General features: G+C 70.1%; 52 protein-coding genes and 1 pseudogene (2 of these 53 running past the window's edge). 28 read left to right on the plus strand and 25 right to left on the minus strand.

Translation table 11 applies throughout. The features are described 5' to 3' along the window. Positions 1-287: the beginning of a sensor histidine kinase gene (locus tag IE247_RS09095; RefSeq protein ID WP_190122441.1), read on the minus strand. It extends 841 nt beyond the left edge of the window; 287 of the gene's 1,128 nt are visible here — the first part of the coding sequence; it begins with the start codon at positions 285-287; the stop codon falls past the left edge of the window. A gap of 190 nt (positions 288-477) precedes the next feature. Between IE247_RS09095 and IE247_RS09100 the strand changes: the two genes are divergently transcribed. Further along, entirely contained in the window at positions 478-1,116 is a 639-nt protein-coding gene (locus IE247_RS09100) for a hypothetical protein (RefSeq protein ID WP_190122442.1), read from the plus strand. Positions 1,117-1,174: 58 nt separating this feature from the next. Here IE247_RS09100 and IE247_RS09105 read toward each other — a convergent pair whose 3' ends face one another. From IE247_RS09105 to IE247_RS09130, 6 genes are all read right to left on the minus strand, one after another. Next, positions 1,175-3,415 (minus strand): ATP-binding protein, encoded by a 2,241-nt coding sequence (locus IE247_RS09105; RefSeq protein WP_190122443.1) that lies wholly within the window; start codon positions 3,413-3,415, stop codon positions 1,175-1,177. Between the two features lie 181 nt (positions 3,416-3,596). Further along, positions 3,597-4,220 carry a DUF6879 family protein gene (locus IE247_RS09110; RefSeq protein WP_190122444.1) on the minus strand — a complete coding sequence of 208 codons (624 nt, stop codon included), beginning with the start codon at positions 4,218-4,220 and terminating at the stop codon, positions 3,597-3,599. Continuing rightward, the gene (locus IE247_RS09115; protein WP_181801291.1) at positions 4,213-4,482 is read right to left on the minus strand and encodes a hypothetical protein; all 270 of its coding nucleotides are present in this window, start codon (positions 4,480-4,482) and stop codon (positions 4,213-4,215) included. The genes IE247_RS09110 and IE247_RS09115 overlap by 8 nt, the downstream gene beginning before the upstream one ends. Positions 4,483-4,602: 120 nt before the next feature. Then, entirely contained in the window at positions 4,603-5,016 is a 414-nt protein-coding gene (locus tag IE247_RS09120; RefSeq protein WP_190122445.1) for a hypothetical protein, read from the minus strand. Between the two features lie 205 nt (positions 5,017-5,221). Continuing rightward, positions 5,222-5,425 (minus strand): DUF397 domain-containing protein, encoded by a 204-nt coding sequence (locus IE247_RS09125; protein WP_190122446.1) that lies wholly within the window; start codon positions 5,423-5,425, stop codon positions 5,222-5,224. Next, a complete protein-coding gene (locus IE247_RS09130) occupies positions 5,422-6,249 on the minus strand; it encodes a helix-turn-helix domain-containing protein (protein WP_190122447.1) in 828 nt (275 codons plus the stop codon). Before IE247_RS09130 ends, IE247_RS09125 begins: the two co-directional genes overlap by 4 nt. A 106-nt stretch (positions 6,250-6,355) precedes the next feature. On the opposite strand from IE247_RS09130, the gene IE247_RS09135 reads away from it, so the two are divergent. The 4 genes from IE247_RS09135 to IE247_RS09150 all read left to right on the plus strand — a co-directional run bounded on the left by IE247_RS09135 (position 6,356) and on the right by IE247_RS09150 (position 9,691). Continuing rightward, a complete protein-coding gene (locus IE247_RS09135; RefSeq protein ID WP_190122448.1) occupies positions 6,356-6,520 on the plus strand; it encodes a hypothetical protein in 165 nt (54 codons plus the stop codon). Between the two features lie 367 nt (positions 6,521-6,887). Continuing rightward, positions 6,888-8,264 (plus strand): hypothetical protein, encoded by a 1,377-nt coding sequence (locus tag IE247_RS09140; protein WP_190122449.1) that lies wholly within the window; start codon positions 6,888-6,890, stop codon positions 8,262-8,264. Next, on the plus strand, positions 8,261-8,851 hold the full coding sequence (locus IE247_RS09145) for a hypothetical protein (RefSeq protein WP_229868921.1): 591 nt from the start codon (positions 8,261-8,263) through the stop codon (positions 8,849-8,851). Before IE247_RS09140 ends, IE247_RS09145 begins: the two co-directional genes overlap by 4 nt. Positions 8,852-8,911: 60 nt before the next feature. After that, a complete protein-coding gene (locus tag IE247_RS09150; RefSeq protein WP_229868924.1) occupies positions 8,912-9,691 on the plus strand; it encodes an ABC transporter ATP-binding protein in 780 nt (259 codons plus the stop codon). Between the two features lie 75 nt (positions 9,692-9,766). Here the strand turns inward: IE247_RS09150 and IE247_RS09155 are convergent, their stop codons facing one another. Next, positions 9,767-10,972, minus strand: a complete 1,206-nt coding sequence (locus IE247_RS09155; RefSeq protein WP_190122450.1) for a serine hydrolase domain-containing protein — start codon at positions 10,970-10,972, stop codon at positions 9,767-9,769. A gap of 337 nt (positions 10,973-11,309) precedes the next feature. On the opposite strand from IE247_RS09155, the gene IE247_RS09160 reads away from it, so the two are divergent. The 7 genes from IE247_RS09160 to IE247_RS09190 are packed head-to-tail and all read left to right on the plus strand — an operon-like array spanning position 11,310 to position 21,752. After that, entirely contained in the window at positions 11,310-12,776 is a 1,467-nt protein-coding gene (locus IE247_RS09160) for an FG-GAP and VCBS repeat-containing protein (RefSeq protein ID WP_190122451.1), read from the plus strand. A 50-nt stretch (positions 12,777-12,826) separates the two neighbouring features. Further along, positions 12,827-14,323, plus strand: coding sequence for an FG-GAP-like repeat-containing protein (locus tag IE247_RS09165; RefSeq protein WP_190122452.1), 1,497 nt, complete (start codon positions 12,827-12,829; stop codon positions 14,321-14,323). 27 nt (positions 14,324-14,350) lie between these two features. Beyond that, on the plus strand, positions 14,351-15,550 hold the full coding sequence (locus IE247_RS09170; RefSeq protein WP_190122453.1) for an FG-GAP-like repeat-containing protein: 1,200 nt from the start codon (positions 14,351-14,353) through the stop codon (positions 15,548-15,550). A 54-nt stretch (positions 15,551-15,604) separates the two neighbouring features. After that, the gene (locus IE247_RS09175) at positions 15,605-17,107 is read left to right on the plus strand and encodes an FG-GAP-like repeat-containing protein (RefSeq protein WP_190122454.1); all 1,503 of its coding nucleotides are present in this window, start codon (positions 15,605-15,607) and stop codon (positions 17,105-17,107) included. A 44-nt stretch (positions 17,108-17,151) separates the two neighbouring features. Continuing rightward, complete coding sequence (locus tag IE247_RS09180) at positions 17,152-18,639, plus strand: FG-GAP-like repeat-containing protein (protein ID WP_190122455.1); 1,488 nt, start codon at positions 17,152-17,154, stop codon at positions 18,637-18,639. Positions 18,640-18,694: 55 nt separating this feature from the next. Further along, positions 18,695-20,191 (plus strand): FG-GAP-like repeat-containing protein, encoded by a 1,497-nt coding sequence (locus IE247_RS09185; protein WP_190122456.1) that lies wholly within the window; start codon positions 18,695-18,697, stop codon positions 20,189-20,191. A 52-nt stretch (positions 20,192-20,243) separates the two neighbouring features. Beyond that, a complete protein-coding gene (locus tag IE247_RS09190; RefSeq protein WP_190122457.1) occupies positions 20,244-21,752 on the plus strand; it encodes an FG-GAP-like repeat-containing protein in 1,509 nt (502 codons plus the stop codon). A gap of 22 nt (positions 21,753-21,774) precedes the next feature. On the opposite strand, the gene IE247_RS09195 is transcribed toward IE247_RS09190, so the two are convergent. Then, the gene (locus IE247_RS09195; RefSeq protein WP_190122458.1) at positions 21,775-23,340 is read right to left on the minus strand and encodes a FadD3 family acyl-CoA ligase; all 1,566 of its coding nucleotides are present in this window, start codon (positions 23,338-23,340) and stop codon (positions 21,775-21,777) included. A gap of 93 nt (positions 23,341-23,433) precedes the next feature. On the opposite strand from IE247_RS09195, the gene IE247_RS09200 reads away from it, so the two are divergent. From IE247_RS09200 to IE247_RS09215, 4 genes are all read left to right on the plus strand, one after another. After that, on the plus strand, positions 23,434-24,582 hold the full coding sequence (locus IE247_RS09200; protein WP_190122459.1) for a lipid-transfer protein: 1,149 nt from the start codon (positions 23,434-23,436) through the stop codon (positions 24,580-24,582). Between the two features lies 1 nt (position 24,583). Next, positions 24,584-25,027, plus strand: a complete 444-nt coding sequence (locus tag IE247_RS09205; protein ID WP_190122460.1) for a Zn-ribbon domain-containing OB-fold protein — start codon at positions 24,584-24,586, stop codon at positions 25,025-25,027. After that, positions 25,024-25,800, plus strand: a complete 777-nt coding sequence (locus IE247_RS09210) for an enoyl-CoA hydratase/isomerase family protein (RefSeq protein WP_190122461.1) — start codon at positions 25,024-25,026, stop codon at positions 25,798-25,800. Before IE247_RS09205 ends, IE247_RS09210 begins: the two co-directional genes overlap by 4 nt. Before the next feature lie 102 nt (positions 25,801-25,902). Then, positions 25,903-26,463, plus strand: coding sequence for a GNAT family N-acetyltransferase (locus IE247_RS09215; RefSeq protein ID WP_190122462.1), 561 nt, complete (start codon positions 25,903-25,905; stop codon positions 26,461-26,463). Positions 26,464-26,605: 142 nt separating this feature from the next. Here the strand turns inward: IE247_RS09215 and afsK are convergent, their stop codons facing one another. After that, entirely contained in the window at positions 26,606-28,981 is a 2,376-nt protein-coding gene (afsK, locus tag IE247_RS09220) for a protein serine/threonine kinase AfsK (RefSeq protein ID WP_190122463.1), read from the minus strand. 182 nt (positions 28,982-29,163) lie between these two features. Beyond that, a complete protein-coding gene (locus IE247_RS09225) occupies positions 29,164-30,015 on the minus strand; it encodes a VOC family protein (RefSeq protein ID WP_190122464.1) in 852 nt (283 codons plus the stop codon). Between the two features lie 184 nt (positions 30,016-30,199). Here IE247_RS09225 and IE247_RS09230 point away from each other — a divergent pair, with 184 nt between their 5' ends. Further along, positions 30,200-30,847: a TetR family transcriptional regulator gene (locus IE247_RS09230; RefSeq protein WP_190122465.1), complete on the plus strand. Its 648-nt coding sequence runs from the start codon at positions 30,200-30,202 to the stop codon at positions 30,845-30,847. 38 nt (positions 30,848-30,885) lie between these two features. Here IE247_RS09230 and IE247_RS09235 read toward each other — a convergent pair whose 3' ends face one another. From IE247_RS09235 to IE247_RS09245, 3 genes are all read right to left on the minus strand, one after another. Then, positions 30,886-31,635, minus strand: a complete 750-nt coding sequence (locus IE247_RS09235) for a L,D-transpeptidase (protein WP_190122466.1) — start codon at positions 31,633-31,635, stop codon at positions 30,886-30,888. A 159-nt stretch (positions 31,636-31,794) separates the two neighbouring features. After that, a complete protein-coding gene (locus IE247_RS09240; RefSeq protein ID WP_190122467.1) occupies positions 31,795-37,314 on the minus strand; it encodes a SpaA isopeptide-forming pilin-related protein in 5,520 nt (1,839 codons plus the stop codon). Positions 37,315-37,426: 112 nt separating this feature from the next. Further along, a complete protein-coding gene (locus tag IE247_RS09245; RefSeq protein ID WP_190122468.1) occupies positions 37,427-38,485 on the minus strand; it encodes an AraC family transcriptional regulator in 1,059 nt (352 codons plus the stop codon). Between the two features lie 114 nt (positions 38,486-38,599). On the opposite strand from IE247_RS09245, the gene IE247_RS09250 reads away from it, so the two are divergent. Continuing rightward, positions 38,600-39,448 (plus strand): NAD(P)H-binding protein, encoded by an 849-nt coding sequence (locus IE247_RS09250; RefSeq protein WP_190122469.1) that lies wholly within the window; start codon positions 38,600-38,602, stop codon positions 39,446-39,448. A gap of 27 nt (positions 39,449-39,475) precedes the next feature. Here the strand turns inward: IE247_RS09250 and IE247_RS09255 are convergent, their stop codons facing one another. Both IE247_RS09255 and IE247_RS09260 read right to left on the minus strand, forming a co-directional pair. After that, positions 39,476-39,985, minus strand: a complete 510-nt coding sequence (locus IE247_RS09255; RefSeq protein WP_190122470.1) for a nitroreductase family deazaflavin-dependent oxidoreductase — start codon at positions 39,983-39,985, stop codon at positions 39,476-39,478. Further along, entirely contained in the window at positions 39,982-41,226 is a 1,245-nt protein-coding gene (locus IE247_RS09260; RefSeq protein ID WP_190122471.1) for an acyl-CoA dehydrogenase family protein, read from the minus strand. The genes IE247_RS09255 and IE247_RS09260 overlap by 4 nt, the downstream gene beginning before the upstream one ends. 112 nt (positions 41,227-41,338) lie before the next feature. Here IE247_RS09260 and IE247_RS09265 point away from each other — a divergent pair, with 112 nt between their 5' ends. After that, the gene (locus IE247_RS09265; RefSeq protein ID WP_190122472.1) at positions 41,339-42,508 is read left to right on the plus strand and encodes a thiolase C-terminal domain-containing protein; all 1,170 of its coding nucleotides are present in this window, start codon (positions 41,339-41,341) and stop codon (positions 42,506-42,508) included. A 16-nt stretch (positions 42,509-42,524) separates the two neighbouring features. On the opposite strand, the gene IE247_RS09270 is transcribed toward IE247_RS09265, so the two are convergent. Genes IE247_RS09270 through IE247_RS09280 form a run of 3 tightly spaced genes read right to left on the minus strand, consistent with a single transcriptional unit; the run spans position 42,525 to position 44,515 of the window. After that, positions 42,525-43,328 (minus strand): MerR family transcriptional regulator, encoded by an 804-nt coding sequence (locus IE247_RS09270; protein WP_190122473.1) that lies wholly within the window; start codon positions 43,326-43,328, stop codon positions 42,525-42,527. Further along, positions 43,312-43,833, minus strand: coding sequence for a VOC family protein (locus IE247_RS09275; protein WP_190122474.1), 522 nt, complete (start codon positions 43,831-43,833; stop codon positions 43,312-43,314). The genes IE247_RS09270 and IE247_RS09275 overlap by 17 nt, the downstream gene beginning before the upstream one ends. 34 nt (positions 43,834-43,867) lie before the next feature. Then, the gene (locus tag IE247_RS09280) at positions 43,868-44,515 is read right to left on the minus strand and encodes a TetR/AcrR family transcriptional regulator (RefSeq protein ID WP_190122475.1); all 648 of its coding nucleotides are present in this window, start codon (positions 44,513-44,515) and stop codon (positions 43,868-43,870) included. A 109-nt stretch (positions 44,516-44,624) separates the two neighbouring features. On the opposite strand from IE247_RS09280, the gene IE247_RS09285 reads away from it, so the two are divergent. Next, positions 44,625-45,353: a pyridoxine/pyridoxamine 5'-phosphate oxidase gene (locus IE247_RS09285; RefSeq protein ID WP_190122476.1), complete on the plus strand. Its 729-nt coding sequence runs from the start codon at positions 44,625-44,627 to the stop codon at positions 45,351-45,353. 3 nt (positions 45,354-45,356) lie between these two features. On the opposite strand, the gene IE247_RS09290 is transcribed toward IE247_RS09285, so the two are convergent. Continuing rightward, positions 45,357-45,773: a Zn-ribbon domain-containing OB-fold protein gene (locus tag IE247_RS09290; RefSeq protein ID WP_190122477.1), complete on the minus strand. Its 417-nt coding sequence runs from the start codon at positions 45,771-45,773 to the stop codon at positions 45,357-45,359. Positions 45,774-46,099: 326 nt separating this feature from the next. Between IE247_RS09290 and IE247_RS09295 the strand changes: the two genes are divergently transcribed. Continuing rightward, positions 46,100-47,233 carry a flavin-containing monooxygenase gene (locus IE247_RS09295; protein WP_190122478.1) on the plus strand — a complete coding sequence of 378 codons (1,134 nt, stop codon included), beginning with the start codon at positions 46,100-46,102 and terminating at the stop codon, positions 47,231-47,233. A gap of 129 nt (positions 47,234-47,362) precedes the next feature. Further along, the gene (locus tag IE247_RS09300; RefSeq protein WP_190122479.1) at positions 47,363-48,154 is read left to right on the plus strand and encodes a hypothetical protein; all 792 of its coding nucleotides are present in this window, start codon (positions 47,363-47,365) and stop codon (positions 48,152-48,154) included. Between the two features lie 49 nt (positions 48,155-48,203). Here IE247_RS09300 and IE247_RS09305 read toward each other — a convergent pair whose 3' ends face one another. Both IE247_RS09305 and IE247_RS09310 read right to left on the minus strand, forming a co-directional pair. Next, a complete protein-coding gene (locus IE247_RS09305) occupies positions 48,204-48,443 on the minus strand; it encodes a hypothetical protein (protein WP_190122480.1) in 240 nt (79 codons plus the stop codon). 116 nt (positions 48,444-48,559) lie between these two features. Further along, the gene (locus IE247_RS09310; RefSeq protein ID WP_190122481.1) at positions 48,560-48,994 is read right to left on the minus strand and encodes an ATP-binding protein; all 435 of its coding nucleotides are present in this window, start codon (positions 48,992-48,994) and stop codon (positions 48,560-48,562) included. Between the two features lie 217 nt (positions 48,995-49,211). Here IE247_RS09310 and IE247_RS09315 point away from each other — a divergent pair, with 217 nt between their 5' ends. Next, positions 49,212-50,477, plus strand: a complete 1,266-nt coding sequence (locus IE247_RS09315; RefSeq protein WP_190122482.1) for an NsdA family TPR-like regulatory protein — start codon at positions 49,212-49,214, stop codon at positions 50,475-50,477. Positions 50,478-50,598: 121 nt separating this feature from the next. Continuing rightward, positions 50,599-50,835: a DUF397 domain-containing protein gene (locus IE247_RS09320; protein ID WP_190122483.1), complete on the plus strand. Its 237-nt coding sequence runs from the start codon at positions 50,599-50,601 to the stop codon at positions 50,833-50,835. A 224-nt stretch (positions 50,836-51,059) separates the two neighbouring features. On the opposite strand, the pseudogene IE247_RS09325 reads toward IE247_RS09320, so the two are convergent. From IE247_RS09325 to IE247_RS09335, 3 genes and pseudogenes are all read right to left on the minus strand, one after another. Continuing rightward, positions 51,060-51,497 (minus strand): annotated as a pseudogene (locus IE247_RS09325) (YdcF family protein); the annotation flags it as partial. A gap of 2 nt (positions 51,498-51,499) precedes the next feature. Beyond that, complete coding sequence (locus IE247_RS09330) at positions 51,500-52,351, minus strand: helix-turn-helix domain-containing protein (protein WP_190122484.1); 852 nt, start codon at positions 52,349-52,351, stop codon at positions 51,500-51,502. 12 nt (positions 52,352-52,363) lie between these two features. Beyond that, on the minus strand, positions 52,364-53,110 hold the full coding sequence (locus IE247_RS09335) for a DUF6879 family protein (protein ID WP_190122485.1): 747 nt from the start codon (positions 53,108-53,110) through the stop codon (positions 52,364-52,366). Positions 53,111-53,327: 217 nt separating this feature from the next. Between IE247_RS09335 and IE247_RS09340 the strand changes: the two genes are divergently transcribed. From IE247_RS09340 to IE247_RS09355, 4 genes are all read left to right on the plus strand, one after another. Further along, the gene (locus tag IE247_RS09340; RefSeq protein WP_190122557.1) at positions 53,328-54,449 is read left to right on the plus strand and encodes an adenosylhomocysteinase; all 1,122 of its coding nucleotides are present in this window, start codon (positions 53,328-53,330) and stop codon (positions 54,447-54,449) included. A 5-nt stretch (positions 54,450-54,454) separates the two neighbouring features. Further along, on the plus strand, positions 54,455-54,997 hold the full coding sequence (locus IE247_RS09345; protein WP_190122486.1) for an NUDIX hydrolase: 543 nt from the start codon (positions 54,455-54,457) through the stop codon (positions 54,995-54,997). A gap of 96 nt (positions 54,998-55,093) precedes the next feature. After that, positions 55,094-55,726, plus strand: a complete 633-nt coding sequence (locus IE247_RS09350; protein ID WP_190122487.1) for an HAD-IA family hydrolase — start codon at positions 55,094-55,096, stop codon at positions 55,724-55,726. Between the two features lie 65 nt (positions 55,727-55,791). Beyond that, positions 55,792-56,049: the start of a DapH/DapD/GlmU-related protein gene (locus IE247_RS09355; protein ID WP_190122488.1), read on the plus strand. The gene runs 285 nt beyond the window's last position; the window shows 258 of its 543 coding nt (coding positions 1-258); the start codon lies at positions 55,792-55,794; the stop codon falls past the right edge of the window.

Genomic DNA, 56,049 nt, shown 5'->3' on the forward strand with positions numbered 1-56,049 from the left:
GCCGTTCTGAGTTCGCGCGGGGGTGACCAGCGGGTGACCGCTGCCAGGAGCAGCAGCAGTACGGCCGCCTCCGCCAGCTTCCAGCCCGCGCCGAAGCCCGCCCCCGGCAGGGCGAAGCTCGTGATCAGCGAGAGGCACGCGCAGACCGCGGCCGGCCGGGCGAGACGCCCCAGCCTCTGCCGTACCCCGGCACGGGGGCGGGCGACGGCCCACACCAGCACGCCCGTGGCCGCGAGCGTCGGCAGCGCGCCGAGTGCCCTGACGGCCGGGTCGGTTGATTCCCACATGGCGATCAGCGTACGGGTGTGCGATACGGCGGGGCTCTCTGCCGATCGGCAGAGAGGGGCGGGGCGGCGGCGCGATCTTTATGCCGATCGGCGGATGGGATCGCGGGGGTGCCGGGAGCGAGGCTTGAGCCGTTCCGCCGACCACGGCGGCACACCCATCCACCCACCCTCTGGAACACGGGAGTTCCCCATGCGTACCGCCACGACAGCCGTCTCCCTCCTCGCCGTCCTCGCCGGGCTGGTCACCGGTTCCGCCGCAGCCTCCGAGGCGCACGAGACCCCTGAGGGGAAGCCGGTGAAGGCCGCGAGCGTCCACGGGAAGGCCCGGATCTCCTACATCGAGTCCGCCGACCACGACATCCGCTTCACCATCGACGCCGAACAGGTGCCCTTCAGCCGCCCGATCCTCCCCATCGCTCCCAACGGACTGGCCACCGACGCCCGGGGCACCCTGAAGTTCTCCCACACCGCCCCGGGCGGAGCCGCCGGGTGGGCCGAGGCCCGCGTCGACTGCCTGGTCACCAGCGGCCGGACGGCGACCCTGACCGCGATCGTGACCAAGTCGAACGTCGAGAAGCCCGGCGCACGGCTGGGCATCAGCGTCCAGCAGGGCGGCAAGGGCGAGCCGGACCGGCTCGGCTTCTCCTGGGGCGTGGTGAACATCCTCCCCGGACACGTCGACGACAACGGCATCCCCACCAGGCCCCAGGCCGGCACCTGCATGGCCCCCGCCCCCTTCACCACCGTCGTCAAGGGCGGCTTCAAGGTCGCCCACGCCGAGATCAAGAAGACCCCTGCCCAGCCGGGCCCGGCGGCCCGCCGTGGCTGACACCCAGCACGTCGTCGACGAATGGTGGTGGCTTCGTCGGCAACATCAGCGACGAGCGTCAACCGGCAGCTCGGGCCAGCAGCGCTTCTACGCGGGAGCGGGCGGACATGGCCCGGGGGTCGCTGTAGAGGGTCAGATGGGCCAGGGCCTCGATCCAGTGGCCACGGGCAGTCTCGGGGTCCTCCGGGTGAACGACTGCGGCCAGGAGGTCGAGTTCCAAAGCGAGTTGCCAGGCGTCCCCCAGATCGCGATGAACGGCCGCGGCCTGACTGTGGAAGGTGGCGGCCTCGCCGTGGCGGTCCATCGCCGCATACGTCTGCCCCGTGCCGCGCCAGGCCAGGGCTTCGCGGCTGCGGTCGCCGAGGCGTCGGTGGAGCATGGCGGAGCGCTGGTAGGAGGTCAGGGCGTCGCCGTGCTGGGCGACGGCGCGCTGGATGTCGCCGAGGGTGAGGAGCCAGAAGCCTTCCCGGGTGTGGTCGCGGAGGGCGAGCGCGATGTCGAGAGCCTCGTCGATGGATCGCCGGGCACCACCCGTGTCGCCTTCTTCGAGGCGCAGGTCGGCTGCGATCCGAAGGAGGTTGCCTTCACCGCCGCGATTGGCCAGGGCCCGGTGCGCGGCAAGCGCCTCTTCGACGACCGAGGCGGCCTCGGGCAGGTGGCCGGCGCTCAGGCGCGTGCTGGCGATGTTGGACAGCGCGGTGGCGGTTCGTCCGCCATCTCCCAGGTCTCGGAAGATGGACATGGCCTGCCCGAAATATGTGTCCGCCAGGCCGAGTTCGCGCTGCCGTAGATGAATCAGGCCCATGAGGTTGAGGGCCTGGGCCTCGTTGAACCGGCTCTGCGAGCGGCGAGCCAACATGACAGCTCGCTCCAGAGCGTCCAAGCCCTCGGAGAAACCGTTCAGAGCCCTGTGCGCGATGCCCATATTGATGAGAAGCCGTGTCTGCGCTCTCTGGTCCTCTCGCCTTGTCGCTGCCTCCAACCCGATTCGGCCCAGTTCCAGCCAGTCCCGTTCCGACGAGGACGCGGGACGTGCGAACCACAGGACGGTGGCCAACTGCCAAGCCGTCTCGTCCATTCCGTTTCGGGCGGCGTCGCGCACGGCAGGGAGGAAGTTGCCCTGTTCCCGTTCGGACCAGTCGACGGCGGCGTTGCGGTCGGCGAAGACGAGAGGTGCGACTTCCGGCGGGGGTCCAGGCAGTGGCAGGTGATCCTCCAGCGGATAGAGCCACGTCTGGGCGGCGTCAGCGGTGTGGAGGTACCAGCTCAGGACGCGTCGTCGCGCAGCTTGCCTTTGGCCGGGCGGCTCCGATGCCTGCGCGAGGTCGCCGGCGTACGCGCGCAAGAGGTCGTGGAACTGGAACCGGTCCGGAGCGGTCTGCTCCAGCAGGTGAGCCCCGACCAGATCGTCAAGTAGCTGGCGTGTTCGGCTGAGTGTGACTTCGCCGAGAGCGGCGGCAGCGGGGAGACTGAACGCCGCTCCGGGGTGCAGGCCAAGGAGACGGAAGAGACGTGCCGAGTGCGTGGACAGAGCGCGGTAGGACCAGGTGAAGACCGAACGGATGGCTTCGGCCTCGTCATCGATGCCGGTACTGAGGGCGTCCCAGAGGGCGGACTCGTCCCGCAGATCGCTGATGAGATCGTCGAGTCGCATGTGTGGGTGGCTGGCGGCGCGTTCGGCAGCGATCCGCAGGGCAAGCGGCAGACGAGCGCACAGGTGGGCCAGTTCCGCGAGTTTGTCGCCGTCGTCCTCGGGCCGACAGCCCCTCGTGACCGCGCGCAGCAGAGCGACTGCCTCCGGCTCCGGAAGCGTGCCGAGGGTGATCCTCTGGGCGCCGTCTCGCACCGAGAGACCCGCCAGGCGGCTGCGGCTGGTGACCACGGCAAGGCTGTCTCCTCCGCCGGGAAGCAGCGGCCGGACCTGGCTGACCGTGGCCGCGTTGTCCAGGAGGATCAGGACCCGGCGGTCGGCGATCAGTGAGCGGTACATCGCCGCCGCGTCGTCGACGTCCTGGGGAACCTCGGCCGGGGCCACGCCCAGGGCCCGAAGAAAGCGCTGAAGCGCCTGCGCGGCCGTGACCGGTTCTCCGGGGTCGTACCCGCGGAGGTTGATGAAGAGCTGGCCGTCGGGGAACTGGTCCTTGACCTGGTGCGCCCAGTGCAGGACCAGCGAGGTTTTGCCCGCGCCCGCCGTGCCGGCCACCACGTGAACGGAGACGACGACGCGCCCGCCGTTTCGGTCGGCGAGCACCGCGTTCAGCTGTCCCAGTTCGTGGGAGCGGTTGACGAAGGTGTTCACGTCGGCCGGGAGCTGGCGTGGGACGGGCCCCGACGGCCCCCGGGCGGACACCTGATGGAAGTGGATGTCACCAGTGACGCTCCCGGCCTGCACGACATCGCGAGACGACCCGGAGAGGTCGTTCCGCGAGTCCCCGGGTCGTCTGCTGTCCTCTGTGGGCACGTCGGTCGATGCGCCTTCGTCAGGCCGCGGGCGGCGGAGGCAGGTCGGCCACGGCACGGTCGAAGTACGCCTGGACGTCCTCCGCGGCCGCGTACAGTTCCTGAAGGTACTCCGCCCAGTTCCTCACGGTGCTGGGATCGGTGAAGCGAATCGCCCCGTCCGGTTGACCGGCAGCCGTGTACTGCACACGGTACAGAGTCCGACTGTCCAGAAGGTTCAACTCCGGCAGCAGCGCATCGCCCTCTGCGGCGGCGACCGAGGAAGCAGGCAGGACGCGAACGGAATGCTCGCATTCCGCGCTCAGCCGTAGCCAGTGAAGCTCCCACTGCACATACGGCGTCAGCGGCTCCTCAACCACACGAATACGATGAAAGACCGCCCCGCGCGACGCTTCGTCCCTGGCTTTTCGGACCAAGGCGTCACGCTCAGCCTCGAACAGCCGCAGCACTGCCGGCCAGTCCCCCTGGCGCAGAGCCTCCCGGCTGTCGTCGTTCGTCTCCTCGAAGTGCTGCAACCGTTCCAGTTTCCAGGACTCCCCGTCGCGGATCACCGCGCGCCGCTCCCGGAAGTCACGCTTGTAGTCCTCACGGGTGAGTCGCTCACCCAGATCGTCCGGAAGTCCAGGAGCAAGAAGATCAAGCATCGGGAATGTCCGCCTTCGCCGCACTCAGCATGTTGCCCGGGATGACGACCAGCCGCTCGTCCGGCCCAAGGTTCACCTCGGCCGGCAGGCACGATCGGTAGTGCGCGGTGAGATCGCGGCCGATCACGGCAACGTCACCGTTGCTCAGCTGCCAGATGTCCGGGCACTCGTCGTCGTCTTTGGAGTTGCCCAGCTCCGCCGCCGATTTACCGAGACGCTTGACGAATAACGCGGACGGATCGGCTTCCCATGCGCGGGCCACGACTGCCTCCAGTCCCACAGCATCACTGACAGTAGCCTCAACGATACCGGGCACACCTGAATGCGTACATCAGGCAATCCGCCAGTGCACACGGCACTCCCCGGGGCAACCCAAGCGCCTTCAGCTCTCCCGCGTCTCCCGCGCCGGAGGAACTCCGGGATTGCTGAAGGTGATGCCGGAGAAGTCCCGCCCCTGGATCACCGATCCATACTGGGTACCGCCGCTGACCGTGTTGGTCACCGAGCCCTCGACCAACGCCGGCACCCGGCCACGCCACGAGTCCAGCGCGGCAGCGAACTCCGGGTCAACGACCGCCCGCGCGGCGAGGGCACCACTCAGCGCTTCCGCCCGTACCTGTTCGCCCGGCGCCTCGCTCAGCGCCGCCAACTCAGCCTCCCCGGGTGCCGCGGCTTCCACCTGCCCGCCGAACGGTCTCCGCACCAACTCGCTCAGCGCCGCCCATGCCTGCCGCCCCAGCTCGCCCCCGGCCCCGCCTGCCAGCGCCGCCAGCACTCCCATCGATACCGGATCCAAGGCATCTCCTCGACTGCACGTTCCCGGTCCCCTTTCGGCTGACCCACGGTAGAGGCCCAACACTCCTCACCGCAGCCCGGTCTCTGAACCTTTCAGCCGCCGCTCAAACGAGTCGTGCCAGACACACGCCGCACTCGATGAACAAGTCCTTGGTCGACGGCAGCCGGCTCGGTCGCCGAACGGGGTTCACCAGGGCCGGGGGCCGTCAGCTCACATCGGTGTTTCGAGCGAGCGCTACCAGCCCGGCGAAAGCGGCAGGGGTGAGCATCAGAACGGGGCCGTCAGTCCGCTTGCTGTCACGGACAGGGACGACACCGGCGGTGGACACGCTCGCCGGGGCCCACTCGACGCACGCGCCGCCGTTGTCGCTGTAGGAGGACTTGACCCAGCGGGGAGGTTCGGTCGTCACGGGGTGCCCTTTCGTAGCTGGTTGATCATGGCCACGGATGCCGCTTGGGAGAGTGCTTCAGCCTGGAGCTGATGATAGGCCGTCAGTATGGGTACTACGGAAGAGGTTTCCCTTTCGAGCTGGCCCCGATGGGCGGACTCCGCGTAGGAGACAAGAGACCGGCTCTGCGTCGTCAGAATGTAGAGCGGCAAGCGGATCGAGCGACGGTCACCCATGGCGAAAGGGGCGACCTGGAGCACGGTGTTCGGCAGCGCGGCGAACTCGATCAGACGCGCCAACTGGGCGTCCATGACTTCGGGACTGCCAACCGGGACTCTGAGACAGCTTTCGTCGAGGACCACGAAGACCAGCGGTGGCGGTGTCCGAAGGAGCGCGGCCTGTCGCTCTTTGATGAGCGACATCCGTTCGTCTCCCTGCTCGGAGGTGATCGCACCCCGCTCGACGGTACGTACGGTGAGCGCTGAGGCGTACTCCGCTGTCTGGAGGATTCCCGGGATGATGCCGACCTCGTAGAGCCTGACCTCCGCCGCGCGCATCTCGTGCGTGACGTACTCCGGGAACCCCTCAAGCACTGCCGTGTGCCGCACGGCCCTGCTCTGGCGTTCGAGCCTGTCGCCGGTGCCGAACACCCTGTCGGCCCTCTCCGCGAATCGGCGAGTTGGTGGACGACGGCCAGTTTCCACCGCCGAGATATGCGTGCCGGAGCACCCCATCCGCTTTCCCAGCTCTTCCTGGGTCCAGCCGTGTTCGTCCCGGTGCCTGCGGATACGTTCTCCGAACGCTGCCGCCGCCGACGACTCCGGGTCCAGTTCTTTCCGATGCAACGGAATACCCCCTAACTACCCGAGCAGTTAACGCAAGTTGAAGACTCTTGGACTCTAGCCCACTCTGAATCTCCTGGTAGTCAATTCACTACAGAGAGGAGTTGCCGTGCCCGAAAAGAACATCCCCCGGACCAGTGAGTGCGGTACGCGCTGTACGCTGCGGCCTCCGCGGGGTGGGCGGGAGTGGGAGGCGGTGGCCGAGCGGAACAAGATCAGCAGGGCCGGTGAGGGGAAGGTCCGGGCCAGGATGCGGCTGGTGTCGATGAGCTGAAATGAGCCAGTGAAACCGAGGCCGCTTTCAGATGCCCTCTCGCCTTTTCAGCGCTTCAGGGTGCCAGTTCTCCACTCGACAGCGATTTACGGACAATATAAAGCCCCCGCCGATAAATACGGAGGTGTGGCCTCCGTCCTAGCCGTACGGCTGGGGCCGTGATGGAGTCACAACCGACCAACTATTCGAATCGGGGGATTCGCCGTTTTACCGGTGGGCACACCTCCCTCCGGCTTTCGCCGAAAGGTGGCGGTCGGCACGACGCCCGCCGGCCGGCCCTCATCGCCGCAACACAGACTCGGCCGCGTGTGCCGAGGCCTGTTCCGCCGCGCTCGGCGCATGCGGCCCGCACGGAAGATCACTTCACTTGAGACTCCGCTCCCTCCTGAAGACCTCGGCGGCGCTGTGGACCGCCCCGCTCTGGCTGGGCATCGTCCTGCTGTACTACATCTGGGGACTGCACATCGCGACCGGGGCTTTCAGCAGCCAACGCGCAGAGCTGCACTGGGCCCCCTCCGTCGTCCTCGAAGCCACCGAGCACTTCTACGCGTTCGCCTTCGCGCTGGCTTCCGCTCTGGGTGCCTGGGAGGCGGGCCGTCTGCGCCGGGACGGGGTGTGGGAGCTGGCTCCGGCGCGCTCGCGCCTTCGGATCGCCGCCGAGGCGCTGCTTCCGTCGTCCGTCGCCGCGTCGTTGATGTTGGTGATCCCCGCAGTGGGCGGGCTGATCGAGTTCCGGCTCGCACCGGACCCGCGAGCGCTGCTTCCTGTTGCCGTCGGGGTAGGAGTCGTGCTCGCGTTCAGCGCCGTCGGCTTCGCCGTCGGACTGCGTGTTCCACGGACGATCGCCGCGCCCGCGCTGGCCGCCGGGTGCTGGTACATGGTCGCCTTCACCGTCACCTACACCGAGCCGGCCTGGCCGGGAAATGTCCTCGCGCGGCGATGGTCCGTCGAGTTCGGTTCGTATCTGACCTATGAAGCGGTGCTGATGCCGCTGGTCTTCTGCGGAGCCGTGGCCGCGGCTGTCGCCGTGTGGTGGGTTCGGCCGCGAACGGCCGGCCGCCGGGTGGTGCTCCGTACCGGAGTCACAGCACTCGCCGCGGTGCTGGTGAGTACGGCGGCCGGCGCGGCCGACCGGTGGTCCCTGGAGCCGCCGTCCACCGCAGGCCACGCCACTGAGGTCTGTCTCGGGAAAACTCCCAGCGTGTGCATGGCCGAATTCGGCGGCTCCGCCCAGCATCTCCCCTCCGTCCGGGAGGAAATCGTGAAAACGCTCCGGGACATTGAGCGGAGTGGCGTCAAGGTCAGCGTCCCGGCGAGAATCCGCGACACGGAGGGACGTCCCGGCAGCCGCTCCACAGCTCAGGAATGGCAGCTTCCGTTGACTCGGCAGATCAGCCGCGACAAGGGCGGCGCCCAGTATGTGCGCCATTCCGTCGCCATGGCCGTGGCCCGGTTCCCCTGTCGGCTTCCCGTCTCGTTCGGGAGTGCGAAGGAGCCCGCGTACATCGTCCACGCCGATGCGGCGAAGCTGTGGATGGCTCGCACCGCGAATGTCGAAAAACCCTTCATGGCATGGCGCAAGAGCCAGTACGTCGAGTTGGAAAATCCCCGCGAAATCCTCGACGCGGTGGTCGCGCGCGCAGACAAGGCCGAACGGCTGTCCGCTCGCGATCAGGTGTCCTGGTACGAGCGCGAACTGTCCCAAGCCTGCCTGCTCGTCACCGGCGAGGAGTCCGCCTCGTGATCTGGTGGCTCAAGGCCCGTCGTATTCACACCGTCCTCGCCCCTGTCTGCCTGCTCTTCCTGCTGCTCCTGTCCATGGCCCGCCCGTGGACGGCGACGCTCCCCTCACTGGCCGGCGGCAGCGCCTCGGTGCGTCTGCTGATTTTTCTGCCGGTTCCTCTGGTCGCCGCTCTTCACCACACCCTCACCTGCCGTCTGCCGGAGGCCGAGTGGCGACCGGAGCGTCCGGTGCGCCGCATGGATCTGACCCTTGTGCTCGCTGTCGTGCTCTTCGCCGCTCTCGCCGGACTGACGATCGGAGCACTGGCCCCCTCGGCCGACAGCGGGGCCTACGCGGTGGGCCGGAACACGGCCTTTCTGACCGGTCTGATGCTGATCGCGCACGGCCTCTTCCCCCAGGCGGCTCCGGCCGTGCCGATCGGCTGGGTCTTCCTCTCCGTGTTCCTCGGCAGCGACGCCTATCGCAACCCGCGCTTCTGGTCGGTCCTCGAACACTCCGCGACCCATCCGGTCGCGCTCGCCCAATCCGCTGCCGCGCTGATCGCGGGAGTCTTCGTGCTGCTGCTCGTACGACCGCCGACGCCCTGAACGCGTCCGGCGGACGCTCCATCCGACAGTCCGTGTGGGCCCGCCCTTCACACGGAATCGATGCTCACAGAATCAGGCTCCGTCATGCCGACCGTCGAACTGGACTCGGTCTCGTACTCCTACGGGCGGTCCCGCCCGGCCGTGCTGAACTCCCTCTCCTACTCCGTACCCGACGGGTTCACGGTCCTCCTCGGCCCCAATGGAGCGGGAAAGTCGACCGCGCTGCGCCTCGCCTGCGGTTTGAACCAGCCTCGAACCGGCGCGGTCCGGCTCGGCGAACTGCCCTCGCACGACCGCCGCTTCCTCCGGCGAGTCGCCTGGATGCCTCAGCAGATCACCGCGATGACCGGTCTCACCGCGAGGGAGCAGGTCGCGTACACGGGCTGGTTGAAGGGGATGAGCCGCAGCTCCGCGTGGGAAGCGGCGGCCACCGCCCTGGCGAAGGTCCAGCTCCGGGACCAGTCCGACGTCAAGACCCGGCATCTGTCCGGAGGACAGCTCCGCCGCGTCGGTGTCGCCTCGGCCCTGGTCCACGGCGCCGGCACTCTGCTCCTCGACGAACCAACCGCCGGTATGGACCCCACCCAGCGCCGCGTATTCCGCGATCTCGTTCTCCGACTGGCCACGGACGACGTACGGGTCCTGATGTCCACCCATGACATCGCCGATCTCGCCGACGAGGCGAACCATGTGACCGTCCTGGTCAACGGCAGGATCACCTACAACGGGAGTGCCGACGGCTTCCTCGCCCATGCCCCGGAGGGCAGCTCCGAAGCCCGCCGGGCCGAGTTCGCGTACACGGCGTTGACGGGGTCGGCCGAGGGAACGCCGCTTCTGTGAGCCGCGCGATCCGAGGTACCGGCTGCACCGGGACCCCTGGAACCCCAGGGGCCCCGGCCGTACCCCGGGCGGACGTCAGCGGAGTGGCTTGAAGGCGGGGGCGGCCGACTTGGTCTTGGTGCCGCAGAAGGCGGAGTCGCGGATCTGGTCGGACCAGTCCCAGTCGCCGTTGATGTTGAGGGCGAACACCTTCTTGCCGTCCTCCGTGCCGACCACCTCGGACCCGGCGCCCGACGCGCCGCCGCTGTGGCCCCAGACCTTGACGCCGCAGCTGGTCTTGAGGCTGTAGAGGCCGAGGCCGTACTCGTCGTAGGAGGTGATGGGCCCCTTGTTGGGGAGCATGGCCTTCATCGCGGCGAGTTGCTTCGCGGGGAGCAGCTCACCGCTCAGCAGTGCCTGGAGGAAGCGGGTCACATCGCTGTTGGTGGAGATGATGTCGCCGTCGGCGAAGGCCTGTGAGCCGTTCTGCTCGGTGACGTCGTGGACGTCGAGCTTGTTGGGGTCCTCGGAGAGGTTGCCGTACGCCTTGCTGTGCGGGTTGGGCATGCTGACGCTGTTCCCGGGGAGCGTGGTGTCGCGCAGCCCCAGGGGCTTGAGGATCCGCTTGCGGACCTCGTGGGCGTAGGAGTTGCCGGAGGCCTTCTCGATGACCAGGCCGGCCAGGACGTAGCCGGTGTTGGAGTACGCGTGCATGGCCCCCGGGGCGAAGTCGGGCTTGTGGGCGAGGCCGACGCGGATCGTCTGGAGCGGGGTCCAGGTGTCGTAGCGGTGCTTGAGGTAGGCCTTGGTGTAGTGCTTGCGGAAGTATTCGGGGTCGGCGGAGTACTCGAAGAGTCCGGCGCTGTGGTTGAGGAGTTGGCGTACGGTCATCTTCCGGCCGTCGTTGCCATTGCCCCGGACGACCCCGGGCAGCCATGTGTCGACGGTGTCGTCCAGGCTGAGCAGTCCGTCCGCCTCCTGGTCGAGGAGGACGGCGGCGACGAAGGTCTTCGTGATGCTGGCGATGCGGTAGCGCTCCTTGGCGGAGCGGGGCTTGCCGGTGGTGACGTCCGAGACGCCCGAGGTGGCGTTCCAGACACCGGAGCCGGTCCGCAGCTGGGCGATGACTCCGGGGGTGCCCGCCTTCACCAGGTCGTCCATCGCGCGCTGGGTCGCCGCGTGGCGCTTGGGCTTCTTCGGGGCGTGCGCGTCGGCCTGGGCGGGGACGGTGAACGCGGTGGCGGCGACCGCCGCCGCGGCGAGGGCCACGATGCCCGTGCGCGCTGTTCTCCTGGTTGTCATGTGCCTCTGTTCCTGGGGTAGTTGCCCGCACCCGGCGGACTCTTTTCGTGATCACGAGGAATGACCGCAAACCAGGAGATAAGGGTTGATCGGCGAGGAGAGGTTGGCCGGATACCGCAACCCGCCCTCTGTCACCGGGAGTGACCCGATCGAGAGGGTCCGGGTTGCCCCGGAGGGCGGGTTGGCCGGAACCCCATCACGGGGGCGGCGGGATATCACGTGGTGGTGATGCAACCCTTCCGGATTCTCAAGGGTCAAGGAGGGACGTGAGTCGCCTTATGGCAGTCACATCCTTTCTCTGCACATCCGTCACGATGACCGTCCTATGAGGGTATTTATGAACTCACGCTGCGTCACCCAGAGCCTGGGGCTGCTCACCGCCGTCGCGGCGATCGGCACCCTGACGGCTCCGGTCGCCTTCGCCGCGCCCGGGGCCCCGCCCACGGCAGCCACCGCGAAGGGGCTCCCGGCGCAGCCGAAGGACGACTTCAACGGGGACGGGTACGCGGACCTCGCCGTCGGCACCCCCAACGGTCATCTCGGGCTGAGGGCCGAATCCGGGTACGTCACGGTGACGTACGGCTCGAAGTCCGGCCCGAACCTCTCGGACACCCAGGTCCTTTTCCAGGGAGCCGAAGGAATACCGGAGTCTTCCGCCCCAGACAGGTTCGGGAGTTACCTCGCCTCGGCCGACTTCAACCGTGACGGATACGCGGACCTGGCCGTCGGGATGCAGTACAGAAAACGGGCGCTCGTGGTGTGGGGAAGCGCGAAGGGCCTGGCGCGCGGGGCGACTCCGGCGACCCGGTTCGATGAGCAGGGCGGGCGGCTGCTGACGGGCGACTTCGACGGTGACGGCAACGCCGACCTCGCATCCGGTGCCGAGGACGGCGGTCTGCGGGTGCTGTACGGCCCCTTCGACGCCGCCGGCGGGCCCACCCGGGAATCGTCCGTCCCGCCGTCTGTCCCCCACCCGCGCCGATCGCTCGGCGAGATCAAGTCCGGGGATGTGGACGGCGACGGAATCACCGACATCGTCGGCCTCTACACCTGGGACGACGACACCGTGGGAGATCTGAATCACCACCTCGTCCTCTGGCGGGGCACGCCCGACGGTCCCACCGCCTTCCGGCCCGTCACGGACCACCGCCGTCAGGCCATCTGGGGCGAGAGCCTCGATGTGGGCGATGTGAACAAGGACGGTTACGCCGACATCGCCGTCGGTTACACACGCGAGCAGTACGACGGACCCGAGATCCCCCCGGGTGGCCAGGTCACCTTTGTCCGGGGCAGCGCCCAGGGCCCCCTGGGCAGCCGGAATCGCGTCTTCCATCTGGATAGCCCCCGTGTACCCGGCACACCCAAGTTCAACTCCGGCTTCGGCGCCTCGGTCTCCGTCGCGGACCTCGACGGAGACGGCTACGAGGACATCGTGGTCGGCGTCGGCTGGATGGCCGTCGACGGCCGGAACGGCGCGGGTTCCGTGATCACCCTGCGCGGCACCAGGAGTGGACCGACCTCCACCGGCTCCAAGGAACTCCACCAGAACACCAAGGGCGTACCCGGCACCGCCGAGAAGGGCGACCGCTTCGGCCTTCGCACCAAGACGCTCGACACCGACGGCGACGGGCGCGACGAACTCGCCGTCAGCGCGCCGTGGGAGAACCACCACGCCGGATCGGTCTGGGTCTTCAAGACCGACAAAAACGGAGTCACCCCCAACGGCTCCTTCGTCTACGGCCCCAAGATCCTCGGACTCCAGATCACCCCGCATCTCAATTTCGGCTCGGTGTACACCTCCTGACCGGCTCGTACACCCTCCGCCCGCCACCCAGCTTCCGAAAGAGCCTCCAGATGAACACCCGCAGCGCGACCCGAGGTCTGGGGCTGCTCACCGCCCTCGCCGCCATCGGCACCCTGACCGCACCGGTCGCCCTCGCCGCGCCCGTGTCCGCTCCCCCCGCCTCGAAGAAACTCCCCGCACAGCCCAAGGACGACTTCAACGGGGACGGATACGCCGACCTCGCCATCGGTACCCCCGGGGGCAGCGTCGGCCAGGAACCCGCCGCCGGATACGTCAGCGTGGTGTACGGCTCGAAGTCCGGGTTGAACACCGCGAGCAAGCAGATCCTGCACCAAGGCGCGGAGGGGATACCGGGGACACCCCAGCTCTCCCAGTACTTCGGGAGTTCCCTCGCCTCCGCAGATCTCAACCGCGACGGATACGCGGATCTGGTCATCAGGATGTCGACCAGGATTTCGCTCTCCGGGTGGAACCGCTACGGGGAGACCGTCGTGGTGTGGGGCAGCGCGAAGGGCCTGGCGCGCGGGACGGATCAGGCGGCCCGGTTCAAGAACGAGGGTGTCCCGCTGCTGGCGGGGGACTTCAACGGCGACGGCAACCCCGACCTGGCATCCCTCGATCAGAGAAAGGAAGAAATCCGGGTGCTGCACGGCCCCTTCGACGCCGCCGCCGAGCCCGCCCGCGAATCATCCCTCCCGTTGCCCTACCCCTACGAGGGTGACTACGCGGATTCCTGGGATCTCAAAGCGGGTGACGTGAACGGGGACAGCATCACGGACATCGTCGGCCTGTATCAGTGGAGGGGCGACGATGCGACCTCGGGATCCTCAGTCCACCTCTGGAAGGGCACACCCAGCGGTCCCGCCCCCTACGAGCCCGTGGCCGATCACCGAGGTCAGCTCTTCGGGGGCCACAGCCTCGACGTCGGCGATGTGAACGACGACGGCCGCGACGACATCGCCCTCGGCCTCATGCACCGGACCAGAAGCGGCGGCGAGATACCCGTGGGCGGCAAGGTCACCTACATCAAGGGCACCGCCGAGGGCCGCATCGGCAGCCGGAACAAGGTCTTCCACCTGGACAGCCCCCGCGTCGCGGGAACCCCCGAGCGCGGCTCCGGATTCGGTGCGTCAGTCGCCATCGGGGACCTCAACGGCGACGGTTACGGCGACATCGTGGCCGGCGCGAACGGGACGACCGTCGACGGCAAGAAGTACGCCGGCTCCGTGATCACCCTGCGCGGCACCAAGAACGGACCGACCTCCACCGGCTCCAAGCAGTTCCACCAGAACACGAAGGGCGTCCCCGGCACCGCCGAACAGGACGACCGCTTCGGCGCCCGGACCAAGGCCCTCGACACCGACGGCGACGGACGGAACGAACTCGCCGTCAGCTCCTTGCACGAGGACTACGCGACCGGTGCGGTCTGGGTCTTCCAGACCGACAAGAACGGAGTCACCCCCAACGGCTCCTTCGTCTACGGACCCAAGGAACTCGGCCTCCCCGCCGAGAAGGGGCTGATGTTCGGCTCGACGTACACCTCCTGACCGGCCGACCCCGAAAGAGGCTCACAGATGAACACCCGCAGCACGACCCGAGGCCTGGGACTGCTCACCGCCGTCGCCGCCATCAGCACCCTGACCGCACCGGTCGCCCTCGCCGCACCCACCGCGCCCACTCCCGTACCCGCCGCGCCCTCCGCGCCCACCGCGCCCACCGCGCCCACCGCCGCCAAGGACGACTTCAACGGGGACGGGTACGCGGACCTCGTCGTCGGTGTCCCCGAGGGCCGGGTCGCCTTCGCGGACCGCGCCGGTTTCGTCACCGTGTCGTACGGCTCGAAGTCCGGGCTGAAGCCCTCGGGCACCAAGCTCCTCACCCAGGGGGGCCAGTACGACACAGCCCGTTTTGGAGCCGCTCTGACCTCGGCCGACCTCAATCGTGACGGATACACGGACCTGGTCATCGGGGCACCGGGCCTGAGTTGGTACGAGGATGAGGGAGGTCTCGGGGAAACCATGGTGGCGTGGGGCAGCGCGCAGGGGCTGCCGGACAGCGGGCATTTGCTGGCCACGATCGACGACAGCGGCAGCCGGCTGCTGACGGCGGACTTCGACGGCGACGGCAACCCCGACCTCGTATCCGTCGACCGCTCGAAGAAGAACCTCCGCGTGCTGCACGGCCCGTTCGACACCGCGGCCGAGCCCGCCCGCGAATCGTCCGTCCCGATGCCCCACGGCACCAAGGAAGGCGAGTGGGATCACTTTGATCTCAAGGCCGCTGATGTGAACGGGGACGGGATCGCCGACCTCGTCAGCCGGTATCAATCAGTGAACGAGAAGCGCCGCTTGAATGTCGAACTCATCCTCTGGAAGGGCACGGCCGACGGTCTCTCCCCCTATCAGAAGGTCACGGACCACCGCCGTCAGCCCATCTGGGGCGACAGCCTCGCCGTCGGCGATGTGAACAACGACGGCCGCGACGACATCGCCGTCGGCCGCCTGGACAACAGCGCCAGCGGTGGCAAGGTCACCTACATCGAGGGCACCGCCGAGGGCCGTCTCGGCAGCCGGACCAAGATCCTCGACGCCGACGGCGACGGGCGCGGGGAACTCGTCGTCGGCACACCGGGCGAGGACAGAAACCGCGGGGCGATCTGGGTCTTCAAGACCGACAAGAACGGAGTCACCGCCAAGGGCTCCTTCGCCCTCCGGTCCGATTCCTTCGACGAGGAGTCCGGATCGATCCAGTACGGCCAGGTGTACACCCCCTGACCTGGCAGTCCCCGACTCCGTACACCACGCTCCTCTCCCCGAAAGAGGCTCCAGATGAACACCCGCAGCACGGCCCGAGGCCTGGGACTGCTCACCGCCGTCGCCGCCATCAGCACCCTGACCGCACCGGTCGCCCTCGCCGCACCCGCCGCGCCCACTCCCGTACCCGCCTCCTCGAAGAAACTCCCCGCACAGCCGAAGGACGACTTCAACGGAGACGGGTACGCGGACCTCGCCGTCGGCTCCCCCCAGGGCCGCATCGGGCAGGAGAACAGTGCCGGGTACGTCAGCGTGGTGTACGGGTCGGAGTCCGGGCTGAACACCGCGAGCAAGCAGATCCTCCACCAGGGATCGAAGGGGATACCGGGGACTCCCCGGGCCATGGAGCACTTCGGAACCTCTCTCACCTCCGCCGACTTCGACCGCGACGGATACGCGGACCTGGCGATCGGAGCGGAGGGCGAGGCGCCGCGCCCCGGGGAGAAGATCACCGGGGAGACGGTCGTGGTGTGGGGCGGTGCGCAGGGCCTGGCGCGGGCGAAGCCGACGACCCGGTTCAACGATCATGGCGATGAGCTGGTGGCGGGGGACTTCGACGGGGACGGCAACCCCGATCTCATCTCCGCCCGCTATCAGGATGCCGTCCTGCGGGTGCTGCACGGCCCCTTCGACGCGCTCGGCAAGCCGGCTCGCGAATCGTCCGTCCCGACACCCCACCCGAACGAGAACGAGTACCGGAACCTCATCGGCCTCAAGGCCGGCGATGTGAACGGGGACGGAAACACCGACCTCGTCGGGCTGATCGATGTGCGGGACGAGGGCGGCTACTGGCACACCGGGCTCGTCTCCTGGAAGGGCACGGCCACCGGGCCCACCCCCTATCGGTACGTGGGAGACCACCGCCGTCAGCTCATCCCCGGCGAGAGCCTCGACGTCGGCGATGTGAACAAGGACGGCTACGCCGACATCGCCGTCGGCATCCGGTACGCGAACGATGTCGGCCCCGGGGTCCACAAGGGCGGCCAGGTCACCTTTATCAAGGGCAGCGCCAAGGGCCCCCTGGGCAGCCGGAACCGCGTCTTCCATCTGGACAGCCCCGGCGTGCCCGGGAGCTCCAGGACAGGCCAGGGATTCGGCGTCTCGGTCTCCGTCGGGGACCTCGACGGCGACAGTTACGGCGACATCGCCGTCGGCGCGAACGGGACGACCGTCGACGGCAAGACCATGTCGGGCTCCGTGATCACCCTGCGCGGCACCGCGAGCGGACCGACCTCCAAGGGTGCCAAGGAGTTCCACCAGAACACCAAGGGCGTCCCCGGCACCGCCGAGCAGAGCGACCGCTTCGGCGGTGTCGTCAACCTGATCGACGGCAATGGCGACGGCCGGAACGAACTCGCCGTCAGCTCCTTGCACGAGGACGACATGACCGGGGCGGTCTGGGTCTTCAAGACCGACAAGAACGGCGTCACCCCCAACGGCTCCTTCGTCTACGGGCCCAGGGCCCTCGGCCTCCCCGCCGACAACGAGCTGATGTTCGGCTCGACGTACACCTCCTGACCGGGCCGTCCGCCCCTCCCGTCCCTCCCCCTGAAAGGTTCTCGATGAACACCCGCAGTGCGGCCCGAGGCCTGGGCCTGCTCACCGCCATCGCCGCCATCAGCACCCTGACGGCTCCGGTCGCCTTCGCCGCACCCACTCCCGTACCCGCCGCTCCCTCCGCCACGAAGAAGCTCCCCGCGCAGCCCAAGGACGACTTCAACGGAGACGGATACGCCGACCTCGCCGTCGGCTCCCCCCAGGGCAGCGTCGGCCAGGAGGGCGCTGCCGGATACGTCAGCGTGGTGTACGGCTCGAAGTCCGGGCTGAACACCGCGAGCAAGCAGCTCCTCCACCAGGGCGCGGAAGGAGTGCCGGGGACTCCCCAGGCCAACGACTACTTCGGCACCGCCCTCACTTCCGCCGACTTCAACCGCGACGGTTACACCGACCTGGTCATCGCGGTGAGGAGGGGCGAGGACCCCGAGAACCCCTTCTACGGGCTGAGGACGGTGGTGTGGGGCGGCCCGAAGGGGCTGGGGCGCGGCACCGCCCCCGGGAAGGACTTCGGAGGCGGGACCTATCACCTGCTGGCGGACGACTTCGACGGCGACGGCAACCCCGACCTCGTCACCAGCGAAGGGCGCGGCGCGCTCCGGGTGCTGCACGGTCCGTTCGGCACCGGCGGCGAACCCGTACGGGAGTCGTACATTCCACCGACCGAAGACTCCGACATGCGGTGGCTCTTCGGGATGAAGTCGGGCGATGTGAACGGGGACGGGATCGCCGACATCGTCGGCCTGTACGGCTGGGACGACGACGACCACTGGCGTCCCGACCTGGTCTTCTGGAAGGGCACGCCCACCGGCCTCGCTCCTTATGAGCGGATCAGGGACCACGCCGGCTGGGGCTTCAAGGGCGACACCCTGGATGTGGGCGATGTGAACGGGGACGGGTACGCCGACATCGCCGTCGGCCTGCTGTACGGCGGCAGAACGGGGCGCGACATCCCGGAGGGTGGCAAGGTCACCTACATCAAGGGCAGCGCCAAGGGCCCCCTGGGCAGCCGGAACCGCGTCTTCCACCTGGACAGCCCCCGTGTCCCCGGCACACCCCAATGGAACTCCGGCTTCGGCACCTCGGTCTCCATCGGGGACCTCGACGGCGACAAGTACGAGGACATCGCCATCGGCGTCGTCGGGACGACCGTCAACGGCCAGAACGGTGCGGGCTCCGTGATCACCCTGCGCGGCACCGCGAGCGGACCGACCTCCAAGGGTGCCAAGGAATTCCACCAGAACACCAAGGGCGTCCCCGGCACCGCCGAGAAGGGGGACCTCTTCGGCAACCACCTCAAGACACTCGACGCCAACGGCGACGGACGGAACGAACTCGCCGTCAGCGCACCCGGCGAGAACGAGGACGCCGGAGCCATGTGGGTCTTCAAGACCGACAAGAACGGAGTCACCCCCAACGGCTCCTTCGTCTACGGACCCGAGGCCCTCGGCCTCGACCCCGACCCGGTCCGATTCGGCGCGGTGCTCACCGACTGACCGTGTCGCCTCTTCCACCGGCTTCCACCACTTCCATTCCGGCAAAGGCCCGCTCATGAACACACGCAGTACGGCCCGAGGTCTCGGGCTGCTCACCGCCATCGCCGCCATCGGCGCACTGACCGCACCGGTCGCCTTCGCCGCCCCCGTCACGCCCGCGTCCGCTCCCGCCGCCAAGAAGGCCAAGGGAAAGCCGCAGGACGACTTCAACGGCGACGGCTACCAGGATCTCGCCATCGGCGTGCCCGGCGCGGACACCGGCAAGACGAACAACACGGGTCTCGTCAGCGTGGTGTACGGCTCGAAGTCGGGGCTGAAGACCTCGACCAAGCAGCTCCTGCGCCAGGGCTCCGGCGGAGTGCCGGGCAAGCCGGTGGCCGACGGCCGCTTCGGAGGCCCCCTCGCCTCCGCCGACCTCAACCGCGACGGATACGCCGACCTGGTCGCCGCCGCGTACGGGAAGGCTCCGGCCCCCGGCGGGTACGGCGCCCACCAGCTCACCGTGGTGTGGGGCAGCCCGAAGGGCCTCGCCCGTGGCGCGACCCCGGCGAGCGTCGTGCAAGGGACCAGTACCTACGCCCCCGGCCTGGTGACCGGTGACTTCGACGGCGACCGCGACCAGGACATCGCGATCGGCCACGGGAACGCGGACCTCCAGGTGCTGCACGGCCCGTTCGGGAAGGACGGCAAGCCCGAGCGGGAGTCCTTGGTCAAGGCCATGGCCTCCCCGTACGACCGGGATCTGCGCGGTCTGCGGGCCGGGGATGTGAACAAGGACGGCAGAACCGACATCGTCGGTCTGCACGGCTGGGACGACAACGCCATATTCCGCCCCGAACTCGTCCTCTGGAAGGGCACGGCCGGCGGGCCCGCCCACTACGAGCGGGTCACCGACCACCGGAACAACCGGGTACGGGGCGACAGTCTCGACGTCGGCGATGTGAACAAGGACGGCTACGACGACATCGCCGTCGGCCTGGAGTTCAAGGGAGACCTGGACCCCAACCCCGTGGCGAAGGGCGGTCAGCTCACCTATCTCAAGGGCGGCGCCAAGGGCCCCACCGGCGGAACCGTGTTCCACCTGGACACCCCCGGCATCCCCGGCAGCCCCAAGGACGGCCCCGCGTTCGGCTCGGCGGTCTCCATCGGCGACCTCGACGGCGACAAGTACGGCGACATCGCCGTCGGAGCCGAGAGGGCGACCGTCAGCGGCCGGCCGCGCGCGGGCCTCGCGGTCGTCCTGCGCGGCACCAAGAGCGGACCGACCGCCACCAAGGCCAAGGAGCTTCACCAGAACACCAAGGGCGTCCCCGGCACCGCCGAGCAGGACGACTCCTTCGGCTCCTCCGCCAAGACGCTCGACACGAACGGCGACGGGCGGAACGAACTCGCCGTCAGCGCACCCGGCGAGGACGGAGCGGCCGGGGCCGTCTGGATCTTCAAGACCGACAAGAACGGAGTGACCGTCAACGGCACCTCCGTCCACGGGCCCAAGCTCCTCGGCATCCCGTCCGTGCCGGGGCTCAATTTCGGGGGCCGCTACACCTCCTGACCCCGCCCGTCCGAACTCCCTCAACCACGCTCCTCTCCCGAAAGAGGTCCAGATGAACACCCGCAGCACGACCCGAGGTCTGGGACTGCTCACCGCCATCGCCGCCGTCGCCGCCCTGACCGCGCCGGTCGCCTTCGCCGCGCCCGCTTCCGCACCCACGGAGAAGGCCGCATCGGCCGCCGCCGCGAAGAAGGCCAAGGGCAAGTCCCGGGACGACTTCAACGGCGACGGCTACCAGGACCTCGCCGTGGCGGCGCCCAACGCGACGGTCGACGGACAGCAGCGGGCGGGCTATGTCGCCGTGCTGTACGGCTCGAAGTCGGGGCTGAAGACCTCGGGCAAGCAGGTGCTCCGCCAGGGCAAGGGCGGGATACCCGGGGTCGTCGAGAAGGGGGACGAGTTCGGCGGCACGCTCGCCTCCGCCGATCTCGACCGGGACGGGTACGCGGACCTGGTGATCGGAGCGACACGGGACAACCTCCACCCGGCCCCCGGGACCGCCGACGATCTGACGGTGGTCTGGGGCAGCGCCAAGGGCCTCGGCCGGGGAGCGACCCCGGCGGGAACCACGGGCGGGAGCCCTGAGGGGATGGGCTCGGTGCTGGTCGCCGGTGACTTCAACGGCGACGGCAGACCGGATCTGGCGGGCGGCAGCGGAAGGAAGGGCGATCTCACCGTGTGGCACGGACCGTTCAGCAAGAACGGGACTCCCGCCGGCAAGACGCGCGTCCGGTCGAACAACACGAGAGACGTGCGGTACATCGCACTGGAGACCGGCGATGTGAACAAGGACGGCAGGACCGACATCCTCGGTCTGCACGAGAACGACGACCCCTACAGCTCCGAGCTGGTCCATTGGAAGGGAACGGCCAAGGGGCCGGCCGCCCCGCAGGCCGTCAAGGACAGCAAGGGCAAGTCGGTGTACGGGCGGAGCCTCGACGTCGGCGATGTGAACAAGGACGGCTTCCGGGACGTCGTCGTCGGCAACATCTACTCCGGTCACATCCGCAAGGGGATCAAGGGCGGCACGGTCACCTACCTCCCCGGCAGCGCCAAGGGCGTCTCGGGCGCGAAGGGCAGCGTCTTCCACCTGGACAGCCCCGGGATCCCGGGAAGCCCCGAGGACGATGGCGACTTCGGCTCGGCGGTCTCCGTCGGCGACCTCGACGGCGACAGTTACGGCGACATCGTGATCGGCGTGTCGGAGCGGTACGCCGACATCCGGGTCGGCTCCGGTTCGGTGGTCGCCCTGCGCGGCACCAAGAGCGGCCCGACCGCGACCAAGGCCAAGGAGTTCACCCAGAACACCCCGGGCATGCCGGGCACGTCCGAGACCAGGGACCACTTCGGCTCCCACACCAAGCTGTTCGACGCCGACGGCGACGGCCGCAGCGAACTCGCCGTCACCGCCATCGGCGAGAACAAGGGCGCCGGTGAACTGTGGGTGCTGCCCGCCACGGCCTCCGGGCCGACCGGCAAGGGCTCCCTGACCGTCAACCCCGCGATGCTGGGTATGAACCCCGGCATCTCGGACCGCTTCGGCTCGTCGTACACCCACTGATCCACTCGCCGCGCCCGCCCGGTCAGGACGCCCGGCGGGCGCGCAGCTCGGTCTTGAGGAGCTTTCCCGAGGCGTTGCGCGGCAGTTCGGGGAGGAATTCGACCTCGCGGGGGACCTTGTAGTTGGCCATTTCCCGGCGGGCCCAGGCGATCAGCTCGTCCGCCGTGAGCGCGGCTCCCGGCCGCCGTACCGCGTACGCCCTGCCGACCTCGCCGAGGCGTGCGTCCGGCACTCCGACGACGGCGATGTCGGTGAGGTCGGGGTGGCGGCCGAGGAGGCGTTCGATCTCGGCGGGGTAGGCGTTGAAGCCGCCGACGACGAACATGTCGGTGAGCCGGTCGGTGACGGTGAGATTGCCGTGCTCGTCGAGTACGCCGATGTCGCCGGTCCGGAGCCAGCCGTCGGGGTCGACGGCGGCGGCCGTGGCGGCCGGGTCCTCGTAGTAGCCGCGCATCACCTGGGGGCCGCGCACCAGTATCTCGCCGGGGTGGCCGGGGGCGGCGAGGACCCGGATCTCGGTGTCAGGGACGGCGCGGCCGGAGGTGGCGGCGACGGTGGCGGGCGGGTCGTCGCGGCGGCACATGGTGACGAGGCCGGAGGCCTCGGAGAGGCCGTACGCGGTGAGTACGGTGGCCATGCCCAGCTCGTCCCGGAGCCGCTGGACCAGGCGTGGCGGGATGACGGCCGCGCCGGTGACCGTCAGCCGGAGCGAGGAGAGGTCCGCGCGGTGGCGGGCGGGGTGGTCGAGGAGGGATTGGAGAAGGGCGGGCGGTCCCGGGAGTACGGATATCCGCAGCGCGGCGATGTGAGCGACGAGGGTGTCGAGGTCGGGGACGGGCCGGGGGACCATGGTCGCGCCTCGGGTCAGGGCGGCGATGATGCCCGCCTTGTAGCCGAAGGTGTGGAAGAAGGGGTTGACGATCAGATAGCGGTCGTCCTGGCGGAGTCCGGCCAGCTCGGCCCAGAGGCGGTAGCAGCGCAGGGTCTGGGCGTGGGTGATGACCGCGCCCTTGGGGCGGCCGGTGGTGCCCGAGGTGAAGACGATGTCGGAGGGGTCGCCGGGTTCGACGGTGTCGGCGCGGGCGCGGACCTCCTCGCGGGTGACGCGGTCGCCGTCCGCGAGGAACTCCTTCCAGGTGCGGCAGGAGCCGGGGGCGTCGTCGGCGAGGACCACGACCCGCTCAAGGCCGGGCAGGCGCGCCCGCTCGGGGCGCAGGGCGGCGGCGTACGAGACTCCCAGGAAGGGGCCGGTGACGAAGAGCAGCCGTACCCGGCCGCGCCGGAGCACATCGGCGGTCTCGGCGGCCTTGAAGCGGGTGTTGACCGGTACGAGGATCGCGCCGGCGGTGACCGCGCCGAGCGCGGAGACGATCCAGTCGAGGGTGTTGGGGGCCCAGATCGCGACCCGGTCGCCGCGCTCGACGCCCGCCGCCATGCAGGCGGCGGCGGCGCGCTCGACCCGGTCGCCGAGTGCGGCGTAGCTCAGCCGGGTGCGGCCCTCGATCACGGCCTCGTGCTCGCCGTACCGGGCGGCGGCGTCCCGTACCAGCCGGCCTATGGTGCCCTGCTCCAGATCGTCGCCGCGCATGGAAACCGCTCCCCTCACACTGGCTGACCCATCGTCAGATTAGCGGTAATCTGACGCACTGTCAGCAACCTGGGGTGAGCCTCGGAGGTGTCCGTGCCCGGTCTCAAGGACGCGACGGCGATAGCCGGGATAGGGCAGACGGCGTTCGCCAAGAAGCTGCCCGAGCCGGAGAAGACGCTGGCCTGCCGGGCGATCACGGCCGCGCTCGACGACGCGGGGATCGCCGCGTCGGAGGTCGACGCGTTCGCCTCGTACACGATGGAGGAGACCGACGAGGTCGAGATCGCCAAGTCGATCGGCGCGGGCGACGTCACCTTCTTCTCCCGGGTCGGCTACGGCGGCGGCGGCTCCTGCGCCACCCTCGCCCATCTCGCCGCCGCCATCGCCACCGGGCAGGCGAGCGTCGGGGTGGCCTGGCGCTCCCGCAAGCGCGGCAGCGGACCGCGCCCCTGGACGGACACGGCGGCGCGGCTGCCGACACCGGCCCAGTGGACCCGCCCCTTCGGGGTGCTGCGGCCCGCCGACGAGATCGGCATGCTGGCCCGGCGCTACATGCACGAGTACGGGGCGACCCGCGAGCACTTCTTCCAGGTGGCGCTCGCCTGCCGCAACCGGGCCAACCAGAACCCGGCGGCGATGATGCACGAGCGGCCCCTGACCCGCGAGATGTACATGACCTCGCGGTGGATCAGCGAGCCGCTCTGTCTCTTCGACAACTGTCTGGAGACGGACGGCGCACTGGCGTGTGTGATCGTCTCCGCCGAACGCGCCCGTGACTGCCGGCAGCCGCCCGTGTACCTCCACTCGGTCGCGCAAGGACTGCCCGCGCAGCACCACGGCATGGTGAACTACTGGAACGACGACCCGCTCACCGGCCCCGCCTGGACGGCGGCCCGGCAGCTCTGGAAGACCGCCGACTTCGGCCCCGACGACGTGGACGTGGCGCAGATCTACGACGCGTTCACCGCGCTGATCCCGCTCTCCCTGGAGGGGTACGGCTTCTGCGGGCGCGGGGAGGGCGCGGCCTTCACCGAGGGCGGCGCGCTGGAGATCGGCGGCAGGCTGCCGCTGAACACCGGGGGCGGCGGGCTGAGCGAGGCGTACGTCCATGGCTTCAACCTGATCAACGAGGGCGTCAGACAGCTGCGCGGCACCTCCACCGCGCAGGTGCCGGGGGCCGCCACCTGTCTGGTCACGGCGGGCGAGGGTGTGCCCACCTCGGCCGTGCTGCTGAGGAGTTGAGATGGCCTTGCTGGAACCCGTGCCCGACGACGACGGAGCGCCGTTCTGGGAGTACGCGGCCCGGGGCGAGCTCCGCGTCCAGTGCTGCGTCCCCTGCGGGGAGCCGCGCTTCCCGCCCCGGCCGTGCTGTCCGCACTGCCAGTCCTTCGCCGCGGAGTGGCGGCTGACCAGCGGGCGCGGCCGGATCTGGTCGTTCGTGGTGCCGCACCCGCCGCTGCTGCCGGGGTACGCGGAGCTGGCCCCGTACAACGCGGTGGTGGTGGAGCTGCTCGACGCCCCGCGCATCCGGCTGGTGGGCAATGTGGTGACCGGGCCGGACGCGCCGCTGAACTCGGTCGAACCGGGGCGGCTGCGGATCGGCGCGGCGGTGCGGGTGGTGTTCTCGTCGGTGGTCCCGTCGGGCGGCGGGCTGCGGCTGCCGCGCTGGCGGCTGGAGCGGGCATGAGCGTGCGGGTGGAGCTGGAGCAGGTCAAGGAGCGGGGGGTGGCCCTCGTCGTGCTGGACCGGCCCGCGAAGCACAACGCGATCGATCTGGAGATGGCCGGGCAGCTGTCGGCGGCCTGGCGGGAGTTCCGCTACGACGACTCGGTACGGGCGGTGGTGGTGACCGGCGCGGGGACGAAAGCTTTCTGCACCGGGATCGACCGCTCGGTCGACGTGCCGCAGCCGCCGTCTCCGTACTCGGTGGACGATCCGCTGATCGCGATCGGCCCCAAGGCGAACGACCTCTGGAAGCCGGTGGTGGCGGCCGTCGAGGGGATGGCGTGCGGCGGGGCGTTCTATCTGCTGGGCGAGTGCGAGTTCGTGGTCGCCTCGCGGGACGCCACTTTCTTCGATCCGCACACCACCTACGGGATGGTCAGCGCGTACGAGTCGATCTACCTCGCCCAGCGAATGCCGTACGGGGAGGTGGCGCGGCTCGCCCTGATGGGCACCGCCGAGCGGATGTCCGCCGCCCGCGCCCATCAGACCGGCCTGGTCTCCGAACTCACCCCACCGGGCCAGGCCGTGACCGCCGCCCTCCGCGCCGCCTCCGTGGTCGCCTCCCACCCCACCGGCGCGGTCCAGGGCACCGTACGCGCCGTCTGGGCCGCCGCCCAGGCCGCCCGCGCCCAGGCCTTCGGCCTCGCCCCCCATCTGATCGCCCTCGGCAATCTGGCCCCGGCGGAGCAGGGCGAGCTGTTCGGGGGGCGGGGCGGGGGGTACCGGGTGCGATGACCCGGGGCGCCGCGGGGCGCGTCGGACCGCCCCCCGCTCCCGCACCACCGGGGCCGCCCCGCCCTCCGGCGGCACCTCCGCCCCGTCCTACACTCCCCCCTTGTGACAGCCCTGGAGTCAGTGATCCGCCCGGCGGTCGCGAGCGACCTGGACGCCGTGGCCGAGATCTTCACGCACTACGTCCGCCACACCGTGATCACCTTCGAGGAGACCCCTCCGCCGGTGGCCGCCTGGCGCCGGCGGCTCGACGACCTCGCCGCCCAAGGTCTGCCCTTTCTGGTCGCCGAGCTGTCCGGCCAGGTCGCGGGCTATGCCTACGCGGCCCCGTGGCGTCCCAAGCCCGCCTATCGGCACACCGCCGAGACCTCGATCTACCTCGCCCCCGGCCGGACGGGCCAGGGTCTCGGCGGCGCTCTGCTGGAAGCCCTGCTGACCGCCTGTGCCCGGACTCATGTACGGCAGCTGATCGCCGTCATCGCCGGCACCGGTGCCGACACCGGTGCCGGTGCCAACGCCTCGGTCGCGCTGCATCGCCGTCATGGCTTCACCGAAGCGGGGCGGCTGGCCTCCGTCGGCCACAAGCACGATCGCTGGCTCGACACCACGCTGATGCAGCGGGCACTCGGCCACCCATCAGCGGCTGCCCCGGACCTGAATCGGTGACCTCCCCGGCCCGGGCCCGGGCATGCCAGGGTGACGGCGCGCCCGCCGGGGCTCGCCGGGGGGACGGCCGTCGCACCGGTCTCACGGAAGGGTCCGGACGGCGGCCGCCGGGACCGACGCTACGCCGGGGGCGGGGGGCTCGCTACCGGGGTCGGCCGGTGGCGGTGCCTTTGACGGCGTCGAGGGCGTAGACGCAGCGGTCCTTGCTGCACGCGTAGACGACGCCGCCCTTGACGACGGGGGAGCCGGTGATCTCACCGCCGGTGGCGAGTTTCCAGCGGAGTTGGCCGCCTGCGGCGTCGAGGGTGTAGAGGACGTGGTCGGCGGAGCCGAAGTGGACGCGGCCGTCGGCGACGACGGGGGTGCCGATGACCTCGCCACCCGCGGCGAAGCGCCACAGGGGGGTGCCGGTGACGGCGTCGAGGGTGTAGAGGGCGCTGCCGCTGCCGACGTGGATGTTGCCGCCGGTGACGAGGACGGGTTCGGCGGAGGGGCGGGACTCGGTGGCGATGCGCCAGCGGTCCTTGCCGGTGGCGGCGTCGAGGGCGTAGACGGTGCCGAGGTAGTCGGCGAGGTAGACGCCGCCGCCGGTGACGGCGGGGCCGGGGGCGAAGGCGGGCGGGGAGAGGAAGACGGCGGGGGCCTCGAAGTGCCAGCGGACGAGGCCGGTGGCGGTGTCGACGGCGAGGACGCGGGTCCCGGCGGAGATGTAGACATCGCCGTCGGGGGCGGGGTGGACCCGGACGGGGACATTGCCGCAGGAGGCGGCGTCGCCGACGGGGTAGGACCAGCGTTCCACGCCGGTGCGGGCCTCCAGGGCGCAGAGCCGGGCGTCGCGCCAGACGTAGACGGTGTCCTCGTGTATGACGGGTCCGGCCTCGGGGGTCTCGAAGTCGGTCTGGACCCCGGTGACCTCCCACAGCTTCTCGCCGTTGGAGGCCTCCCAGGCCTGTACGCCGCCGCCGCGCGAGCCGGTCACCACGGTGCCCCGGGAGGCGCGCAGGGAGTAGACCCAGGCCTCGGTCTGGAACCGCCAGCGCTCCTGGCCGCCGGTGGCGTCGAGGGCGTAGAGGGTGGGGCCGTCGGAGCCGTGGATGAGGCCGCCGTCGACGGCCATGGTCCAGGCGACGTCCTTGGTCTTGAACTGGCGGCGGCCGGTGGCCACGTCCAGCGCGTGGACCTCGAAGGAGGTGACGTAGAGCAGCTCGCCGGCGACCACGGGTGTGCCCCAGACGTCGTTCGACATCCGGAAGCGCCAGGGCCGCCAGTGGGCGGGAGCCTGCGGGGACGGGGCGGGCGGCGGGACCGCCGGGGGCCGGGCGGGGGCGGCGGGGGCCGCCGCGGGGAGGGCGTGGAGTCCGGCGGGCGGCCGGATCCAGCCGGTCGCGGGGCCCGCCTGGGCGACGGCGGCACGGGCCGGGTCGGCGACCCGGGGGCCGGGGCCGATCGGGACGCCGACGCCGGGCAGCCGCACCGGACCGGCGGCGGCGGGCGCTCCGGTGCGCGGGTCGGCGCTCCAGTCGGGGGCCGGGCGCGGCGGGGCCGGGCGCGGCGGGGCCGGGGGCATCGGGGGCGGCTCGGGCGGTCGCTGCGGAAGGGCGGCCGGTACGGCGGGGACGGTTCTGCCGCCGCCCCTGCGCAGCTCGATCATCGCCGTCGCCGGGCCGGGGAGCCAGGCCGATGCCGTACCGCTGTCGTCGCCGCCGGAGGCGAAGAGATGCGGTGCGAGCTGCGACTGGAGGTCCTCGGGGGTGGGGCGGAGGGTCTTCTCGGTCTGCATGCAGGATTCGATCAGCGGGCGCAGCTCGGCCGGGAGTCCCTCCAGGTCGGGGCCTTCTCGCAGCAGCATGAAGACGGTCTCGACCGGGTTGGCCCCGTGGAAGGGGGCATGTCCGGTCGCGGCGAAGACCAGGGTGGAGCCGAGGGAGAAGACATCGCTCGCGCCGGTGACGCTGCGGGAGTCGCGGGCCTGCTCGGGGGACATGTACGCGGGGGTGCCGACGGCGACGTTGGTCATGGTCAGCCGGGTGTTGGAGACCCCGGACGCGATACCGAAGTCGATCACTCGGGGGCCGTCCTCGACCACCAGGACATTGGACGGCTTGAGGTCGCGGTGGACCAGTCCCGCGCCGTGGATCGACTGGAGTGCCTCGGCGATGCCCGCCGCGAGCCAGCGGACGGCCTGGGCCGGGAGGGGCCCGCACTCGTTCACTATCTCTTCGAGGGAGGGGGCGGGCACATAGGCGGTCGCCAGCCAGGGCACGGGGGCCCGGGGGTCGGCGTCGACCACGGCCGCGGTGTAGAACCCGCTGACGGCGCGGGCGGCCTCCACCTCGCGGGTGAAGCGGACACGGAAGAGCTGATCCTCGGCCAGTTCGGTCCGTACGGTCTTGATCGCCACCCGTCGGCCGGACGCCGACCGGGCGAGATAGACCAGCCCCATGCCTCCGGCTCCGAGCCGGCCCAGCACTTCGAACGGGCCGATCCGTCTCGGATCGTGCTGCGTCAGCTGCTGCATACCTGCCTGCCACCTCCCCGTACGGGTCCCTGTCACACCACCGAGACCCTCAGCGGCGGTACCCACCCTGATTCTTCCTGTCCGAGGCAACGGTGGCGAACCCGGGGGCGGATCGGGGTGTCTCATCCGGATTCGGACACAGTGGCGGACCGGAAGCCAGTAGGTTCCGCGCCGGAGCGGGGTCAGGTCTCGGCCAGGACGGCGAAGAGGGCACCCTGGTTGTCCATGAGTACGGCGATTCGCCCGTAGGGGATGTCGAAGGGCGGGGCCTGGACGCGACCGCCCAGGCGTACGACAGTGGCCGCCGCGGCATCGCAATCCTTGACGCAGAAATAGACAAGGAAGTGGCCCGGGAGTTCCGGCGGGAAGGCTTCGGTGAGAACGCAGCGGCCCGCCACGGCCGTTCGCTCGCCCGGCTCGTCCGCCTCTTCGGGGTCGGCGGGGTCGGCGGGGTCGGCGGTACGCGGGGACCAGAGCCGGATGTCCATGGCCGGGCCGCAGCCCGGGCCCAGTTCGGCGGGTCTGGGCAGATCGGTGCCGGTGTAGCCGAAGACCTCCTCGTAGAAGGGGTCGACCCGGTCCTTGCGCCAGGTGTAGACCTCGGTCCAGCAGTACGCGCCCGGCACCCCCCGGGTCTCGAAGCCGGCCCGGCCGCCCGCCTCGCCGCCCGTCTCGCCACCTGCCTGCCAGAGCCCGAAGACCGCGCCGCCGGGGTCGGCCGCCATCGCGACCGCGCCGAGCCGGCCCACCGGGCGGGGGGAGCTGATGAGGTGTCCGCCCGCTTCCGGGACACGGGCGGCGAGGGCGGTGATGTCGTCGGCGGCGAGGTAGACGTTCCAGATGGTGGGCATCCGGCCGTCCCCCTTGGGGGCTATCGCGGCGGCGAGCAGTCCATCGCTGTAGGCGTCGGTCCAGGGGCCGTCGCCGGGCCGGAAGGTCCAGCCGAACAGCTCCCCGTAGAAGCGCTTCCCCGCCTCGGTGTCGGGGAGCGCCGCGTCCACCCAGCACGGCGTACCCTCGGGAAATACGGCCATGGGCCCGGCTCCTTCGCTGCACCGAGTGGTGCTCGTCACACTCAAGTTAACGGGGCATCGCGGGCATCGCAGCGGATGAAATCGAACATTTGACCAGCTCCGGGCGGGCGACGCCCCGCCCCGGCCGCACCCCATTTGCAGTCGGCCGAATCGCGCGCCGATCACCCCTCGGTAAGCTGACGGCATGACAGGACAAGTACGCACTGTCGACGGCCGGGTGGCCGGACGACGGGGGCAGGCGACGCGGCAGAAGCTGCTCGACTGCCTCAGCGAGATGCTCAGCTCGTCGCCGTACCGGGACGTCAAGGTCATCGACGTGGCCCGGAAGGCGGGCACATCGCCCGCGACCTTCTATCAGTATTTCCCCGACGTCGAGGGCGCCGTCCTCGAAATCGCCGAGGAGATGGCGAAGGAGGGAGCGGGTCTCACCGCGCTGGTCTCCGGCCGCAGCTGGGCCGGGAAGGCGGCCTGGCAGAGCTCCGAGGATCTGGTCGAGGGCTTCCTGGACTTCTGGCGTCGCCATGACGCGATCCTGCGGGTCGTGGACCTCGGCGCGGCCGAGGGCGACAAGCGGTTCTACAAGATCCGGATGAAGATCCTGAACTCCGTCACCAACTCGCTCACCGAGTCGGTGAAGGAGCTCCAGGCCAAGGGCCGGGTCGACAAGGACGTCAGCCCCGCCGCGATGGCGGGTTCGCTGGTCGCGATGCTGGCCGCGGTCGCCTCGCACCAGAAGGGGTTCACCACCTGGGGCGTGAAGCAGGCCGAGCTGCGGCCGAACCTCGCGCTGCTGGTGCACCTCGGCATCACGGGCCGCAAGCCCACGAAGTAGGGACCCGCGCCCGCGCGGGTCCCCGTACCTCGGCCGTCTCAGCCGTCCGTCCCCGGCTTGACGCCCCAGATGTAGAGCTGGTCGTCGATGTCCAGCAGATTCCACAGCGCCTCCGCGTCCGCCAGACGCAGATTCACGCATCCCGCCGAGCCCCCGCCGTCGTAGAGATCGTCCAGACGGCCGTGCAGGGCCTGACCGCCGTCGAAGAACTGGGCGTACGGCATCGGCGCGTCGTCGTAGATCGTGGAGACATGGTCACGGCTGCGCCAGTAGATGCTGTGCCAGCCGAGGCGGGTCTCCTCGGTGTCACGGCCGGTGCGGATCGGCACCGGCGCGAAGACCACCCGTGTCCCGCGCTGCGTCCACAGCAGCTGCCGGTCCAGGTCGACGCAGGTGACGCGGTACGAGCGGACGGGGCAGTCGCCCGCCGCGTTGGGGTTGGCGCGGGCCGCCAGGGCGACGGTCCACCGGTAGGTGGCGAGGTTCGCGTAGCCGTCGGCCGGGTCGATGGCGTGCTCGGTCTGGAACGTCCGGATCGCCTCGCAGTCGGCCTTCGACTGGACGCCGTCCACCGGGTGTCCCAGATACTCCTCCAGCTGCCGCTGGTAGGGGCCGGTCCCCGCGATGCAGGGCTCGGGGGCGGCCGCCGCGGGCGGGGCGGTCAGCGCGGTGGCGGCCACCGCCGCGAACACCGCCGCCAGCAGCGCGGTGCGCGCCGGCCGGCCGCGGACACCGCCATCCCGCCGACGGCCTCCGACGCCGTGTATACGGCTGGTCCTTCCTCGCATTGCGTACTCCGTTCTCGTACACACGACACACACAGCCCCCGCTCCACAGGTAACCAGCCGGGGCACCGGCCCGCCCCGGGCGATGGGCCAAACCGGTGAGGGCGTGTACGGACCGGTCGGCCCGTACACGCCCTCACCGAACTTCAGGAGGATCGGGGATCAGCCCTTGTGGGGCTTGCTCGGACCTCCCTTGTCGCCCTTGCCGGGCTCACTGCGCTTGTTGGCGATGTCGACCGTCACACCCTCGGAGGCGTTCTCCGGGGTGATGACGTACGGACCGAAGACCGGGTTCGCGGGAAGGACATAACCCTCCGGAACGTCGGTCTCCAGCAGGTAGTACGTCCCGGTGTCCAGGTCCTCGAAGAGGCAGACGCCCTGGGCGTCCGTGGAGCAGCCGTTGCCGACGGGGGTGTCGGACGGGGTGGTGCCCGAGGCCGAGGTCTGGAGACCGGTCACGCCGTTGGTCTCCTCCCACAGCTGGAACACCGCTCCGGCCAGCTCACGGCCGTTCTTGGCGTCGGTCTTGTGGAGAGTGATCTTGCCCTTGACCACCGGGGTCTTGGTGTCCTCGGCGGTGACCGTCACACCTTGTGAGGCGTTCTCGGCGGTCAGGACGAGCGGTCCGAAGACCGGGTTCGCGGGAAGGTCGTACCCGGGGGGCGCGGCCGTCTCCTGCCAGTAGTACGTACCGACCTCGACCGTGCGGGAGCAGACTCCGTTGGCGCCCGTGGTGCAGGGGGCGCCGACGGTGGTGTCCGGGTTGATGCCGATGGTCTGGAGACCGGGGATGTTGTTGGTCTCCTCCCACAGCTGGAACACCGCACCGGCGAGGGTGTCACCGGTGTCCGCGTCCTCCTTGACGACGGTCACATCACCCGTGACCACGGGGGTCTGGGTGTTCTCCGCCGTCACCGAGACGCCCTGGGGGGCGTTGGCCTCGGTGAGGAAGAGCGGTCCGAAGACCGGGTTCGCGGGAAGGTCGTACCCGGGGGGCGCGGCCGTCTCCTGCCAGTAGTACGTACCGACCTCGACGGTGCGGGTGCACTCGCCGTTCGCACCGGTGGTGCAGGGGCCGCCGACCGTCAGGTCGGGGTTGGCTCCCGTGGTCTGGAGACCGGGGATGTTGTTGGTCTCCTCCCACAGCTGGAACACCGCACCGGCCAGGGGGTCGCCGCTGGCGGCGTCCTCCTTGACGACCGTGACCTCACCGGTGACCACGGGGGTCTGGGTGTTGTCGGCCGTCACCGAGACACCGTCGGCGGCGTTCGCGACGGTCAGCACCAGCGGACCGAAGACGGGGTTCGCCGGCAGGTCGTAGCCGGGAGGCGCGGTGATCTCCCGCCAGTAGTAGGTGCCCACCTCGACGGTGCGGCTGCACTCGCCGTTCGCCCCGGTGGTGCAGGGGCCGTTGTTCTGGGTGTCGGGGTCCGCGCCCGTGGTCTGGAGACCGGGGATCCCGTTGGTCTCCTCCCACAGTTCGAACACCGCGCCCGCGAGCGGGTCGCCGCTGGCGGCGTCCTCCTTGACGACGGTGACCTCGCCGGTGACCACGGGGGTCTGCGAGTTCTCCGCCGTCACCGTCACACCCTGGGGGGCGTTCGCGACGGTGAGGACGAGCGGTCCGAAGACCGGGTTGGCCGGGAGGACGTACCCGGGGGGCGCCGCCGTCTCCTGCCAGTAGTAGGTGCCGGTCTCGACGGTGCGGGTGCACTCGCCGTTCGCACCGGTGGTGCAGGGGCCGCCGACCGTCAGGTCGGGGTTGGCTCCCGTGGTCTGGAGACCGGGGATGTTGTTGGTCTCCTCCCACAGCTGGAACACCGCGCCCGCGAGCGGGGCTCCGGTGGTCGCGTCCTCCTTGACGACGGTGACCTCACCGGTGACCACGGGGGTCTGGGTGTTGTCGGCCGTCACCGAGACGCCGTCGGCGGCGTTCTCGGCGGTGAGGACGAGCGGTCCGAAGACCGGGTTCGCGGGAAGGTCGTACCCGGGGGGTGCCGCCGTCTCCAGCCAGTAGTAGGTGCCGATGCCGACGGTGCGGGTGCACTCGCCGTTCGCCCCGGTGGTGCAGGGGCCGTTGTTCTGGGTGTCGGGGTTGGCTCCGGTGTTCTGGAGACCGGCGATGCCGTTGGTCTCCTCCCACAGCTGGAACACCGCACCGGCGAGCGGGTTGCCGCTGGCCGCGTCCTCCTTGACGACCGTGACCTCGCCGGTGACAGCGGGGGTCGGGGTGTTGGAGGCGTTGACGATCACGCCGGTGCCGGCGTTCTCGGCGGTGAGGTTCAGCGGGCCGAAGACCGGGTTCGCGGGCAGGTCGTAACCCGCCGGGGCGGCCGTCTCCCGCCAGTAGTAGCTGCCGATGCCGACCGTGCGGGTGCACTCGCCGTCGGCTCCCGTGGTGCAGGGGCCGTTCAGCTGGGTGTCGGGGTTGGCGCCCGTGGTCTGGAGACCGGCGATGCCGTTGGTCTCCTGCCACAGTTCGAACACCGCGCCCGCGAGGGCCTCGTCGGTCTCGGAGTCCGTCTTCACGACCGTCACATCGCCCGTGATGACGGGCGTCTGGTCGTTCTGCGCGGTCTCCGAGACGCCGTCGGCGGCGTTCGCGGCGGTCAGCACGAGCGGTCCGAAGACCGGGTCGGCGGGGAGGTCGTACCCGGGGGGTGCGGTGGTCTCGCGCCAGTAGTACGTACCGACCTGGACGTTACGGGTGCACTCGCCGTTCGCACCGGTGGTGCAGGGGCCGTTGATCTGGGTGTCCGGGTTGGCCCCGGAGACCTGGAGACCGGTGACCCCGTTGGTGTCCTCCCACAGCTCGAACACCGCGCCCGCCAGCAGTGCGCCGGTGGCCGCGTCCGTCTTGACGACGGTGACATTCCCCATGATGGGCGGGGTCTGCTCGTTCTCCGCGTGGGCGGTGACTCCGGTGGAGGCGTTCTCGGCGGTGAGGATCAGCGGTCCGAAGACCGTGTTCGCCGGGAGGACGTACCCGGGAGGGGCCGCCGTCTCCTGCCAGTAATAGGTGCCCACCTCGACCGTGCGGGTGCACAGACCGTTGACACCCGTGGTGCAGGGACCGTTGATCGCGGTGTCCGGGTTCCCGCCCGAGGTCTGGAGACCGGGCACGCCGTTGGTCTCCTCCCACAGCTGGAACACCGCGCCCGCGAGCAGCGCCCCGGTCCCGGCGTCCGACTTCTCGACGATGACATCGCCGGTGACGGCCGGGGTCTCGGTGTTCTGCGCCGTCACGGTGACGCCGGTGCCGGCGTTCGCGTCGGTCAGGACGAGCGGTCCGAAGACCGGGTTGGCGGGGAGGTCGTACCCGGGGGGTGCGGTGATCTCCAGCCAGTAGTAGCTGCCGACCACGACGGTGCGGGTGCACTCGCCGTTCGCACCGGTGGTGCAGGGGCCGTTGTTCTGGGTGTCCGGGTCCGCGCCCGTGGTCTGGAGACCGGGAATCCCGTTGGTCTCCTCCCACAGCTGGAACACCGCGCCCGCGAGCGGGTCGCCCGTGGCGGAGTCCGTCTTGACGACGGTGACATCGCCCTCGACCACGGGGGTCTGGGCGTTCTGCGCCGTCACCGAGACGCCGTCGGCGGCGTTCTCCTCGGTCAGCACCAGCGGACCGAAGACCGGGTTCACCGGCAGGTCGTAGTTCGGCGGGGCCGAGGTCTCCTGCCAGTAGTAGGTGCCCACCTCGACGGTGCTGGAGCAGATGCCGTCGGCGCCAGTGGTGCAGACGCCGCCGATCTGGGTGTCCGGGTCCGCGCCGCTGGTCTGGAGACCGGCGATGCCATTGGTCTCCTCCCACAGCTGGAAGCCCGCGCCCGCCAGCGGCACTCCGGTGATCGCGTCGGTCTTGACGACCGTCACATCGCCGGTCACGGCCGGGGTCGGGGTGTTCTCCACATCGACGTTGACTCCGCCGGCCGCGTTCTCCTCGGTGAGGATCAGCGGGCCGAAGACCGGGTCGCCGGGAAGGTCGTAGCCCGGCGGGGCCTGGATCTCGCGCCAGTAGTAGGTGCCCGTCTGGACCAGGGCGGCGCACTCGCCGCCGACGTTCGTGGTGCAGGGGCCGTTGATCTGGGTATCCGGATTGGCCCCGGACGTCTGGAGGCCCGCGACACCGTTGGTGTCCTGCCACAGCTCGAACACCGCGCCCGCCAGCGGGGCGCCGGTCACCGAGTCCGACTTCTCGACGGAGATCTCACCGGTCACCGGTGTACGGCTGTTGTCCGCGTTGACGGTGACCCCGTCGGGCACATTGCCCGGCCCGAGGACCAGCGGACCGAAGACCGGATTGAGCGGCAGATCGTACCCCGGGGGTGCGGTCGTCTCGCGCCAGTAGTAGGTGCCGAGGATGACCGTACGGGTGCAGACGCCGTTCGCGCCCGTGGTGCAGTCGGCCCCGACCTTGGTGTCGGGGGTGGCCCCGGTGGTCTGGAGACCGGCGACGCCGTTGGTCTCCTCCCACAGCTCGAAGACCGCGCCCGCCAGCGGGGCGAGGGTGTCCGCGTCCCGCTTCACGACCTGGACCGGAGCGGTGACCGGGGCCACCGTGCAGTCCGGCAGATCGCCGTTGAAGGGGTACGCGTGGAACTCCTGGCCACCGCCGCCGCCCACCACGCTGGTGTGGGTCAGGGAGCCGGTGGAGAAGAAGCGCCCGTTGACGCCCGGCAGGGTGACGGTGGTCATCGACCCCTGGTTGCCGACGAGGACACTGCCCTGGAACTGGCCGGTGCCGCGCAGACCCACGGCGGTCGCGTCGGGGAAGTTCCACAGCAGCCGGTCGCGGAGCGCGTTGAGCGGGTCGTCGTCGGTGATGCCGCCGCTGTAGGTGTTGATCGAGCGGTTGGCCCCGACCACATTGACCAGGACGGTCGCGGTCGCGGGGATGTTCTCGAACCGAATACCCTGCTGACCGCCGCTCGCGGTGGTCAGGTTGAAGTCGGCGTTGAAGACCTGGAGAGCGGAGGTGCCGTCACCGGTGAAGACGGTCTCGCCGCCGGTGTTGACGGCGGTTCCGGTGGCGGGCCTGGGCCCGTTCTCGTCCCGCGCGTAGCACTGGCTGGAGTCCGTCAGCTGGTCGCGCAGCGCCAGATAGGGGGCTGCCGCGTTCGGGTCCTGGACCACGGCGTCGGCGACCGCGGTGCCGGTGTAGGCGCCCGCGTGGCGGACCACCCCGCCCTCGGCGAGCAGCCGCTGACCGGGGGCGATGGTGACGTTGCCGCCGGTGGTCAGGAAGTCCGAACCGTCCGGCGGGGGCACGCGCGATCCGACCCCGACGATGCCGAGGTTGTAGATGACACTGCCGCCCACCGACTTGTTCTGATCAAAGTTGTTGAGGACGACAACCTTTCCCTCGGCCTCCGCCGCCCGTTCCCGGACGAGGAAGTCATTGCCGACGAAGACGTTGATGTTCGCGTCCCGGCCCATGATGGGGCCGTTGCTGATCGGCGGGAACGGGTCCGGGCAGTCGCCCGGAATACATGGCCCCAGACCGCCCGGCAGCGGTGCGGCCGCCGCGGCCTTCACCACGGTGGTCTTCCCCGCCGGAGCCAGTGCGGCGCCGGAGGGCAGCATGCCCGGCCCGAGGGCCAGGGCGGGGGCCGTGACGGTCAGGACGGCACAGGCCATGCCCGCGGTCCAGGACCGTTGTCGCAATCGCGCGAGGATTGCTCTCATACGTGGAGTTCTCCTGTTGGGTATCTGTCCGGTAATTCTTTGGACAGGCTGATCAGGAGAAACTCAACGGCGTCGGCGACACTCCCGTATAAACGGAACAAGGGTCAATCAATCACCCGGCCGCTCGATCGATGCGGTAATCCCTCAATTCTTTTCCGCGTTTTCCGTTCCCGGCCGGCCACTCGTCGTACTGTTCCACCGGGCCCCGGGACCTCGCCCGGTGCTCGCTCGGGCGTACGCCCATGGTGCGTTTGAAGGCCACGCTGAGGGCGTACGCGTTGGAGTAGCCCACCTGGCGGGAGACGGCCTCGACGGTGGCATCGGTCCGGGCGAGCAGATCGGCGGCCCGGCAGATCCGCCACTCGGTGAGATACGCCATGGGCGACTGGCCCATCAGATCGCTGAACCGCTGGGCGAACCGGGCCCGGGAGGCCCCGGCCTCGGTGGCGAGCCCGGCCACCGTCCAGGCGCGGGCCGGATCGCCGTGGATCAGCCGCAGCGCCCGGCCGATCATCGGATCGCCCTGGGCCCGGTACCAGGCGGGGGCCTGGGCCTCGGGCAGTTCGAACCACTCGCGCAGGCTCATCACCAGCAGCAGATCCAGGAGCCGGTCCAGCACCACCTGCTGGCCCGGGGCCTCCCGGTCCAGCTCGTACGCGATCATGTCCAGCGCCGGGCAGCCGCCCGCGCCCATGGGGATCCTGGCGATCCTCGGCAGCGCGTCGAGCACCCGTCCCGAGACGCTGCCGCTGACCTGGTACGTGCCCTTGATCAGGACCGTCTCCTCCGCCCCTTCCGCCCCTTCGGCCGTCTCCTCCGTCCCTTCCGGGCAGGGCGCGTATCCGCAGATCGGCTGCTCGCCGACGACGACCCGGCCGTCCGGCGTCGTACAGCGGTCGGGCCCGTGAACCACCAGGCGCGGCGGGGTGCCGGGGGCGTCCGAGACGGTGTACGGCTCGGGCCCGAGGACGATCATGACGTCCCAGGGGCGCAGCGGCACGGCCTCGCCTCCGTCGGGGGTCACCCAGGCCTCGCCGCTCAGCATGGTCAGCAGGGTGAGCGGGGTCGGTTCGACGAATCTCAGGGACCAGGGCGGGGCGAAGGCGGACTGGTCGAAGAGGGCCCCCCGGGGGCGGACGTCGTGCAGAAGGGTCGACAGCGCGTCATCCATGGCAGGAGTCTAGAACCGGCCGTGGGTGGCGGGATCAAAAAATGAGACGCTCAAACATCTGAATGAGAGGAACAGCCATCCTCCGTTCCGTCCGGCGCGGGTTGACTGTTCCTCATGACTTCCTCCTCAGTTACCCCTGTTCTGGTACTCGGCGGCACCGGCAAGACCGGCCGCCGGGTGGCCGCGGCCCTGACCCGGGCCGGTTTCACCCCCAAGATCGCCTCGCGCTCCGGCGAGGTCCGCTTCGACTGGCACTCCGACGCCACCTGGGGCCCGGCCCTGGAGGGCGTCCGCGCGGTGTATGTCGTGGACTCCCAGGGTCCGGAGGCGCCGGCCGAGGTCGCCGCCTTCGCGAAGGCGGCGAAGGCGAGCGGGGTGGAGCGGCTGGTGCTGCTCTCCGCGCGGGTCTGGGGCGAGCTGGGCGGCGAGACCCTCGCCACCGAGCGCGCCGTCCAGGAGTCCGGTCTCGACTGGACCGTCCTCCGCCCCGCCTGGTTCAACCAGAACTTCGCCGAAGAGCCCTGGTACACCGTCCCCTTCTCCGAGGGCGAGCTGCGCATTCCCGCCGGTGAGGGCCGTGAGCCCTTCGTCGATCTGGAGGATCTCGCCGACGTCGCCGTGGCCGCCCTCACCGAGGACGGCCACGCGGGCGAGACCTATGTGCTCTCCGGGCCCGAGGCCCTCACCCTCCACGAGGTCGTCACCGCCGTCTCGACCTCCACGGGCCGCCCTCTGACCTACACCCCCGTCACCCGCGAGCAGTACATCGAGGAAATGGAGGCCCGCGGCTACCCCCGCGCCTACGGCGAGGTCTTCAGCGACCTCTTCCACCACATCAGCGTCAGCGGCAGCGCCGAGCTGTCCGACGGGGTCCGCCGTGCCATCGGCCGTGAGCCGAGGCCCTTCTCCGACTATGTGAGCCGCACGGACTTCGACGCGGTCCTCGACGGCAAGTCCGCCTGAGCGGGCGACCGGCTGTCGGAGCCGCCGTCAGGGGCACAGCCGGGGCGGGGACGGCCGCTCGCGGCGGGTGAGGCGGAAGAGGCGGATCTGACGGGTGATCCGGGCCTGGTAGGTGGCGTAGGGGGGCCAGAAGCGGAGGACCCGGGACCAGACGCGGCGGCGTTGTTCGCCTTCGAGGAGCTGGGCCTGTACGGGGATGTCCTCGCCCTTCCAGCTGATGTCGGCGTCGGGGTGGGCGAGGAGGTTGGCGGTCCAGGCGGGGTGGCCGGGGCGGCCGAAGTTGGAGCCGATGAGGATCCAGGAGCCGTCGGCCTCGGGCATGCAGGCCAGGGGGACGGCTCTCGGGAGTCCGGTCTTCGCGCCCCGGGCGGTGAGGACCAGACCGGGGAGCATCAGGGTGCTGAGCATGGCCCTGCCGCGTGTCAGCCGGTGCACGGCGCGGTCCAGGGACGGGATGACGCGGGGGGCGAGGCGGGCGAAGAGGCGGGTCGAGGAGACGGTCCGGACCAGCCGGACGCCCGCCGGGGCGCGGCTCACCGGGCCGCGCCGAAGGCCGAAGCTTCCGGGGTCTCCGGGGTCTCCGGGGTCTCCGACGCGAACAGCCCGGCCTCCCGTGCGGCCCGCTCCCGGAGCCCGTGGACCGGGCCGAGGAGCAGCTCGTCCCCGGCGGCCCGTTTGAAGTACAGATGCGTCTCGTGCTCCCAGGTGAACCCGATCCCGCCGTGCAACTGCACCGCCTCCGCCGTCGCCGTCCGTGCCGTCTCCAGGCACTGCGCCAGCGCCACAGTGCCCGCCCCGGCCGGGTCCCATGCCGCGTACCGGGCCGCCGAACGGGCCGCCCGGACCTGGACATGGAGATCGGCGAGCCGGTGTCTCACCGCCTGGAAGGAGCCGATCGGGCGGCCGAACTGCTCCCGCTCGCGGACATGCGCCACGGTCCGCTCCAGGGCGTACGCCGCCGTCCCCGAGGACTCCGCCGCGAGCAGCGCCGCCGCCCGGGCGCCGGTCGAGGAGAGCGCCCGGGCCACGGCAGGGCCGTCGTCGTCGCCCAGCAGCGCGGCGGGGCAGTCGCGCAGTTGTACGCGGCCCTGCGGCCGGGTCTGGTCGAGTGCGGTGAGCCGGGCGCGGGTCAGGCCCGGGGCCTCTGCCCGTACCAGGAAGAGCAGGGTGCGCCCGTGCGGAAAGCCGCCCGCGTGGGCGGCGACCAGCAGGAGCCCGGCGCTGTGCCCGTCGAGGACCTGGCCGGCCTCCCCGTACAGCAGCCAGCCCCCGCCGGGCGCGGGCCGCGCCTGGACACCGCCGGCCCGGCCGCCGCCCGCCGCCCACGCGCCACCGCTGTCGCTGCCGCTGTCGCCGATCAGCCCGAGGGCGGTGGCGAGGGAGCCGCCGGGGATGACGAGGGCGCAGGTCAGCGAGGCGTCCGCGAGGCGGGGCAGCAGCTCGGCGCGCTGGGCGGACGAGCCGAGGGCGGTGATCAGCGGGGCGGCGAGGACGGTGGTGGCCAGCAGCGGGGAGGGGAGCAGCGCGCGGCCGGTCTCCTCGCAGGCGAGGGCGAGTTCGGGAAGGCCGCAGCCGACTCCCCCGTACTCCTCGGGCAGGGCGAGCCCCGGCAGTCCGAGCCGTTCGCCGAGGCGGGTCCACAGCTCGGGGTCGTGTCCGGCGGGGGTCAGCGCCACGGCCCTGAGCCGGTCCGGGCCGCAGCGGGCGGCCAGCACCTCGCGGAGGGTGCGGCGGATCTCGCGCTGCTCGTCGGTGAGCGCGGCGAAGGCGGTGTCCATGGGACCTCCCGAGCTGATGGGCCGTCATATTAGGGAGTGGGGCGGCCGTTGGACAGAGAGCGTGCACCGCGTGTCTCCATTCGGGACCCATATCTGATGTACCGTCAGTTTTATGGCAGCCACCTCCCGCAAGGTCGCCGTCGTCGGCGCCGCCCTCTCCGACTGCGGCCGGATCGACGGCCGCACCCCCTACTCCCTGCTCGCCCAGGCGGCCCGCCGCGCCCTCGCCGACTCCGGTCTCGACCGCTCGGCCGTCGACGGCTTCGGCTCCGCCGGGCTCGGTCTCCTCGCGCCCGCCGAGGCGGCCGAGTACCTCGGGATCCGGCCGCGCTGGGTGGACTCCACCTCCGTCGGCGGCGCGAGCTGGGAGGTGATGGCCGCGCACGCCGCCGACGCGATCGCCGCCGGGCACGCGCGCGCCGTACTCCTCGCCTACGGATCCACCGCGCGCGCCGACATCCGGGCGGGTCGGCGCACCGCCGGTCTCTCCTTCGGCGGCGGGGGCCCGCTCCAGTTCGAGGCCCCGTACGGGCACACCCTGATCGCGAAGTACGCGATGGCCGCCCGCCGCCACATGCACGAGTACGGGACCACCCTGGAGCAGCTCGCCTCGGTCGCGGTCCAGGCCCGCGCCCACGCCGCCGGAAACCCGGAGGCGATGTTCCGCGCGCCGATCACCGTGGACGAGGTGCTGTCCGGGCCGATGATCGCGGACCCGTTCACCAAGCTGCACTGCTGTGTCCGCAGCGACGGGGGGTGCGCGGTACTGCTGGCCGGCGAGGAGTTCCTGCCCGACACCGCGAAGCCCCCGGTGTGGATCCTGGGCACCGGGGAGTACGTCTCGCACACCGCGATGTCCTCCTGGGAGGACTTCACCGTCTCCCCGGCGGCCGTCTCGGGGCGGCTGGCCTTCGAGCGCGCCGGGCTCGCCCCGGCGGAGATGGACATCGCCGAGGTGTACGACGCCTTCACCCATATGACCCTGGTGACCCTGGAGGACCTGGGCTTCTGCGCCAAGGGGGAGGGCGGGGCCTTCGTCGCCGAGGGCCGGATCGGGCCCGGCGGCGAGCTGCCGGTGAACACCGACGGCGGCGGGCTCTCCGCCTGCCACCCGGGGATGCGCGGGCTGTTCCTGCTGGTCGAAGCGGTACGCCAGTTACGCGGCGAGGCGGGCGGGCATCAGGTCCGGCTGCCGGGCGGGGCCCCGCCCCGGCTCGCGGTCGCCTGCGGGACCGGGGGATGGTTCTGCTCCTCGGGCACGGTGGTGCTCGGCCGGGAGTAGGTTTTTCCTCTGTTCCCTACTCCCAGGTCGCGGTGTCGGGGTCGATGCCGTGGGCGCGCGCACTGGCGTCGACGATCCGCCGGAACCAGGCGGCGAGGCCGGTGCGGATGCCGTCGTAGTGGGCGGCGAACGCCGGATCGGCCTCGTATCTGCGGCCCAGACAGACCTGCATCCGCCGGGTGAGCGGAAAGTACGAGGCGAAGACCTCGCGGTGCCGCTCGACGAGCCGCTCCGCCTCCGGGCTGCCGGGCCGGACGCCCGCGTCCATCGCGTCCCCGAGGGCCCGGTCGAGACCGGCGACGGCGTCGGCGACGTCCCGCCACTCCTCCGGGCCGCGAGCGGCCGAGCGTTCGGCGTACTGGAGCCACTGCGCCGTGTCCCCGTAGCTCCGGCGGGCCTGGGCGGGCCACTCCGGGTCCCACCCGGGGCCGAAGATCCCCCTCTGCTGCTCGGCGGTGAGCAGCGGGCCGCGCTCATGGGCCTCGATCATCCGGTCCAGCCCGTCGCCGAGCCGCTGGAGGCGCTCGATCCGTTCCGCGATCCGGTCGCGCTGCGCGCGCAGCGCGCCGGGGACGTCCGCCGTCGGGTCGTCCAGGACGGTGCGGATCCGGTCCAGGCCGAGGCCGATCTCGCGGTAGACGACGATGCGGTGCAGGCGTTCCAGATCGGCGGCGGTGTAGAGGCGGTATCCGGCGTGCGTGCGCAGCGAGGGGCGCGCCAGGCCGATCCCGTCCCAGTGGTGCAGCGCGCGGACGGTGACGCCCAGGTGCGCCGAGACCTGGCCGACGGTCAGACCGTCGGCGTCAGGCAGGCCCTCCATTGTCCGGTGGGGTGATCCCGATGGCTTCAAGGTTCCGTGCCTCCTGGCTGTCCGGGACGAAGGGCTTCGCGGCGGTGAGGACGATCCGCGCGTTCTCGGGGGTGATCACTTCCACGTCGCGGGTGTTCCAGGGGGTGTCCCGGGGGCCCTCGACAGAGTCCGGGCGCAGCGCGCGGCAGTCCTCGACGAGGGAGTCGAGCTGGCTGAGTACGCAGGAGAAGCTGACGCTCATCGCCGGCGGGTGCTCCGGAACGGTCTCCGCCGGGACGAGGAGTACGTCCTGGAAGGCCCATCGGCGCAGATGTACGAGGCTGCCGGGGATGGCGAACAGCTCGAAGAAGCCGAGCCCCTGGGTCCAGAACTCCACGGAGGCCGCCAGGTCGCTCGTAGGGATCGTGACGAAGGCGGGCATTCCGTAGATGCCCCGGAACAGCTCCGGGGGGACCGCGTCGGGGCCGGGGGCGGGCACGGGGCTGGTCTCGAAGGCGTTGTAGTAATCGCTCATGGACCTCAGCCTCCGGCCTCACGCGGCGTGAGGGTCAAGCCGGTTCCGGGGATCCGTTCGACGGAAGGATCCCGTCCGGCGGACGGATCGCATCCGGCGGAAGGATCCCGTCCGGCGGGAGGAGGCGTTCGACCAGGGCGGTGATCAGCTCGGCGGCCGACTCCTCCGGGAAGACCTCGGGGAGCGTCAGCCGCTCCACCACCAGCCAGTTGGCGGCGAGGTAGATCATCCTGACCGCGTCGGCGTCCCCGGGGAGCCCGGCGGCCAGATGGCCTTCGACGTTCGCCTCCAGATCGGCCCTGACCCGCTCGGTGAGCAGGGTGCGCAGCGCGGGCCGGCGGGTGGCCTCCAGGCGCAGTTCGAGCAGGGCGAGATATCCGGTGCGGAAGGTGGAGACCCGCTCCACCACCTCGCGTACCAGCCGTGCGGTCCGCTCCCGGTTCGCCGGGCCCTCGTTCATCGCCGCGATGGTGTCGGGGTCGGGGCGCATCCGCTCGTAGATCCGGGCCCCGGCCTGGTTGAGCAGATCGTCGCGGTTGGCGAAGTAGTTGGACGCGGTGCCCTTGGGGACGGCGGACTCCGTGTCGACGGCCCGGAAGGTCAGCCCGCGCGCCCCGTCGCGGGCGAGCACCTCGATGGCCGCGTCGACCAGCGCGGCGCGCCTGGCCAGGTTCTGCCGCATGGGGGTGTCACCGTTCCTTCGAGCCTCAAGGGTTCAGCCGTTCGACCACTATAGGCGGACCACTACGGCCCGAGTGGTGTTCACTGGAGCCATGGAGAGTGCGGAGAGTATGGACAACGACGCCCGGGACCCTGGGGCCGCCCGAGCCCCCCGGGACCCCTTCCACGCCCAGGACGCCTTCCGGGTGCTGCTGAACGCCCAGCGCGTCTGGGACATCGACCTCCCCTCCTTCGACCCGGCGACCGCCCCCGGCACCCCGCTGCCCCTCTTCCACCAGTGGTTCGCTGACGCGGTCGCCGCCGGGCAGCCCGAGCCGCACACCATGACGCTGGCGACCGCCGACGAGGCGGGCCGTCCGGACGTACGCACCCTGATGCTGCACGACGCCGACCGGCGCGGCTGGCACTTCGCCTCCCACTCCACCAGCGCGAAGGGCCGGCAGCTGAGCGCCCGCCCGGAGGCGGCCATCGGCTTCTACTGGGCCGCGCGGGGCCGCCAGGTCCGGGTCCGGGGGCCGGTCGCCACCATCGACGCGGCGGAGAGCGCCGCCGATCTGCATGCCCGCTCGACGGGCGCGCTCGCCGCCGCGCTCACCGGGCGCCAGAGCGAGGTGCTCGGCAGCCGGGAGGAGCTGGCGCACGCCTCGGCGGCGGCCTGGGAGCGGGCGAGGACGGAGCCGGAGGCGCGGGTGCCGAGCTGGACCCGCTATGTGCTGGAGCCCCGGGAGGTGGAGTTCTTCCAGGGGGACGCCTGGCGGCAGCACGTACGGCTGCGCTACCGGCGCGAGGAGCAGGGGGACGGCTGGGACGGCTGGTCCCGGGAGCTGCTCTGGCCCTGAAGGTCACCCGGGCCTTCCGGTCGGCCGGAAGACCGGGACCGCGAACCCGCCCTCCTCCGCGCGGAAGGCGACCGTCAACGCCATCCCGACACGTAACTCCCCCGCCGCGCACCCGACCACCTCGGTCATCACGCGCGGGCCCTCCGCGAGATCCACGACGGCCGCGACATACGGCGTCCGCGCGTCGAACGGCGGCACATCGTTGCGATGGACAACGGACCAGGTGTAGAGCGCGGCCCGGCCGCTCGCGGTCTCCCAGCGGACGTCCTCGCTCCAGCAGTACGGGCAGAACTCGCGCGGATAGTGGTGCGCGGCGGAGCACCCCCGGCAGCGGCGCAGCAGCAGCCGGCCCTCCCGGGCCGCGTCCCAGAACGGGCGGGTGAAGTCGTCGGCCTCGGGGGAAGCGGGGGTCGCGGGCATCGGCGGACTCCGATCGGTGCGGCCCGCCGGTGTGCGGCGGGGAGCCGGGCTCGGGGGAGGCCGAAAGCCGTTTCGGCCCGGCGGGCCGCCCGTTTCGCGCCGCCGGGGCACGGTCTGCCGTTCGGGTCCCCCATGTTCGGTGCCGTACAGCATTTCTGACGTAACGTCAGTTCACCTGAAGCCGGCCCCGCCCCGCAAGGGTCGGCCACCACCTGGCCAGAACCGATCCAAGTCCCATCATCAGACGATCGGTCGTGATCAATTCGGTATGGATTTCCGACTTGACCGAGACCCATCAAGGTGGGTGCGCAGTACGCTCACGCTTCATGGACAGAACGGACGACAGGCCCGTCTATGTGATCGGCGGCGGCCCTGGCGGCCTGGCCGCGGCGGCCGCGCTGCGCGAGCGGGGCGTACGGGCCGTGGTGCTGGAGAAGTCCGACGCGGTGGGCGCGTCCTGGCGACGCCACTACGACCGGCTCCATCTGCACACCACTCGCAAGCTCTCCGGACTGCCCGGGCTCCCCATGCCCCGGTCCTTCGGCCGGTGGGTCTCCCGCGACAATGTGATCCGCTATCTGGAGAAGTACGCGGAATTCCACGAGCTGGAGATAGTGACCGGCGTGGAGGTCACCCGCGTCGAGGCGACCGAGGACGGCTGGCTGCTCCACGCCACCGGCGGACGGCGGCTGACCGGGCGCGCGGTCGTGGTCGCGACCGGATACAACCACACCCCCGCGCTGCCCGACTGGCCCGGCCGCGACAGCTACACCGGCCGGCTGCTCCACGCGGGCGAGTACCGCGACCCCACCCCGTACCAGGGCAAGGACGTCCTGGTCGTCGGCGCGGGCAACACCGGCACCGAGATCGCCGTCGACCTGGTCGAGGGCGGCGCCGCCCGGGTCCGCCTCGCGATCCGCACACCCCCGCACATCGTCCGCCGCTCCACGGTCGGCTGGCCCGCCCAGCGCACCGGCATCCTCGTCCGCCGCCTGCCCACCCGCCTGGTCGACGGACTCGGCTCCGCCCTCGCCACCATCTCCGTACCCGATCTGACCGCCCACGGGCTCCCCCGCCCCGCCGAAGGGCTCTACTCCCGCGTCCGGGCCGGAGCCATCCCCGTCCAGGACGTCGGTCTGGTCAAGGCCGTGCGCGCCGGACGGGTCGAGCCCGTCGCCGCGCTCTCCTCCTTCGACGGCGATACGGCCGTCCTCGCCGACGGCAGCCGCACCACCCCGGACACCGTGATCGCCGCCACCGGCTACCGGCGGGCCCTGGAGAACCTCCTCGGCCATCTGGAGGTCCTCGACTCCCGCGGCCGACCTCTGACCCGCGGCGGCCGGTCGCCCGCGCGGGCCCCGGGGCTGTACTTCACCGGGTTCACCAACCCCATCAGCGGGATGTTCCGCGAGATGTCGATCGACGCCCAGCGCATCGCGAAAGCCCTGTCCCGCACCTGACCGGCGTTCCCGCTACCCTCCCTGCCGACATCCAAACCTCGGCACGTATCCTCTCGCCACCTGCTTTCATCCAGCCGTCCGGCCGACACGAGTCACCATGCCGACGGCCATCTCAACCAGTGGGGTTCCATGCGCATTTCGTCCACAGCCGCCACCCTCGGCACTGTGCTCGCCCTCTCCGCCTCCGCCCTCGCGGTCGCGCCCGCCGCGTCCGCCGCTCAGGCCGCGCCCGCCGCGAACACCGGCGTGAAGATCGACAAGCTCGTCGTCAACGGCGGCAAGCCCATCGTCATCGGCACCGGCCAGAACGAGAAGTTCTCGATATCGGTGACCGTCTCCGACAATTCGGGGATCGACCACAAGGGTCTCCCGTACCTCGGCATCAAGCGGGAGGTGGGAGACAACTACTGGGGCTACTTCCTCGAACCCACCTGCAAGGCGAAGAACCGCACCACCTCGGTCTGCACCTCCAATTTCACCAGCGAACCCAAGGGATACGACCTCCCCCGCAACTACTTCGCCGGCAACTGGCAGGTCTACCTCCAGTTCACCGCCAAGGACGGCGACTACTACGGCGCCTACCACGGCACCCACCCCTTCCAGCGCCGCGCCGCCCTCACCGTCGACGCCGGCCCCGAGCCCGTCCGCAAAAACAAGAACCTCACCATCACGGGCAAGCTCTCCCGCGCCAACTGGGACACCCTCCGCTACGCGGGCTACACCAACCAGCCCGTGAAGCTCCAGTTCCGCAAAAAGGGCACCAACTCCTACTCCACCGTCAAGCTCGTCAAGACCAACTCCACCGGCAACCTCAAAACCACCGTCAAGGCCACCACCGACGGCTACTGGCGCTGGAACTTCCCCGGCACCACCTCCACCTCCACCACCCTCACCAGCGGCGACTTCGTCGACGTCCGCTGACCCCCCGGCGTCCGCCGCCCACACCCCCTGCCCGGGCAGCGGACGCCCGTCACCGCCCCCGTCCCACCGCCCCCGCACACATGGGTGTGGCCGCCGGGGGCGCGTTGTGCTCCCGCAGCTCCACACCCCACCGAGTGAGCCGTGCCACGAGCCACGGCGCGTGGACGTCGTACGCCCGGGCGATGGCTTTGAGCGAGTCGCCCCGGGTGTAGCGCGCGATGACGGTGGCCCGGTCGGCGACGACGCGGCTGCGCGCGGCCGCCGTCTCCACCGGCGTACGGCGTGGCACTTTTCTGGCTCCTGTTCTCTGGGGGTACGGGGGTGGTCCTGGTCGCCGAGTGGGAACAGGTCGGCCGGGGGAACGGGCAACGGGACGCCGCGCTGTGCGTCTTCGCTCTGCGGCTGTCACCGGCTGTCGTCACTCGGCCTGATCGGGGTATGGATCTCAGCCCAGACGACCTTTCCCCAACGTCTTCTGTCACTGCCCCAGCGCGAGGCCATCGCCTCCACGATCAGCAGGCCCCGGCCGCCGCCGTCGTCCCTCTCCGGCCGCCCTGGCTCGGGCTGCCTGACGGACTTGTCGGAGACGGAGATTCGCACCCGATCAATAGCCGGCCTGCTGACGGAGACCCGGATTCGCCGGGACGCGGTGTGGACCACGGCATTGCCGACCAGCTCGGAAACGATCAGTGCGGCGGTGTGCTCGAACTCGCCGAGCTTCCAGGCTTCCAGCGCTTCGCGAATAAGCGTACGGGCGCTGCGTGCGGACACCGCTTTGCCGGGCAGGGTCCGGCTGTAGCAGTGACGGTCCAAGACGGCCCTGATCGCCGTTGTCGGCACGAGGTCTTCCCTCCGGGTGGTTCAACACAGCCCCTTGGGGAAGGGGCCGGATGCTCGGTCAATGCCGCGCGGGCCGGGGATCGATCCGGCGGCGCACACCATTCAAGGGCGGGGAACGAAGTGGGGGAGTCGGCCCTGTGTGGGGCGTTACCTCGTGTTGGCTTGCGGTGTTGGCGTCTGCGATACGTGCTGGGCGTGCTGAGCCGGAGGGTGCACTATGCGAGAACAGAGCATCGGGGCGTTGCTGCGAGAACTGCGTCAGAACGCCGGGCGTACCCAGCAGGAGCAGGCCGACGAGCTGAACCGCTTGACCGGGCGGTATGTGGACCGGCATCAGGTCTCTGACTGGGAGCGGTGTGTGATTCCCGGCCCCTACTGGCGGGGGCAGTTGGCGGAGTCGTTCGGTGTGCCGACGAGCCTGCTCGGCAGAGCGGCGGCAACGACCCGGCGGCTGCGCAGGGTCGAACGGCTTTCACTACGAGACGGTGATACGGAGGGTCCAGTGGACCGGAGGAAGTTTCTCGGTACGGCGGCCATAACAGCGGGATCGGTCGCGGAGCCTTGGGGGCGGCTCGCTGCGGCGCTCTCCGGAGGAGCTGTGGACGAAGCGCTCGCACGGCAGTTGACGGATGCGACGGCCGCGCTCTATCTCGATGAGGAACACGTTCCGGCAGCACTGTTGTCCGCACGCCTTGCCGGTCATGTCGACATGATCACGGCGGTGATCCCCCGCGCGGGCCGCCATCGCAAGGAACTGATCATCGCCGCCGGTGAAACCGCCGCCCTCGCGGGATGGGCGGCCTGGGACCAAGGGGATCGTGATGCCGCGTCCCACTACTACCGGGCCGTGCGAAAAGCCGCCCGAGAGGCCGGGCACCCTCCATTGGAGACTCTGGCCATGGCGTACGGCTCCTACGGGATGAACGACCCGGTCCGAGCCGCCCGTTTGCTGCGCGAGGCCCAAGAGATGGTCAAAGGGCCCGGGTACGCCACCGCACTCGCGTGGACAGCGGCGAGGGAGGCGGAAGAGCATGCCCGAACCGGAGAGTCGGGCGACGCGGTGCGCGCTCTGGATCGCGCACGGTTGGCTTACGAGTACGCCGTTCCTGAGCGGGAGCAGTCTTGGGTGCGCTTCCTCCGGCCGGCTCGTCTCGACTCCATGGCGGTGTCGACGTACACCCGGCTGGGACATCCGGAAGCAGCGCGGCAGGCGGATGAGTCCCTGTCCCGGCTGGGCGATGGGCAGCCAAAGATCAGTATCGCCGTGCTGTGCGACGCTGCGATGGCACATGTAAAGGTTGGCGACGTGGAGCGTGGCGTGTGGGCGGCTCGGCGAGCCTTCGATACGGCTGTTTCCCATGGCTACATGGGCATGGCCATGGTCAATGCACGAATGCGCGATCTCGTCCGCGCCTTGCCGGAAAGCAGCGCGGCACGAGGCCTACGAGAAGACATCCGCGCCCTGGCGGGACACCACACATGAAAACTGGGGCCCCGAACGCAGAACGGAATGGAGGTTGCACCTACCGCAAGCGTCGAACCCTTCATTCATTTCATGCAGGATGCATGCACCTCCTGATCGGTATCGAGAAAAGGAATCGTTCATGAAATCCGTGCGCGACAAGACAGCCCTGCCTTTCGCAGACATTCCCGAATCCGCCTGGAAGAAAGCAGCCGCCAGCGCCGGCGAAAGTGACTGCGTAGAGGTCGCCAACTGCGCATACACACCTCGCAAGGGAATCGCCGTCCGCGATTCAAAGAACCCGCAAGGCCCCATTCTGCTGTTCCGGCAGGAGTCATTCTCGGCATTCGTCTCCGGGGTGGACGGGATCTGCCGCTGACCAACAAGCAGATCCGCCGCAGGCCGCCTGAAGTGCCCGTCGCAACGGAGAGCCCAGGGAACTCATGCCACTTATGCCCAGCCGGGAAGTAGCTTTGTCCTTTCTGCACCGTGGCCTGATCCTTGACGATCCAGTAGTCCGCCGCGAACAGCTTGGCCAGCGCGGTCAGCCGAGGCAGGAGATTCGGTTGGTGAATCGCGCACAGCCCGCCCGGCTCGGGAAGGTCAAGAGGCGATGAGCCGGCTGGTGAAGCCGTCGCCGATGAGGGACTCGTACGCGGCACGCACATCCTCGGGAACCTCTTGCTCGATGGCGAACCCGAGCCCCGGATACTCGATCACCCGCTGGAGATCGCCGACGAGCATGTCCAGGACGAGTTTCTCGTCGCCGACGGACTTCAGATACTCGTCGAACTCCAGCGACTCCGAGGCGCAGAGAATTTTGACGCCGGGCCACAGCTTGCGGGCGGTCGCGAACGACCGCCTTTCCATGTAGGGCTTGGAGACCAGCAGCACGGTGGCCGGGTGAATCCCGGCAGCGGCGAGAACCTCGCGGGCCAGGGTGATGTTCTGCCCGGTGTTCGTCGCGTTGGGCTCCAGCAGGATCACCTCGGCGGGGACCCCGAGGTCGATGGCGTGCTCGCGAAAGCAGACGGCCTCTCCGGTCAACGCGGATTCAAGTCTCTCCTGGCCGCGTTGATGACGTTGTGGGCATCGGCCCCGTACACGGCCGACTCTCGAAGGGTGCGCCAGACCTTCGAATACAGGGCGATGTTGTCGGCGTCGTCCAACCACAGCTCGGCGTGCCAGTCCTCGGCGACCACGAGGCGGTCGTCAAGAATCCAGAAGCCATTGGCGGGCGCGATCTTGACGGGTGCCGTGAACGGGATGATGCCCAGCTCGACGGTGTCCATCCCGAGCATCCCGGTAAGGCGGTCGAGCTGGGCGGCCAGCACTGAGGGCGGGCAGATCAGTGACCGTAAGGCGGCTTCCCAAAGCAGCACGTGCAGCTTGTGGCCGGGCCGGTACAGCCACTCCTGGCGCTGCGCCCGGGAGCGTACGGCGGCCTCGATGTCGTCGGCGCCCCCCAGCAGCTTCGAATAGCGCTGGAGGACGTGGCGGGCGTATTCGGGGGTCTGCATCAGCCCGGCGATGACCGACTCTTCCCAGATCCACATCTCCGAGGTGCGGTCGATCTCCGCGCTCAGCCCTTCGTACATCGGCTTGAAGCCGTTCGCCAGGGCCCGACGCCATGACCTGATGTGGGATTCGAACCCGGCCAGGCGGGCGGCGAGCTCGGGGTACGCGCCAGGATGCCCGGTCGCTGTGGCCCATGCCCTGAGATCCTCGGGGGTGGCCGTCTGCTTGCCGTTCTCCAGTTTGCTGACCTTGGAGCCGGGCCAGCCGAGCCGCTGCGCGAGCTGTTGACCGGTGAGCCGACCATCAGGGCACGTGAGACGCAGTTCGCGCAGCCGTGTCCCCAAGGCCGCCCGTGCCTGTTGGTAGTCGGTGCTCACCGGTCTCGCGCGCTACTCGGCCGGGGCTGCCTGTGCGGCGAACCGGTCGAACAGCACGGCGTGATGCATAGCGGCGTCACGCGCGATGGCGTACCGCACGACCTCGGCCGGTTCGGTGATCAGCTCGATGTTCAGCAGGTTGTCGGCGTCGTCGAAGTGCAGCAGGGCCACAAGCCGCGAGTCGAAGATCCAGAAGTCTTCGGCGGGCAGGGCAGCGGCGTCCTCGCGTCGCAGGTAGCGGATGTCCTCGCCGACGGCCGCGTTGTGCCGGGCGTAGTCGAGCAGGAACAGCTGTTCCGTGGTGGGCGGGTCGTCGGCGACGCGGACGCGGCCGACTGTCTTGCCTGCGTCCGTCTGGCTCTTGATGTTGATGAACCAGGGCTCTTCGGGGTCGCAGGGTGAGGAGCCCGTGGCCAGAAACGCCTGGTAGTCGGGGTCCTGTCGGTCCGACGCGTAGCCGCGCCGTGTCTCCAGCCGCCAGGCGGTGTGCTCGAAGGTCTCGAAGAGGCGCAGAAAGGTGTCCTGGCCGACCAGTTCCGGCACCCGCTCCATCTCCTTCGGCCCCCAGTTCACAAGCAGTTCGCGTGGTACGACCACCGCTGCCTCGTCCGGCCCGAGGTGCTGGAGCTGTTCGAGGTCTTCGGGGTCGGTGACGGGCGTGCCCTGGACGATGACCTCTCCGCTGTCCTCGTCCGCGTGCAGAGCGGGGCAGCCGCCGACCTTGCTGTCTGTGCCGGTGAAGCGCAACCGACGAGCCATGGACGCTCTCCCTTCCCGGGGTGTCGATCCCACAGCATGGCCGGGTGCCCGGCTCGATTCCACAAGGTCGGGCAGAGGCTGGGAGAAAACACCGGCAATCTCCATCCACCATCGAGCAAATTCGAGAAAACAGCGTATCGCCGGCCGACCCCCGGCTTCTAGGGTCCGGGACATGGCTACGACAGCAGCCACCAGTGCCCCGATGAGAGGCATCGATATGGAAACCTTCGAACGCGCGAGGCTGGACGCCTACTTCGCCCGGATCGCCACTCACTTCGCTCCCGCTGAGCAGTGCACCTCGTTCCTGATCACGCACCTGCTGGCCGAGCGTCCCGCGTTCGTCCGGGCGGTCGCCGCGATGACCCGGCTCGCCGCAGTTCTGCCCAAGCCGAAGTCAGTCCAGCCGGACGCGGAGCGCGAGGTCGAGCGGACACACAGGATCGACGCCCTCACCCGTGAGCTGTTCACCGACGACGGCACCGCTCTGGAGTACCTCGAAGACCGGGCCTCGGGCGAGACGGTCTGTCTCCTGGACGTCGGCGGATACTTCGCCCCGAGCCTTGCCGAGGTCCACAGTCGCTTCACCGGGCGGCTCGCCGGGGTGATCGAGGACACCGAGAACGGGCACCGCCGATATGAGGAACTGGACAAGCTGCCCTGCCCCGTCGTCTCCGTGGCCCGGTCTCCGTTAAAAGACCCCGAGGACTTCCTCGTCGGCCAGTCGGTGGTCTTCTCCACCGAGGCTGTCATGCGCGGACGCGGCGACATCCTCCATGGCCGCCCGGCCCTGGTGATCGGCTTCGGCAAGCTCGGTTCCAGCATCGCCCGCCTGCTGCACGCCAAGGGTGTGCGGGTCACCGTCTTCGACATCGACCCCGTCCGTCGCACCCAGGCCCTGTCCCAGGGCTTCACGGTCGCCCGCGACCGCGAAGCCGCGCTGACCGGGGCCGGTCTGGTGCTCTGCGCGACCGGTGCGGTCTCGCTGCGTGGCGAGGACTTCGCCCATCTGCGCAACGGTGCCTACATCGCCACCGTCACCTCCAGCGAGGACGAACTCGACCTCGCCGGGCTTCCCGAGGTCTACACCCGCAGTCAGGCCGGCGACCATGTCGTCCGCTACCGGACCACCGGCCACTACTTCTATCTGGTGAATGGCGGCAACGCCGTCAACTTCCTCCACGGCGCGAGCGTTGGGCCGTTCATCTTCCTGGTCCAGGCCGAGATCCTCGCCGCGATCAGGATGCTCACCCGCGAAGACCTCGCCCCCGGTATCCATGAGGTCCCCGCACCCGACCGGGAAGCCATCGCGGCGACCTGGCTCTCCTACTTCAACAGGTGATCACCGTGACCATCACGCAAGAACACATCCGTACGACCATCGCCGCCTATCTCGACCGGTACCCCGAGGACGAGCGCGCGCTCGAAGCGGTACTCGGCCTGATCGACGGCGTCGGCGATCTCACCAGCCGGAAGACGCTGCCCGGCCACATCACCGCAGGCGCGGTCCTCGTCGGCGCGGACGGACGCGTACTGCACATCCTCCACAACGCGACCGGGAAATGGCTTCTGCCCGGCGGCCATCTGGAGTCCTCCGACGAGACGCTTCTGCGGGCCGCGGGCCGGGAGCTGGCCGAGGAGACCGGGATCCCGCCTCACTTGGTCACCCCGGAGGGAGAGACCCCGCTGCACATCGACATCCACCCCATCGACGCCAATCCCGCCAAGGACGAGACCGCTCACCAGCACTTCGACTTCCGCTTCCTTTTCCGCACCGCGGCCGGCATCGGTGAACTCCAGGCCGAAGAAGTCTCCGATGCCGCCTGGCGAGCAGCCGACACCCTGCATGACGAGAAGTTGGGTCGGCGACTCGCCCAAGCGATGAGCTGACCTCGGGACCGGCCGCCCTCGCGTCCCCTCTTCCTGGCTCCGCTCCCGACCTCAGCGACCACTCACACGCATGACCAGATCGGCTGGGAGGCCGCTATGCCCACTCCGTACCGTGGCCTGATCCTCGACTTCGGTGGTGTGCTCACCACTCGGATGCGGCTCAACGGACAGGCGTTCGAGAGATCGGAAGGACTGGCTCCGGGCGCGTACTTCGCAGCCCTGGGCAAGCATCCCGACGGCGTCGCGATCTACGCGGCGCTTGAGGTCGGTGAGGCCACCCAGGAGGACTGGAACCGTGTCATCGGCGGCATCCTGGGTATCGACTCCACCGACCTGATGCGGCGCGCCCTGGCGAATCTCCGCCCGGAACCACAGATCGTCGCTGCGGCGGAGCGGGCTCGTGCGGCCGGGATCAAGGTCGCGATGCTGAGCAACTCGTTCGGGATCGAGCCGTACAACCCGTACGAGGACAAGGGGTTGTGGACGGACTTCTTCGACGTGGTGATCCTGTCGGAGCTGGAAGGCGTACGGAAGCCGTCTTCGCTCATCTATCGGCGGGCTCTCGATTCCTTGGGCCTGACCGGTCCGGAGTGTGTTTTCGTGGACGACCACGCGGAGAACCTGCCGCCCGCCGAGGCCCTGGGCATCCGTACCGTGCATCACACGACCGACCCCACCGCCACCGCAGCGGCCCTGGACGCTCTTCTCCTCGACACCACTCCTGCTTGAAGAGGCGTCACAGGTGAACGTGGGAGCGGAGCCAACTGACATCGACAGACCGGAAAGACAGCGACATGCCCAGTGACCGCCTCATGCCCATCCACAGTCCCGAGTTCCAGGCCATGGCCGAGAGGGTCCTGCGGGTCACAGAGCTGACCTCCCGGCTGAATGTCCTGCCTTTCGAGGACGAAGCGGGCAAGGCGGAACTGTTTGAACGGATCCTCGGCAGACCGCTGCTGCCGAGAGTCACGATCTATCCGCCCTTCTACACGGACCACGGACTCAACCTCGATCTGGCCGAGCGCGTCTTCATCAACCAGAACTGCACGTTC

Origin of the sequence: Streptomyces inusitatus, assembly GCF_014651115.1 — a bacterium.
Classification (GTDB): Bacteria; Actinomycetota; Actinomycetes; order Streptomycetales; family Streptomycetaceae; genus Streptomyces; species Streptomyces amakusaensis.

Bases quoted from the DNA above. Each gene is read 5' to 3' on its own strand.
- IE247_RS09100 (WP_190122442.1), top strand. From the start codon at position 478: ATGCGTACCGCCACGACAGCCGTCTCCCTCCTCGCCGTCCTCGCCGGG.
- IE247_RS09110 (WP_190122444.1), bottom strand. From the start codon at position 4,220: ATGCTTGATCTTCTTGCTCCTGGACTTCCGGACGATCTGGGTGAGCGA.
- IE247_RS09150 (WP_229868924.1), top strand. From the start codon at position 8,912: ATGCTCACAGAATCAGGCTCCGTCATGCCGACCGTCGAACTGGACTCG.
- IE247_RS09155 (WP_190122450.1), bottom strand. From the start codon at position 10,972: ATGACAACCAGGAGAACAGCGCGCACGGGCATCGTGGCCCTCGCCGCG.
- IE247_RS09160 (WP_190122451.1), top strand. From the start codon at position 11,310: ATGAACTCACGCTGCGTCACCCAGAGCCTGGGGCTGCTCACCGCCGTC.
- IE247_RS09165 (WP_190122452.1), top strand. From the start codon at position 12,827: ATGAACACCCGCAGCGCGACCCGAGGTCTGGGGCTGCTCACCGCCCTC.
- IE247_RS09170 (WP_190122453.1), top strand. From the start codon at position 14,351: ATGAACACCCGCAGCACGACCCGAGGCCTGGGACTGCTCACCGCCGTC.
- IE247_RS09175 (WP_190122454.1), top strand. From the start codon at position 15,605: ATGAACACCCGCAGCACGGCCCGAGGCCTGGGACTGCTCACCGCCGTC.
- IE247_RS09180 (WP_190122455.1), top strand. From the start codon at position 17,152: ATGAACACCCGCAGTGCGGCCCGAGGCCTGGGCCTGCTCACCGCCATC.
- IE247_RS09185 (WP_190122456.1), top strand. From the start codon at position 18,695: ATGAACACACGCAGTACGGCCCGAGGTCTCGGGCTGCTCACCGCCATC.
- IE247_RS09190 (WP_190122457.1), top strand. From the start codon at position 20,244: ATGAACACCCGCAGCACGACCCGAGGTCTGGGACTGCTCACCGCCATC.
- IE247_RS09195 (WP_190122458.1), bottom strand. From the start codon at position 23,340: ATGCGCGGCGACGATCTGGAGCAGGGCACCATAGGCCGGCTGGTACGG.
- IE247_RS09205 (WP_190122460.1), top strand. From the start codon at position 24,584: ATGGCCTTGCTGGAACCCGTGCCCGACGACGACGGAGCGCCGTTCTGG.
- IE247_RS09210 (WP_190122461.1), top strand. From the start codon at position 25,024: ATGAGCGTGCGGGTGGAGCTGGAGCAGGTCAAGGAGCGGGGGGTGGCC.
- afsK (WP_190122463.1), bottom strand. From the start codon at position 28,981: ATGCAGCAGCTGACGCAGCACGATCCGAGACGGATCGGCCCGTTCGAA.
- IE247_RS09225 (WP_190122464.1), bottom strand. From the start codon at position 30,015: ATGGCCGTATTTCCCGAGGGTACGCCGTGCTGGGTGGACGCGGCGCTC.
- IE247_RS09230 (WP_190122465.1), top strand. From the start codon at position 30,200: ATGACAGGACAAGTACGCACTGTCGACGGCCGGGTGGCCGGACGACGG.
- IE247_RS09235 (WP_190122466.1), bottom strand. From the start codon at position 31,635: ATGCGAGGAAGGACCAGCCGTATACACGGCGTCGGAGGCCGTCGGCGG.
- IE247_RS09240 (WP_190122467.1), bottom strand. From the start codon at position 37,314: ATGAGAGCAATCCTCGCGCGATTGCGACAACGGTCCTGGACCGCGGGC.
- IE247_RS09245 (WP_190122468.1), bottom strand. From the start codon at position 38,485: ATGGATGACGCGCTGTCGACCCTTCTGCACGACGTCCGCCCCCGGGGG.
- IE247_RS09250 (WP_190122469.1), top strand. From the start codon at position 38,600: ATGACTTCCTCCTCAGTTACCCCTGTTCTGGTACTCGGCGGCACCGGC.
- IE247_RS09260 (WP_190122471.1), bottom strand. From the start codon at position 41,226: ATGGACACCGCCTTCGCCGCGCTCACCGACGAGCAGCGCGAGATCCGC.
- IE247_RS09265 (WP_190122472.1), top strand. From the start codon at position 41,339: ATGGCAGCCACCTCCCGCAAGGTCGCCGTCGTCGGCGCCGCCCTCTCC.
- IE247_RS09270 (WP_190122473.1), bottom strand. From the start codon at position 43,328: ATGGAGGGCCTGCCTGACGCCGACGGTCTGACCGTCGGCCAGGTCTCG.
- IE247_RS09275 (WP_190122474.1), bottom strand. From the start codon at position 43,833: ATGAGCGATTACTACAACGCCTTCGAGACCAGCCCCGTGCCCGCCCCC.
- IE247_RS09280 (WP_190122475.1), bottom strand. From the start codon at position 44,515: ATGCGGCAGAACCTGGCCAGGCGCGCCGCGCTGGTCGACGCGGCCATC.
- IE247_RS09285 (WP_190122476.1), top strand. From the start codon at position 44,625: ATGGACAACGACGCCCGGGACCCTGGGGCCGCCCGAGCCCCCCGGGAC.
- IE247_RS09290 (WP_190122477.1), bottom strand. From the start codon at position 45,773: ATGCCCGCGACCCCCGCTTCCCCCGAGGCCGACGACTTCACCCGCCCG.
- IE247_RS09295 (WP_190122478.1), top strand. From the start codon at position 46,100: ATGGACAGAACGGACGACAGGCCCGTCTATGTGATCGGCGGCGGCCCT.
- IE247_RS09300 (WP_190122479.1), top strand. From the start codon at position 47,363: ATGCGCATTTCGTCCACAGCCGCCACCCTCGGCACTGTGCTCGCCCTC.
- IE247_RS09315 (WP_190122482.1), top strand. From the start codon at position 49,212: ATGCGAGAACAGAGCATCGGGGCGTTGCTGCGAGAACTGCGTCAGAAC.
- IE247_RS09320 (WP_190122483.1), top strand. From the start codon at position 50,599: ATGAAATCCGTGCGCGACAAGACAGCCCTGCCTTTCGCAGACATTCCC.
- IE247_RS09335 (WP_190122485.1), bottom strand. From the start codon at position 53,110: ATGGCTCGTCGGTTGCGCTTCACCGGCACAGACAGCAAGGTCGGCGGC.
- IE247_RS09340 (WP_190122557.1), top strand. From the start codon at position 53,328: ATGGAAACCTTCGAACGCGCGAGGCTGGACGCCTACTTCGCCCGGATC.
- IE247_RS09350 (WP_190122487.1), top strand. From the start codon at position 55,094: ATGCCCACTCCGTACCGTGGCCTGATCCTCGACTTCGGTGGTGTGCTC.